The 57,671-nt window shown below is 29.4% G+C and carries 53 protein-coding genes and 4 tRNA genes (2 of these 57 running past the window's edge); 35 read left to right on the top strand and 22 right to left on the bottom strand.

The features are described 5' to 3' along the window. The 5 genes from BTO18_RS07670 to BTO18_RS07650 all read left to right on the top strand — a co-directional run. A protein-coding gene (locus tag BTO18_RS07670; RefSeq protein ID WP_105015662.1) for a PPK2 family polyphosphate kinase crosses the window boundary here: on the top strand, positions 1–177 show its final stretch. Its footprint begins 678 nt before the window's first position; the window shows 177 of its 855 coding nt (coding positions 679–855); its start codon lies beyond the left edge, outside the window; the stop codon is at positions 175–177. A gap of 65 nt (positions 178–242) precedes the next feature. After that, positions 243–1,070 (top strand): 3'-5' exonuclease, encoded by an 828-nt coding sequence (locus BTO18_RS07665; RefSeq protein WP_105015661.1) that lies wholly within the window; start codon positions 243–245, stop codon positions 1,068–1,070. A gap of 66 nt (positions 1,071–1,136) precedes the next feature. Further along, positions 1,137–2,024 (top strand): carboxypeptidase-like regulatory domain-containing protein, encoded by an 888-nt coding sequence (locus BTO18_RS07660; protein ID WP_105015660.1) that lies wholly within the window; start codon positions 1,137–1,139, stop codon positions 2,022–2,024. Positions 2,025–2,063: 39 nt separating this feature from the next. Beyond that, a complete protein-coding gene (locus BTO18_RS07655) occupies positions 2,064–2,549 on the top strand; it encodes an ABC transporter ATPase (RefSeq protein WP_105015659.1) in 486 nt (161 codons plus the stop codon). 21 nt (positions 2,550–2,570) lie between these two features. Beyond that, positions 2,571–5,489, top strand: coding sequence for a serine hydrolase domain-containing protein (locus tag BTO18_RS07650; RefSeq protein WP_105015658.1), 2,919 nt, complete (start codon positions 2,571–2,573; stop codon positions 5,487–5,489). Positions 5,490–5,589: 100 nt separating this feature from the next. Here BTO18_RS07650 and BTO18_RS07645 read toward each other — a convergent pair whose 3' ends face one another. The 7 genes from BTO18_RS07645 to BTO18_RS07615 all read right to left on the bottom strand — a co-directional run bounded on the left by BTO18_RS07645 (position 5,590) and on the right by BTO18_RS07615 (position 11,899). Then, positions 5,590–6,045 carry a DUF4262 domain-containing protein gene (locus tag BTO18_RS07645; RefSeq protein WP_105015657.1) on the bottom strand — a complete coding sequence of 152 codons (456 nt, stop codon included), beginning with the start codon at positions 6,043–6,045 and terminating at the stop codon, positions 5,590–5,592. Positions 6,046–6,048: 3 nt separating this feature from the next. Beyond that, positions 6,049–7,104, bottom strand: a complete 1,056-nt coding sequence (locus tag BTO18_RS07640) for a lysophospholipid acyltransferase family protein (RefSeq protein ID WP_105015656.1) — start codon at positions 7,102–7,104, stop codon at positions 6,049–6,051. Between the two features lies 1 nt (position 7,105). Then, positions 7,106–8,023 (bottom strand): bile acid:sodium symporter family protein, encoded by a 918-nt coding sequence (locus BTO18_RS07635; protein WP_105015655.1) that lies wholly within the window; start codon positions 8,021–8,023, stop codon positions 7,106–7,108. Between the two features lie 124 nt (positions 8,024–8,147). Beyond that, positions 8,148–8,789 carry a DUF4159 domain-containing protein gene (locus BTO18_RS07630; protein WP_105015654.1) on the bottom strand — a complete coding sequence of 214 codons (642 nt, stop codon included), beginning with the start codon at positions 8,787–8,789 and terminating at the stop codon, positions 8,148–8,150. Between the two features lie 42 nt (positions 8,790–8,831). Continuing rightward, positions 8,832–9,542: a 16S rRNA (uracil(1498)-N(3))-methyltransferase gene (locus tag BTO18_RS07625; RefSeq protein ID WP_105015653.1), complete on the bottom strand. Its 711-nt coding sequence runs from the start codon at positions 9,540–9,542 to the stop codon at positions 8,832–8,834. 55 nt (positions 9,543–9,597) lie between these two features. Then, a complete protein-coding gene (locus BTO18_RS07620) occupies positions 9,598–10,719 on the bottom strand; it encodes a GTP cyclohydrolase (protein WP_105015652.1) in 1,122 nt (373 codons plus the stop codon). 16 nt (positions 10,720–10,735) lie between these two features. Further along, the gene (locus BTO18_RS07615; RefSeq protein WP_105017530.1) at positions 10,736–11,899 is read right to left on the bottom strand and encodes a transporter; all 1,164 of its coding nucleotides are present in this window, start codon (positions 11,897–11,899) and stop codon (positions 10,736–10,738) included. 36 nt (positions 11,900–11,935) lie between these two features. On the opposite strand from BTO18_RS07615, the gene BTO18_RS07610 reads away from it, so the two are divergent. The 7 genes from BTO18_RS07610 to BTO18_RS07580 all read left to right on the top strand — a co-directional run bounded on the left by BTO18_RS07610 (position 11,936) and on the right by BTO18_RS07580 (position 19,993). Next, complete coding sequence (locus tag BTO18_RS07610; RefSeq protein ID WP_105015651.1) at positions 11,936–12,193, top strand: DUF4834 family protein; 258 nt, start codon at positions 11,936–11,938, stop codon at positions 12,191–12,193. A gap of 95 nt (positions 12,194–12,288) precedes the next feature. Next, a complete protein-coding gene (locus BTO18_RS07605; protein WP_105015650.1) occupies positions 12,289–14,688 on the top strand; it encodes a YfhO family protein in 2,400 nt (799 codons plus the stop codon). A gap of 12 nt (positions 14,689–14,700) precedes the next feature. Beyond that, complete coding sequence (locus BTO18_RS07600) at positions 14,701–15,402, top strand: class I SAM-dependent methyltransferase (RefSeq protein ID WP_105015649.1); 702 nt, start codon at positions 14,701–14,703, stop codon at positions 15,400–15,402. After that, entirely contained in the window at positions 15,390–16,187 is a 798-nt protein-coding gene (locus BTO18_RS07595; RefSeq protein ID WP_105015648.1) for a hypothetical protein, read from the top strand. Before BTO18_RS07600 ends, BTO18_RS07595 begins: the two co-directional genes overlap by 13 nt. Beyond that, positions 16,177–17,235 (top strand): glycosyltransferase family 4 protein, encoded by a 1,059-nt coding sequence (locus BTO18_RS07590; RefSeq protein ID WP_105015647.1) that lies wholly within the window; start codon positions 16,177–16,179, stop codon positions 17,233–17,235. The genes BTO18_RS07595 and BTO18_RS07590 overlap by 11 nt, the downstream gene beginning before the upstream one ends. Beyond that, positions 17,232–18,497, top strand: coding sequence for a glycosyltransferase family 4 protein (locus BTO18_RS07585; protein WP_105015646.1), 1,266 nt, complete (start codon positions 17,232–17,234; stop codon positions 18,495–18,497). Before BTO18_RS07590 ends, BTO18_RS07585 begins: the two co-directional genes overlap by 4 nt. Before the next feature lie 2 nt (positions 18,498–18,499). Continuing rightward, on the top strand, positions 18,500–19,993 hold the full coding sequence (locus BTO18_RS07580) for a lipopolysaccharide biosynthesis protein (RefSeq protein WP_105015645.1): 1,494 nt from the start codon (positions 18,500–18,502) through the stop codon (positions 19,991–19,993). Here the strand turns inward: BTO18_RS07580 and BTO18_RS17975 are convergent. The 10 genes from BTO18_RS17975 to BTO18_RS07530 all read right to left on the bottom strand — a co-directional run bounded on the left by BTO18_RS17975 (position 19,988) and on the right by BTO18_RS07530 (position 28,745). Further along, complete coding sequence (locus BTO18_RS17975; protein WP_105015644.1) at positions 19,988–20,293, bottom strand: DUF6122 family protein; 306 nt, start codon at positions 20,291–20,293, stop codon at positions 19,988–19,990. The genes BTO18_RS07580 and BTO18_RS17975 overlap by 6 nt on opposite strands. A 111-nt stretch (positions 20,294–20,404) precedes the next feature. After that, positions 20,405–21,001, bottom strand: coding sequence for a Crp/Fnr family transcriptional regulator (locus tag BTO18_RS07570; RefSeq protein WP_105015643.1), 597 nt, complete (start codon positions 20,999–21,001; stop codon positions 20,405–20,407). Between the two features lie 56 nt (positions 21,002–21,057). Then, a complete protein-coding gene (locus BTO18_RS07565; protein ID WP_105015642.1) occupies positions 21,058–21,654 on the bottom strand; it encodes a WbqC family protein in 597 nt (198 codons plus the stop codon). Positions 21,655–21,658: 4 nt separating this feature from the next. Further along, positions 21,659–23,392, bottom strand: coding sequence for a signal peptidase I (gene lepB, locus BTO18_RS07560; RefSeq protein WP_105015641.1), 1,734 nt, complete (start codon positions 23,390–23,392; stop codon positions 21,659–21,661). A gap of 80 nt (positions 23,393–23,472) precedes the next feature. Next, complete coding sequence (gene dapB, locus BTO18_RS07555) at positions 23,473–24,177, bottom strand: 4-hydroxy-tetrahydrodipicolinate reductase (RefSeq protein WP_105015640.1); 705 nt, start codon at positions 24,175–24,177, stop codon at positions 23,473–23,475. Between the two features lie 3 nt (positions 24,178–24,180). Continuing rightward, a complete protein-coding gene (locus BTO18_RS07550; RefSeq protein WP_105015639.1) occupies positions 24,181–24,804 on the bottom strand; it encodes a DUF5683 domain-containing protein in 624 nt (207 codons plus the stop codon). Next, positions 24,805–25,689 (bottom strand): ParB/RepB/Spo0J family partition protein, encoded by an 885-nt coding sequence (locus tag BTO18_RS07545; protein ID WP_105015638.1) that lies wholly within the window; start codon positions 25,687–25,689, stop codon positions 24,805–24,807. After that, complete coding sequence (locus BTO18_RS07540) at positions 25,690–26,454, bottom strand: ParA family protein (protein WP_105015637.1); 765 nt, start codon at positions 26,452–26,454, stop codon at positions 25,690–25,692. A gap of 147 nt (positions 26,455–26,601) precedes the next feature. Continuing rightward, positions 26,602–28,068, bottom strand: a complete 1,467-nt coding sequence (locus BTO18_RS07535; RefSeq protein WP_105015636.1) for an aminoacyl-histidine dipeptidase — start codon at positions 28,066–28,068, stop codon at positions 26,602–26,604. 44 nt (positions 28,069–28,112) lie between these two features. Then, positions 28,113–28,745 (bottom strand): NAD(P)H-dependent oxidoreductase, encoded by a 633-nt coding sequence (locus BTO18_RS07530; protein ID WP_105015635.1) that lies wholly within the window; start codon positions 28,743–28,745, stop codon positions 28,113–28,115. Between the two features lie 110 nt (positions 28,746–28,855). On the opposite strand from BTO18_RS07530, the gene BTO18_RS07525 reads away from it, so the two are divergent. Then, entirely contained in the window at positions 28,856–30,130 is a 1,275-nt protein-coding gene (locus BTO18_RS07525; RefSeq protein ID WP_105015634.1) for a DUF2851 family protein, read from the top strand. Here the strand turns inward: BTO18_RS07525 and BTO18_RS07520 are convergent, their stop codons facing one another. Next, positions 30,131–32,554, bottom strand: coding sequence for a zinc-dependent metalloprotease (locus BTO18_RS07520; protein ID WP_105015633.1), 2,424 nt, complete (start codon positions 32,552–32,554; stop codon positions 30,131–30,133). It lies immediately after the preceding gene. A 112-nt stretch (positions 32,555–32,666) separates the two neighbouring features. Here BTO18_RS07520 and BTO18_RS07515 point away from each other — a divergent pair, with 112 nt between their 5' ends. From BTO18_RS07515 to BTO18_RS07480, 8 genes are all read left to right on the top strand, one after another. Further along, a complete protein-coding gene (locus tag BTO18_RS07515; RefSeq protein ID WP_105015632.1) occupies positions 32,667–33,341 on the top strand; it encodes an NUDIX hydrolase in 675 nt (224 codons plus the stop codon). 116 nt (positions 33,342–33,457) lie between these two features. After that, entirely contained in the window at positions 33,458–34,912 is a 1,455-nt protein-coding gene (locus BTO18_RS07510; RefSeq protein ID WP_105015631.1) for a nicotinate phosphoribosyltransferase, read from the top strand. A gap of 3 nt (positions 34,913–34,915) precedes the next feature. Continuing rightward, entirely contained in the window at positions 34,916–35,905 is a 990-nt protein-coding gene (locus BTO18_RS07505; protein ID WP_105015630.1) for a hypothetical protein, read from the top strand. 11 nt (positions 35,906–35,916) lie between these two features. Beyond that, a complete protein-coding gene (locus BTO18_RS07500) occupies positions 35,917–36,672 on the top strand; it encodes a phosphoribosyltransferase family protein (RefSeq protein ID WP_105015629.1) in 756 nt (251 codons plus the stop codon). Between the two features lie 32 nt (positions 36,673–36,704). After that, positions 36,705–37,181: a macro domain-containing protein gene (locus BTO18_RS07495; protein ID WP_105015628.1), complete on the top strand. Its 477-nt coding sequence runs from the start codon at positions 36,705–36,707 to the stop codon at positions 37,179–37,181. Between the two features lie 3 nt (positions 37,182–37,184). After that, complete coding sequence (locus tag BTO18_RS07490) at positions 37,185–37,709, top strand: O-acetyl-ADP-ribose deacetylase (protein ID WP_105015627.1); 525 nt, start codon at positions 37,185–37,187, stop codon at positions 37,707–37,709. After that, positions 37,693–38,229, top strand: a complete 537-nt coding sequence (locus tag BTO18_RS07485; protein WP_105015626.1) for an RNA 2'-phosphotransferase — start codon at positions 37,693–37,695, stop codon at positions 38,227–38,229. The genes BTO18_RS07490 and BTO18_RS07485 overlap by 17 nt, the downstream gene beginning before the upstream one ends. A gap of 2 nt (positions 38,230–38,231) precedes the next feature. Further along, positions 38,232–38,960: a metallophosphoesterase family protein gene (locus BTO18_RS07480; RefSeq protein WP_105015625.1), complete on the top strand. Its 729-nt coding sequence runs from the start codon at positions 38,232–38,234 to the stop codon at positions 38,958–38,960. Between the two features lie 15 nt (positions 38,961–38,975). Here the strand turns inward: BTO18_RS07480 and BTO18_RS07475 are convergent, their stop codons facing one another. From BTO18_RS07475 to uvrA, 4 genes are all read right to left on the bottom strand, one after another. Next, the gene (locus BTO18_RS07475) at positions 38,976–41,429 is read right to left on the bottom strand and encodes an alpha-ketoacid dehydrogenase subunit alpha/beta (protein WP_105015624.1); all 2,454 of its coding nucleotides are present in this window, start codon (positions 41,427–41,429) and stop codon (positions 38,976–38,978) included. 144 nt (positions 41,430–41,573) lie between these two features. Beyond that, on the bottom strand, positions 41,574–44,381 hold the full coding sequence (locus BTO18_RS07470; RefSeq protein WP_105015623.1) for a gluzincin family metallopeptidase: 2,808 nt from the start codon (positions 44,379–44,381) through the stop codon (positions 41,574–41,576). Between the two features lie 226 nt (positions 44,382–44,607). Beyond that, entirely contained in the window at positions 44,608–45,315 is a 708-nt protein-coding gene (locus BTO18_RS07465; protein ID WP_105015622.1) for an LOG family protein, read from the bottom strand. Between the two features lie 37 nt (positions 45,316–45,352). Continuing rightward, on the bottom strand, positions 45,353–48,175 hold the full coding sequence (gene uvrA / locus BTO18_RS07460) for an excinuclease ABC subunit UvrA (protein ID WP_105015621.1): 2,823 nt from the start codon (positions 48,173–48,175) through the stop codon (positions 45,353–45,355). A 103-nt stretch (positions 48,176–48,278) separates the two neighbouring features. Here uvrA and BTO18_RS07455 point away from each other — a divergent pair, with 103 nt between their 5' ends. From BTO18_RS07455 to tuf, 14 genes are all read left to right on the top strand, one after another. Next, positions 48,279–48,515 carry a PspC family transcriptional regulator gene (locus tag BTO18_RS07455; RefSeq protein WP_105015620.1) on the top strand — a complete coding sequence of 79 codons (237 nt, stop codon included), beginning with the start codon at positions 48,279–48,281 and terminating at the stop codon, positions 48,513–48,515. Between the two features lie 3 nt (positions 48,516–48,518). Continuing rightward, positions 48,519–49,517, top strand: a complete 999-nt coding sequence (locus tag BTO18_RS07450; protein ID WP_105015619.1) for a potassium channel family protein — start codon at positions 48,519–48,521, stop codon at positions 49,515–49,517. A 1-nt stretch (position 49,518) separates the two neighbouring features. Then, positions 49,519–50,418, top strand: coding sequence for a dTDP-4-dehydrorhamnose reductase (rfbD, locus tag BTO18_RS07445; protein WP_105015618.1), 900 nt, complete (start codon positions 49,519–49,521; stop codon positions 50,416–50,418). 88 nt (positions 50,419–50,506) lie between these two features. Beyond that, the gene (locus BTO18_RS07440; protein WP_105015617.1) at positions 50,507–52,105 is read left to right on the top strand and encodes an alanine/glycine:cation symporter family protein; all 1,599 of its coding nucleotides are present in this window, start codon (positions 50,507–50,509) and stop codon (positions 52,103–52,105) included. Between the two features lie 9 nt (positions 52,106–52,114). Further along, positions 52,115–53,017, top strand: coding sequence for a ComEA family DNA-binding protein (locus BTO18_RS07435; protein ID WP_105015616.1), 903 nt, complete (start codon positions 52,115–52,117; stop codon positions 53,015–53,017). A 20-nt stretch (positions 53,018–53,037) separates the two neighbouring features. After that, positions 53,038–54,204 carry an acyl-CoA dehydrogenase family protein gene (locus BTO18_RS07430; RefSeq protein ID WP_105015615.1) on the top strand — a complete coding sequence of 389 codons (1,167 nt, stop codon included), beginning with the start codon at positions 53,038–53,040 and terminating at the stop codon, positions 54,202–54,204. 317 nt (positions 54,205–54,521) lie between these two features. Next, a complete protein-coding gene (rpsU, locus tag BTO18_RS07425) occupies positions 54,522–54,719 on the top strand; it encodes a 30S ribosomal protein S21 (protein ID WP_105015614.1) in 198 nt (65 codons plus the stop codon). Between the two features lie 176 nt (positions 54,720–54,895). Then, complete coding sequence (locus BTO18_RS07420) at positions 54,896–55,786, top strand: tyrosine-type recombinase/integrase (protein ID WP_105015613.1); 891 nt, start codon at positions 54,896–54,898, stop codon at positions 55,784–55,786. 3 nt (positions 55,787–55,789) lie between these two features. Further along, entirely contained in the window at positions 55,790–56,098 is a 309-nt protein-coding gene (gene hpf / locus BTO18_RS07415; RefSeq protein ID WP_105015612.1) for a ribosome hibernation-promoting factor, HPF/YfiA family, read from the top strand. 97 nt (positions 56,099–56,195) lie between these two features. Next, positions 56,196–56,269 (top strand) — tRNA-Thr (locus tag BTO18_RS07410). A gap of 43 nt (positions 56,270–56,312) precedes the next feature. After that, positions 56,313–56,395, top strand: a tRNA-Tyr gene (locus BTO18_RS07405). A 15-nt stretch (positions 56,396–56,410) separates the two neighbouring features. Further along, a tRNA-Gly gene (locus tag BTO18_RS07400) sits at positions 56,411–56,483 on the top strand. Positions 56,484–56,498: 15 nt separating this feature from the next. After that, positions 56,499–56,571: transfer RNA gene (locus tag BTO18_RS07395), tRNA-Thr, on the top strand. Positions 56,572–56,631: 60 nt separating this feature from the next. After that, positions 56,632–57,671, top strand: the 5' portion of a protein-coding gene (gene tuf / locus BTO18_RS07390) for an elongation factor Tu (protein WP_105015611.1). Its footprint extends 148 nt past the window's final position; 1,040 of the gene's 1,188 nt are visible here — the first part of the coding sequence; its start codon is at positions 56,632–56,634; the stop codon falls past the right edge of the window.

The raw sequence follows: 57,671 nt of genomic DNA, 5'->3' as shown, positions 1-57,671 counted from the left end.
TCTAAAGAAAATGCACCTTGGTTTGTAATTCCTGCTGATGATAAGCCTACTGCCAGATTACGTTTGGCAGAAATTCTAATTAAAGAATTAGAAAAATACAACTTTACAGCTCCAGAATTGTCACCAAAATTAAAAGTGCAAATTGACGATTTCAAAGCACAATTAAATAATGAATAAACTTAAAAGTTCAAAATTTTGAATTCAATAGTCAAAGTTGAACTACTAACTTTAAATTTTAAACCTTGAACCTAGAATTAAAAAAGCCGATTGTATTTTTCGATTTAGAAACTACAGGAGTTAATATTGCAACAGACAGAATTGTAGAAATATCTATCTTAAAAGTGTTTCCAAATGGAAATAAAGAAAGTAAAACTTGGTTGGTAAACCCGGAAGTAGAAATTCCACAAGGAGCAACTGATGTGCATGGTATTACAAACGAAAAAGTAGTTACAGAACCTACTTTTAAAGAACTTGCTCAAAAAGTAAATGAAATGATTGCCGATTGTGATTTAGCAGGGTTTAATTCCAATAGATTTGATATTCCTTTGTTAGCAGAAGAATTAATGAGGGCAGGTATCGATTTTGATATGAAAAATAGAAAAGCAGTTGATGTACAAACTATTTTTCATAAAAAAGAGCAAAGAACATTAAGTGCAGGGTATCAATTTTATTGCGGAAAAGAATTGGAAGGTGCTCATGGAGCAGAAGCAGATACAAATGCTACTTACGAAATTTTGTTAGCACAGATTGATAAATATGACGATTTGGAGAATACAGTTGATGCTTTAAGTGAGTTTTCAACTCATGGAAAGCGAGCAGATTTTGCTGGTTTTATTCTGATGAATGATGATGAACAAGAAATATTTTCATTTGGAAAATATAAAGGAAGAACAGTGGAAGAGGTGTTAAAAGAAAATCCAGGATATAATAATTGGATTCAGAATGCAGATTTTCCATTATATACCAAAAAAGTATTGAAAGAAATAAAAGAAAGAATGTCTGCACCAAAAAACAAAATGACAGATGCAGAAAAACTACAAGCTTTACAACAAAAATTTAATTTAAGATAACAATCCTGTCATTTCGAGTGATTTTCTGATGAATGAAGAAAATTGTGTCGAGAAATCTCAAAACGTATGAAAAAACTAATCTTTTTTTTATTTATTTCAACAACAGTATTTTCTCAAAGAATTAATTTCAAAGGAAAATTAGTTGATAAAGAAACCAAAGAACCAGTTGTATATGCAAACATTAGTTTTTTGAAGTCTAACAAAGGAATTTCATCTAATGAAGATGGAACTTTTTCTATGAATTTGAATAAAAAATATTTAGATGCTAAAATTCATATCTCTTGTTTAAATTATAAAGACACCATAGTTTTAGCAAAAAATGTACAAAACTCTATTTTGTACTTGCAGCCCAAGAATGTTGAATTAGATGAAATTACTTTAACAAAAAAAGTAGATAAATCTATTATTTTAGGAGAAGTTAAAAATAGAGTAGAAGGTGTGCATACATCTGGTATGAGAATGTTAGCAAAATATTTTCCTAATGATAAAAGAACCAAATGCTGTACCTATTTAGAAACCATAACCATTCATTTTGCAAAACGAAATCAACATCGAAAAAAATCGAAATTTAGAATACGTATTTTTAGTAAAGATGGTAAAACAGGTTTGCCAAAAGAGGACTTATTAAATATAAATTTACCTGTTGAGATTGAAAGTGGGCAACAAAAAGCAGTAATCGATATTTCTAATTATAATTTAGAAATTCCTGAAAACGGTTTATTTATTGCATTTGAAAAACTATTTATTCCCTTTAATCAATATGGAAAAAATGAATCAGATACAGAAAACGAGTTTTTCTATGCTCCAATTATAGGCTATACAAAATATCCTAAAAAAGATAGAAATGATAATATGTATTTATATGTAAAAGGAAAATGGCAATTATCACCTTTAAGCAAAGTAAAAATGATGCGTAAATATGCACCAGCAATTTCATTAATTTTATCAAATTAAACAGTTACCAATTAAAAAATTAAACGAATAAACATAATTATGTTTACAGCATATAAGAATTTACCCAATAACTCACGAGTTTGGATTTATCAATCTAGCAGAGAATTTACAGCACAAGAAATAGAATTTATTTCAGAAAAAGCAATACAGTTTATCAACTCTTGGACAAGACATGGAGATAATTTAAAAGGCTCTTTTACCATAAAATACAATCAGTTTTTAGTATTGGCTGTTGATGAGAGTTTCAATTCTGTTTCTGGTTGTTCTATTGATGCTTCTGTGCATTTTGTACAGCAATTAGAAAAAGAGTTACAGCTAGATTTAATGGATAAAATGAACATCACTTTTAAAAGTGGAGATCATATTAATTTGGTAAAACTAGCTGATTTTCAAAAATTTGCAAAGACAAATAAAATTACTCAAGATACCATTGTTTTTAATAATATGGTAAACACCAAAGAAGATTTTGAGAACAATTGGGAAGTACCAGCTAAAGAAAGTTGGCACAAACGTTTTTTGGTATAAAAATTGAAACTGAAAAAGAGTATGATAAAAAAACTCGTCACATTATTTTTAATAATAATTGTTTTTAAAGTGCAATCTCAAACTGTAGATCCTTTAAGAACAGAAGACTTTGAAAAGCAAGAAATTTGGGTAGATAGCATCTTAACCAATATGTCTGTTGATGAGAAAATAGGTCAGTTGTTTATGGTACAGGCTTATTCTAATTTAGATCAAAAGCACGAAGATTTTATCACAGAAATGATAACCAAATATCATGTTGGGAATCTTATCTTTATGCAAGGTACACCAGAAAAACAAGCTGTTTTAAATAATAGGTATCAAGCACTAGCAAAAGTGCCCCTAATGATTGGTTTTGACGGAGAATGGGGTTTAGATATGCGTTTAAAAAACACCTATAAATTCCCTTGGAACATGACTTTAGGAGCTATTCAAAACGAAGCTTTAATCAAGCAATTTGGCGAGCATATAGGCAAACACTGCAAACGATTAGGTATTCATATTAATTTTGCCCCAGTTGTAGATGTTAATGTAAATCCAGAAAACCCGATTATAGGGAATCGTTCTTTTGGAGAAAGTAAAGAAAATGTTACTAGAAAAGCAATCGCTTTTACTGAAGGTATGCAAAGCCAAAAAGTAATGGCAAATGCCAAACATTTTCCTGGTCATGGAGATACAGCTTCAGACTCTCACCATACATTACCTCTGTTAAATTTTGATAAAGCACGTTTAGATTCGATAGAATTGTATCCTTACAGAAGAATATTTGATGCAAGAGTAGGTTCTGTTATGACTGCCCATTTAAATATCCCCAGTTTAGAATCGAATACCAATTTACCTACATCACTTTCAAAAAATGTAGTGACGAACTTATTACAAGACGAATTAGGTTTTAAAGGTTTGGTTATTACAGATGGTTTAAATATGAAAGGAGCCACCAATTATGCAACATCTGCAGAGATAGATTTAGCAGCAATTATGGCAGGTAATGATATGCTATTAATACCACAAGATGTCCCAGCAAGTGTACGTTTGATAAAACAGGCAATTACTTTAAAAACATTGAGTGAAGAGCAACTAAATGCAACTGTAAAAAAGATTCTCAAAGCTAAATATTGGATGGGTTTACACAATTACAAACCTGTAGTTTTAGAAAATTTAAATGAAGATTTAAACACAATTGCAGATGAGTTGTTACACAGAAAATTAATCAAGAATTCTATAACTTTAGTCAAGGATTCCAAGCAAGAAGTGCCTTTAGCAAATTTAGATTACAAGAAAATTGCTTATGTAAAATTAGGTGATAATTCTGGGAATTACTTTGTAAACATGCTTAAAAATTATACCAAAGTTGATGTTGTTTCTGATGATAATTTAAGTGGTTTGGTTAAAAAGTTAAAACCATATAATTTAGTTATTGTTGGGTTTCATAAGTCTAACAATCACCCTTGGAAGAGTTATAAGTTTAAGGAAAAAGAATTGGTTTGGTTGCAAGAAATTGCTCGTAAAAAAAATATGATTTTAGATGTTTTTACAAGTCCATATAGTTTGTTGCAACTTAAAAGTTTTGAAAATATAGAGAGTATTATTGTATCGTATCAAAACAGTAAATTAGCTCAAGAACTCTCTGCTCAAGCTATTTTTGGAGCTTATGCGTTACAAGGCAAACTACCAGTTTCTATAAAAGATGAGTTTAAAGTAGGGCATGGATTAAAATCGTATAGTTTAAGTAGGTTACAATATACAATTCCAGAAGAAGTAAATATGTCTTCTAAAAAACTAGCATTGATAGATAAATATGCAGATACCATTTTAGAGGAGAAAATGTCGCCAGGTTTTCAAGTATTGGCTGCTAGAAATGGTAAGGTTGTTTTTCAAAAAAGTTATGGATATCATACAGAAGAAAAGACAAGAGCTGTTAAAAATTCTGATATTTACGATTTAGCGTCTTTAACTAAAATTTTAGCCTCTTTACCATTGTTGATGAAAGCAGAAGAGGAAGAAAAAATCCCTATTTCAGCTAGCTTAAAAGAAATTTTTCCAAGTTTTAAAAATACGAACAAAGCTTCAATTTCGGTAAAAGAGATTTTATCACATTATGGTAAACTAAAAGCTTGGATTCCTTTCTATATTAATACACAAGATAGTATTACTGGTAAAAATTCTAAAAAACTCTACAGAGATAAAAAGAATACCGAATTTAGTGTTAAAGTTGCAGAGAATTTATACATCAGAAAGTCATATAAAGATAGTATTTACGAGAAAATTAAAGAAGTAGAGCAAAGAGAAAAAGAAGGCTATAAGTATAGCGATTTAGGGTATTATTTATTTAAAGAAGCATTAGAAAAGAAATATAAAAAACCTTTAAACACATTAGCAGACCAAAAGTTTTATAGCTCTTTAGGAGCTAATAGAATGACGTATTTGCCTTTGCAAAAGTTTAATAAATCAGAAATTGTACCTACAGAAAAAGACGATTATTTTAGAAATCAACTATTACATGGTTATGTACATGATATGGGTGCTGCAATGTTAGGTGGTGTTGCAGGGCATGCAGGTTTATTTGCCAATGCAAACGATGTTGCTAAAGTAATGCAGATGTATTTACAGAAAGGTTTTTATGGAGGCAGACGATATATAAAATCAGAAACTGTAGATAAATTTAATACGCGTTATTTTGAGGATAAAAAAGTAAGAAGAGGTTTAGGTTTTGATAAACCTCAATTAAATCCAGATGTTGAAGCTACTTGTGGTTGCGTTTCCGATGAAAGTTTTGGTCATTCTGGTTTTACAGGTACTTATACTTGGGCAGATCCAAAAAGCGGAATTGTCTATGTGTTTTTATCAAACAGAGTGTATCCTACTATGGATAATAAGGGTCTGATTAAAGAAAATATGAGAACCAAAATTCAGCAAGTTATACAGGATGCTATTATTGAGTAAGTTTTTTTGAAGCTATTTTCTGCTTTTAGTACTCGCTTTTTTTGTGCCTCAAAAGAGCTTAAACAAATCGTTCAATCTAGGCTATCCTTGTTTATAAACACTAATCTCTCTTAAGTTTACTAATATCACCTAAAATTTCTTGATCATAATTATATTCTTTTTCAAAAGGAAAATATCCATTTAAATCTGGGAAAATTAATTGCAAATATTTGTAAGGTGCATTTTTATAATATTTAATAGAAGTTAATGTATATTCAGTTAGATTATTGTTATCTAATTCAATAAAGTAAACTGGAAATCGATCACTTAAACCTTCAATTTTCTCATTAATAGGAACTTCTTTAAATTTATATTTTTCAACATAATAATGTATTAAGTCTCCATTTAAACGTGGTAGTAATCCAGAAATAAATAATTCTGGAATTTTAAAATTCTTATAAATTCCTGTTGAATAACCAAAAGGAGTAAAACCTTTTTCCTCTAGTAGACTGGTAGTGTTAAAACCATATTTGTCAATATTATTATATATTCTTTTAAAGTATTTCTTTTTATTCATAAACTAAATATTTTCAGTATTTGTAACACAAAACTTACTATACAAAAACACCAACAGTATAGAACTCAAAAAATAAATACAGGCAATTTTCAATCCGAAGAAAAAATGTAGAATAAATGCTTGAATCACATAAAAAACAGGAAAAGTAATCACGTTTATTCCATATTGTAAAGTATCAACAAATTCTTGTTCTTCAATTTGTTTTTCTCTTTTTTTCCAAAATAAATACGGAATACTACTATTCAAAATAATTAAATAAAAAATTGGTTTTAGGTAGTTTACTGGTTTTTTACGAGGTTTAGGAATATTATTTTCAGCAATCATTTTGTTGACTACATCAACTTCAGTAAAATCTACATTTGCTGCATTTAATTTTGATAATATGATATGATAGTTTTCATCATTAGGAATATGAACAGTCAATTTTTTGAGTTGATTACTTACTTCGTTTTTTAAAATATTGATGGCTTTTGGTTTAAGATTATTATTTAAAATCTCTTTAGAGTCAATAGGTTTACCAAAATTCACACATACTTTACTTGGGTAAGTTGACGAATTTTGATAGGTAAGTCCAACAGGTAATACTGTAATTTCTAAATCAGGATTTTCCTCTAAAGCACCAAAAACTATTCTTGTAAACCCTTTACTTAAAGGCTGAATAGTTCTATCTCTGCAATGTCCACCTTGTGGAAAAATAAATAAAGTTTCTTTGTTTTTTAGAATGTTAAAACACTTCTTAAAGATTTCTTCGTTGTTAGAAAGTTGTTTTCTACCATCTCTAATTCTATAGATAGGCATTAGGTTTAAGGTGGCTAATGCTTTTCTAACTAATGGTTTTTTAAAAACATCTGCTCTTACCAAAAAATGATTTTCTCTAGGGTTAAAAGAAGTCACAAACAACGGATCCATTAAGGCATTAGGGTGATTAATAGCAAATAAAACAGCTCCTTTTTTAGGAACATTTTTTCTTCCTAAAACTTTAATTTCTTTTGCGTAAAAACGTAAGCTAATTTTAAGAAATAGCTTTACACTCAAATACCAAAGCTTTTTTAGTATCATTTTAATCTTGTACAGTTTTAGTGTTTCTACCCCAAAAAGTAGCCAAAGCCATACCAGAAAATACATCCCAAATCCCCCAAAATGCAGCTAATAAAGCCATACCACCTAAACCATCAAAAAAGCCAAAAATTAATAGTAACCCTAAACCTCCATTTTGGATACCAGTTTCCATAGAAATCGTTTTGGTATCTTGCTTATTTAAACCAAAAGATTTTGCAGTATAAAACCCGAGAATAAAAGCAAAAATATTATGAAAAATTACTAGAAGTAATACATGATGAATATGATTTACAAACACATCTAAATTTTGTGAAAAAGCAACAAATATTAAAGCAACAAAAACTAGCATAGACAATGGTTTTAAGACTTTTTCTATTTTTACAGCCATTTCTGAATGATGATGTTTTATTAGCATACCACAGATTAAAGGAATTCCTAAAATTAGTGAAACCAATTTTAGTAAATCTTTCCAGTTTAATTGTACTTTTTCTAAAATCACATTTGTTGGTTCGTATAAACTCCCCCAAAACTGTAGATTAAAAGGAGTCATAAAAATACAAATTAAAGTTGCAAAAGCTGTTAAACTTACAGAAAGAGCTGCATTTCCACCAGCCATTTTACTAAAAAAATTTGAAACATTTCCTCCTGGACAAGCAGCAATCATCATCATTCCTAATGCAAAACTTGGGTGAGGTTCTATAAGTAAAATCCCTAAAAATGTAAATGCAGGTAATAAAATAAATTGCGATAAAACTCCAACAAAAACAATTTTTGGATTTTTAAAAAGGCGTTTAAAATCATCAATAGTAATACCCAAAGCAACTCCAAACATAATAATGGCAATGGCTATATTTAATACCCATAAACCACTAGAATCGAAGTTTATTTTAATATCATCAATATTGATTTCGTTTTGCATATTCTTGTTTTAGATTCAAAATTCAAAATTCAAAATTCAAAATTCATGATTCATGATTCATGATTTAATGTTTAAGATTATCTGTGTCCTGATTCAAGAAAATCTTATAACCAAATTTTTATTATCAATTCGTAAACGCATATTCAATAATATTTGCACCCATTTTAAGTGCTTTTTCACGAACTTCTTTTGGATTATTGTGGATTACTTGATCTTCCCAACCATCACTTAAATCAGTTTCATAATCATAGAAAACCACTAATCTGCCTTCATAAAAAAGTCCAAAACCTTGAGCAGGTTTTTTATCATGTTCATGAATTTTAGGAATTCCATTAGGGAATTTAAAGGTTTGATTATAAATAGCATGGTTGCTAGGAATTTCTTTAAACTCTAATTTTGGAAATACTTTTTTGAGTTCTCTTCTAATGAATTTATCTAAACCATAATTGTCTGAAATATGCAAAAATCCACCAGAAATTAAATAATTTTTTAAGTTGCTAGCTTCTTCATTGGTAAAATATATATTTCCATGCCCAGTCATAAATAGAATAGGAAAATTAAAAATATCTTGACTGTTTACTGCTACATTCTGTGGATTTTTAGAAATATTGGTTTTACAATTTTCGTTTGTAAATTCAATTAAATTAGGTATTGCTGTTGGGTTTGCATACCAATCTCCACCACCATCGTATTTTAAAATAGCTACGTCTTGGGCTTGAAATTGAGAAATTACAGCAAAAAAAATAAATGTAATAAATTGCTTCATAAAGCCTTAAAAAGAATTTACAGCAATATAGTAAAATAGAATTTATCCATTAACAAAAGAAACCAAATTTACAGCAACTAAACCAGCAGTTTCAGTTCGTAATCTGCTTTCTCCTAAAGAAATTGGTATGCAATTTTTTGTTAAAGATTTTTTAATTTCTTGAGAAGAAAAATCACCTTCAGGACCAATGAGAATGGTTGTTTTTTCTGATGGATGTATTATCGACTTTAGATTTTTTTTCTGTTTAACATCTTCACAATGTGCAATACAAACCTTTCCATCAAAATCTAGATTGATAAATTCATTGAATTTTATTGGCAGATTTAGTTTTGGCAATGTAAATTTTAAAGATTGCTTCATCGCAGATTGGATGATTTTTTCAAAACGTTCTAGTTTTACAATTCTTCTTTCAGAATTTTGACAGATAATAGGCGTTATTTCATCAATACCAATTTCTGTAGCTTTTTCTAAAAACCATTCAAAACGATCGTTGTTTTTTGTTGGAGCAATAGCTACATGCAAATAATAATCCCAAAGTTTTGATTTTTCTGTAACAGAAATAATTTCAGCAATACATTTTTTGTCATTAGCAATGTTAATTTTTGCTTCAAATAAAAATCCTTTTCCGTTTGTGATATTTAAAGTATCGTCTTCTTTTTTACGTAAAACACGCACTATATGTTTGCTTTCAATTTTATCGAAAGTAATTTGAGTAGTGTTTTTAGTAATATCAGAATTGTAGAAAAGTTGCATTTTTTAGTAAAAATTTTTGTTTTTCATCTCAAATTTATAATCTTTCTACTTCCTACTAAACAATATTTTTTCTGTATGTTCTACGTCTTTTATGGGTAACTGGGTTAAAATCTTCCCAGATTTTTTTTATAGCTTCATTATCTTCCAATTCAGGGGTTCTTATACAATTAACGATTCCTTTTTTGCTAAAGGTCTTTGTATATTGATCAAAAATAATTGCTGTAACTCCTTTATTTTGATAATCAGGATGAACACCAATCAAGTAAAAAGTAACATCTTTAGCATGTTTTTTAGCCTTAAGTAACCTTAAAATCCCTAAAGGAAATAATCGACCTCTTGCTTTTCGCAAAGCATTAGAAAATGAAGGCATTACAATTGCAAAAGCAATGAGTTTACCATCCTTATCCATTACAAATTTTATATATTCTGGATTGATAAATGAAATATATTTCTTTTTAAAATATGCTATTTGTGCATCAGATATAGGAACATAAGTAGAGAGTTTAGAATACGATTTATCGAAAACTTCAAACATTTCATTTACATAAGGTAAAATCTGTTTGGTTTTCTTAAAATCTAGAGCTTTTAAATGATAACGCTTTTTTATAACGTTACTGATTCTGTTGTAATAAACAGCATCAACATTTTTAAACATAAATTTGTTTTCTAAATATTCTTTTTCTTTTACAAAGCCCAATTGTTCTAAATGATCTTTGTAATAAGGATGATTATACCAAGTAATCATAGTGCCTAAATGCTCAAAACCATCAACAAGTACGCCTGTTTTATCAAGATTATTAAAACCTACAGGGCCTTCTATATATTCTAAATTATTTGCTTTCCCAATTTCATTTACTTTATCGAGTAGAGTTTTGGTTACTTCAATATCATCAATTACATCAAACCAACCAAAACGCATTTTTTTAATTTGTTGCTTATCCACTTCAAACCAATTGATAATCGCTACAACTCTACCAACAATTTTTTTACCTCTATAAGCTAAAAAAAAGTGGGCGTCTGCATTTTTAAAAACAGGATTTTTCTTTGGATTAAAATTGGCGATTTCGTCTTTTATTATTGGAGGTACCCAATATTTATTGCGTCTGTATAAAGAAAAAGGAAATAAAACAAAACGCTTGAGATCTCTTTTTGTTTTGGCTTCTTTTAAGATTATCATAATTAATTTGGGGGTTTTAATTTTTTCTTTTCCTTTTTTTTCTAGTTCTTTTTTTAGATGATTTATTATCTTTCTTTTTTGTAAAAATACTAAAAAGTCTGCTAAAAAATCCGTTTTTCTTTTTGTTATACCTTGTTATAGGCGTATTTTTTACTTCTCTTCCATTTTCATCAACCTCTTTATAGCTATCTTTATGTTTATTAATTCTATAAGAAACTCCAAAGCCTGCATAAAAACCTGCTGCTGTACCTTCTGCTAAAAACCTACCAGAAGCATTTATTTGTAAGTTTTTATTATAAAGATATGCTAAACCTGTTCCTAAATTGGTTACATTTCTAAACTCTTGAAAAATAGTTTGATTTTCTATAAAAGTGGACCATCTATCACTAAAATTGTATGTACCAGTAATTATATAAGATAATTCAGGAAAATCAGTGCCTATTTTATCATAAAAAACATTAGTAATAATATTAAATTGATTACTTAAATTGTTTTGCAATAAAACACCCACTTTAGGAGACATGTTGCCAGTCTTATAGTAATCGTTAACCATGTCTGTATTCAACCCTGCATAGATAGCAACAGAAGGTATTAATCTTTTTTTATCAAAAGCATTTCGTCTTTTCCAACTTCTTACTTCTTTGCTCTTATCTTCATATTCTTGTTGATAAATCAAATATTTAGCACCAATTGTAAATCTGCTAAAACCTGTATCAAAATAATGTGATGTAAAAATATTTTTAAAAGCTACTTTATCTCTGTTATAACTTACTTGTGCATTTAATTCTAATTTTTCTAAAAATAAGCTAGTTCTAAATAGCATATCAAAACCAAAAGATTGTGGTCTAGAAAAGGTAGGTTCTATTTTGGTGTTTCTAAAAAACAGATTGCTTTCAAATTGGTAAACACCTGTACCAACACTATATGGGCTTTCAGAAAACCCAGGTTTATTAGAGTTTATTACCTCTGTATATTGAGCAAAAACAGTTTGTAACCCAATAAAGTAAAAGAATAAAGTGTATTTAAAAGAGTGGCTTTTCATCTTCGAAAGTTCATTATTTTTAAATTCTAAAAAAAGTGATAAACAAACATAGAACAAAAATGCTGTTTTAAAAAGTGATACATACTTTTTTACCTTTCTCGAAGTTTTATAGTTTGTTAACGTTACAATTGTTTCCAAATTATTATTTTTGATAGATTTTTTTAACAAAACACTATGATAGGTTTATTAAAAACACTCTTTTTTATATTATTATTTTACTACGCTTTTAAGTTTTTAGCAAGACTTCTAGCACCTTTTGTCTTGAAAAAAGTATCAGATACTATCCAAAAAAAGGCAGAACAACAGTTTGGAAACCAGCAACCTAAAAGTTCAGTAAAAGAAGGCGAAACAATTATAGATAAAGCACCTAGAAAACAAAATCAAAGTAATAATTCTGTTGGAGAATATGTCGATTTTGAAGAAATAGACTAAACTTTTTAAATATATAAGACTAATTAAACAATACTTAAAATTACAATTTGAATCTTAAAAAAATATTTCCTTACGTTGTAGCTATTCTAATTTTTATGATAGCTTCTCTATTGTATTTCCATCCTGTTTTGAAAGGACAAAAAATTTCGCAATCAGATATTACACAGTTTAATGGAATGGCGAAAGAGATTGTAGATTACAGGGCAGAGAATAATGATGAAGAACCCTATTGGACAGGAGCATCCTTTAGTGGAATGCCAGCTTACCAAGTAAGTGCCTATTATCCTCATGATTACGTGAGGAGTTTAGACAGATTACTTCGTTTTTTACCAAGACCTGCAGATTATACTTTTTTATATTTTTTGAGCTTTTTTGTATTGATGATGGCTCTAAAAGTTGAATGGAGATTAGCTATTCTTGGTTCATTATCGTTTGGTTTTTCTACATATTTAATCATCATTTTTGTACCTGGTCATAATGCAAAAGCACATGCAATTGCATATATGCCTTTAGTTTTAGCTGGTGTTTTGTGGGTTTTTAAACGCAGATACGTACTAGGTTTTATTGTTACTGGTTTGGCAATGGCATTAGAAATTTACACCAATCACATACAAATGACTTATTATTTAGGTTTTTGTTTATTGATTTTGGGTATTGTACAACTCATAAACGCTATCAAAGAAAAGATATTACCAACTTTTATAAAACAAGCTGCTGTTATTATTGCTGCTGTGTTTTTAGGAATTGGGGCAAATGCATCTAGGTTAATGGCTACAAAAGAGTATGCAGATTATAGTACTAGAGGAAAATCTGAATTGACTATAAAACCAGATGGTTCTAAAAAAGAAGCAACCAGAGGTTTAGACAAAGCTTATATTACACAATACAGCTACTCAAAATTAGAAACATTTAATCTATTTGTACCAAGGTATATGGGTGGTGGAACTTTTGAAAAATTGGGAGATGATTCTAATTTTTATAAATTGATAAAAAAAAGAGCAGGTAAAAAAGTGGCTGATGATTATTCAGAACAAGTACTAACGTATTGGGGAGATCAACCCATCGTGGAAGCACCTGCATATATTGGAGCTGTTATTTTCTTTTTATTTTTTTTAGGCATTTTTCTAGTAAAAGGAAGGTTAAAGCAGTGGCTAGTGGCTGCTACTATATTCTCAATTTTATTAAGTTGGGGCAGAAATTTTGAAGGACTTACTAACTTTTTTATTGATTATATTCCTTTATACAATAAATTTAGAGCAGTATCTTCTATTCAGGTTATTGCAGAATTATGTGTACCAATTTTAGGAGTTTTAGCATTAAAAGAATTCTTTTCATCTTCAATCTCAAAAAAAGAAAAAAGGAAAGCATTAGAAAAAGCTGTTTTTGGTTTTGGTGGATTAATTGTATTTGGATTTCTACTAGCTCATATTTTTGCAACCTTTGAAGGAATTAGAGATAATAATTACAAAGACTTACCAGGTTTAATTGATGCTTTAATAGCTGATAGAAAATCAATTTTATTGTTTGATACATTACGTTCTTTAGGTTTTGTTGTTGCTACTGGAGCCGTTTTATGGTTTTTGTTAAATAAAAAACTAAAACAACATATTGCTGTAATTTTGGTTGCAAGTTTTATTTTGGTAGATTTAATTTCTGTAGATAGGAAATATGTAAGTGAAAAGGAATTTAAACCAGCAAAAAGAATAGAAAAACCTTTTACTGCCTCTAGTGCAGATAAATTAATACTTCAAGATACTTCTCATTTTAGAGTGGGTAATTTTATAGGAAATCCTATGGAAGATGGCTCAACTTCTTATTTTCATCAATCAATAGGTGGTTATCATGCAGCAAAAATGGGACGTTATAATGAGTTGTTTGATTATCAAATAGCAAAAAATAATATGGAGGTATTAAATATGCTGAATACCAAATATTTTATTGTAGAAAATAAGCAAAGACAACCCCAAGCTCAAGTTAACCCAGATGCAAATGGTAATGCTTGGTTTGTTGATAAAGTGTTAACAGTTACTTCTGCAAATGAAGAAATTAAGGCACTAGATTCTTTAAATACCAAAACAATAGCAGTTTTAAATGTTAATAAATTTAATGAAGTTGGTAATCTTACGTTTGATAAAGATTCTACAGCAACTATTGAGTTGATAGAATACGATTTGAATAAACTCATTTATAAATCTAATACACAAAAAGAGCAATTTGCTGTTTTCTCGGAAATTTATTACAAAGATGGTTGGAATACCTATATTAATGGACAATTACAACCACACTATCAAGTAAATTATGTATTAAGAGGGATGAAAGTACCTGTTGGAGAAAACGAAATCATTTTTAAATTTGAACCTAAAGTAATACAACAAGGAGGCTTTATCTCAATAGCTTCTTACCTCATTTTAATTGTAGTAACTATTGGATGGTTCTTTTATGATGAAAAGAAAAAGAAGAAAAATAGAATGGCAAACCAAACTGCAAACGTTTGATAAAAATTGACTATGTTTAATTACTTTAAGAAGAAAAAATTTACACCAAAACGTATCAATTTAGATAGCGATGTAAAAGAGTTTACTAGAGAAGAGCTAAAAGTTATTAATCTTTTAAATTATACTAAAAAAAGTGCATCAACTTATTCAGGAGAATTATATGATGTTGGTTACCATACTTTTAATTTTGGTGGAAAAGTTTTAAAAGGACAAAGAAACCCTGAAGAACGGTTTGCAAACGTACCTTTTGATTTTAAAAATAAAACGGTTTTAGATATAGGTTCTAACCAAGGAGGTATGCTAAATGCCATTGCAAAAGAAATTCACTATGGAGTTGGTATTGACTACGACTCTAGAATGATAAACGTTTCTAATCGAATAAAAGAACATTCAAAAAATAGTAATTTACAGTTTTATGTTTTTGATTTAGAGAACGAAAAACTCGATTACATCAAAGATTTTTTACCAACAAATAAAGTAGATATTTGCTTTTTGTTGTCAGTCTGTATGTGGTTGCCAAATTGGAAAGAATTGATTCAGTTTGTACAAAGTATCAGCGATAATTTGTTGTTTGAATCGAATGGAAAAGACGAGCAACAAGAGGAGCAAATCAGTTTTTTAAAATCAATTTACAAAAATGTACAATTGATTAATGAAATTTCTGATGATGATCCTTTGCAGAAAAAGAGAAAACTTTTGCTATGCAAAAATTAGTAGAAAAATCTTTTTTTTGCTATCCAAAAAATCAAAATATAAGTATTTTATATGATGATGTACATCAATTAAATACAAGACTTTTTAAAGCATTAAGCCTTCAAGTTTCTGCAAAAGAAGGTATCTTATTACGTTTTAGAAAAACCAATTTAGGACACTATTTAAGTACTCTTCTTGATAAAACAAAATTAAAATTTCAATTACCAGAAGTCACAAATATACATTTAGGCTATAAAAGTGGAAATAAAGTAGTCTTTTTCTGTTTTGATGAGCATGAAAATCCAATTAAAGTACTACAAAAAATTCCTGAAGAAGATTTTATTGAGCATAATTTTTTGGGATATTCGATTATCGAAAAATATTCTAAAAACGAATATTTAAAAAAAAGAGTATTTCTAAAATCTGCTTTAAAAAAAAGATGGCAAGAGTTAAAAGACAATAAAAAAGTTCATGGAGACTTTACACACTTCAACATACTAGTATCTAGTAGAAAAGAAATTAGCTTTATTGATGATAAGAAAGTAACCAATTCAATTCTTTTTGATTTTTTTTACTTTTATAGTTATTATCTACAATGTTTACAAAAATGTAAAACAATTAATGAGCAAGATGTTTTAACTATAAAGAATGATTTACAAATTCTTATCAAAGAAATTTGTGTAAGTAAAGATTTGGAACATAATTTAAAACAAATAAATAGTAAAGATGCTGTAGGTTTAACAGGTATAAATAAAGAAAACATGAAAGTTGAGTTTCTAAATTTTATGTTAGAGAATGAAAAATAAACTTCTCTATATCTATCCTAAAAAAGCAACATTTATCAATAATGATATTTCTTTTTTAGAAAAAAAATATCAAGTTGTTACACAAGATTTAGATTGGGGAAATCCTAAAAAACTGATTGTTAATTTTTATAAGCAATTTTTATTTTTACTAAAACATAGTAGAACTTCATACTCAATAATTATTAACTTTGGAGGATATTTTTCTTATTTACCCACTCTTCTTGGTAAATGGTTTGGAGTAAATACCTACATTATTTTAAATGGGACAGATTGTGTAAGTTTTCCTGCTTATAACTATGGCAGTTTACGTAAAAAAATATTGAAGTATTTTATTTATAAATCCTATAAAAGAGCAACTAAACTTTTCCCTGTTGATGCTTCTTTAGTGCAACAAACTCACACTTTTGATGATGAAGTAAATCAAAAAAAGCAAGGAATTAGATGTTTTTTCCCAACTTTAAAAACTCCAGTTTCAGTAATTCCAAATGGGTTAGATTCTAATTTTTGGACAACAAAATCAACAATAAAAAAAACAGGATTTATATCTGTAGGTTTTGTAAACTCGTTAAAATCTTTTCGAGTAAAAGGGATAGATATGATTCTTAAAACTGCTGAACTATTCCCAAATGAAAAGTTTACAATTGTTGGCATATCTGACGCATTTAAGTCAACCTTGCAGGGTTTTCCTACTAATGTAATTACGATTCCTTATTTAGAAAAAGAAGCTTTAAAAAAAGCTTATCAAGAGCATGAGTTTTATTTACAAGTTTCTGTTAACGAGGGTTTTGGCTGTGCTTTGGTTGAGGCTATGTTAACAGGTTGTATCCCAATTGTTTCAAATGTTGGGGCATTACCAAATGTTACAAAAAATAAAGGTTTTATTATCAAAAAGAAAGATATTAATCATTTTAAAAATACTATAAAGAAGGCATTAGATTTAAGTGATTTAGATAGAAAATCTATAGCAAGAGAAGTGCAAGAAAATAGTATCAAAAATTTTGATATTTCAGTTAGAGAACGTTTACTTTTACAGGAAATAGAAAATTGAGAGTATTAATAATTACATATTATTGGCCTCCTGCAGGTGGAAGTGGCGTTCAACGTTGGCTGAAATTTGCTAAATATTTAAGAGATTTTGGTGTTGAGCCCATAATTTATACTGTTGAGAATGCTAATTATCCAAAAGAGGATAAAAGTTTGTTATATGAAATTCCAAAAGGAATAGAAGTACTACAACAACCTATTTTTGAACCTACAGATTTACTATTTTGGAAGCGAAAAAATAATCAAAAAAAAGATGTTTCTAATGCTGTAAATAGTAGTTTTTTATCATTTGTGAGAGGAAACTTCTTTATTCCAGATCCAAAAATATTCTGGGTAAAAAAATCAGTCAAATATTTAAACACCTATTTAAAACATAGAAAAGTTGATGTTGTAATTAGCACTGGTCCTCCACATTCTATGCATTTGATTGCAAAAAAAATAGCTCAAAAGAATCAAATAAAATGGTTGGCAGATTTCAGAGATCCATGGTCTAATTTATACTATAATAAAGAATTACGTCCACTTTCTTATGCAAAAAAAAATAATTTAGTTCTAGAAAAATCAGTCTTAAAAAATGCAGATTGTATACTAACAGTAAGTGATACATTAAAAAAAGAGTTTTCTAAAAATGCTAAAAGAGTAGAAGTTATTACCAATGGTTTTGATGATGAGGTTCTACAAAATAGAAAAGTAGTTTTAGATAATACTTTTTCCATAAGTTATATTGGTTTATTGCCTAAACAAAGCAATCCTAAACTATTTTTTAAGGCTGTAAAACGTTTGTGTGATGAAAATGAGAGTTTTAAAAATAATATAAAACTTAATTTTATTGGTGATATTTCTAATGATGTTAAAGAAGATATTTATGCTTATAAATTGAATAATGTCACTAATTTTATAGGCTATGTATCTCATCAAAAGGCAATAGAATATCAGAAAAAAGCACAAGTTTTGTTATTGTTAATTCCTAATGTAGAAAATTCTGAAGGAATTTTAACAGGCAAATTATTTGAATACTTAACAGCTAAAAGACCAATTTTAGCTTTAGGAAAATCAAAAAGTGATTTGTCTAAAATTCTTAAAGATACTAATGTTGGGGTAGTTTTAAATTATGATGATGAAGATAAAATTTATAGTGAAATAAAGCGTTTATACCATCAATATCAAAAAAATGAATTGCAAGTTGATTCTATCAATATTGAACAATATCATAGAAAAAATTTAACCCAGAAATTGGCAGAACTTTTAAAAAGCTTACATTCGTAATTATGGGAATTGTACTAAAACAATCTTTTAGAAATACATTGATTATCTATGGAGCTTTTTTAATTGGTGGTATAAATACAATTATTTTTTACCCGAGAATTTTAGGTTCAGATTTTTATGGTTTAGTTACTTTTTTATTGTCTTCTTCTAATGTTATCATGCCTTTAGCAGCTTTTGGAGTGCAATATACGATTGTGAAATTTTATTCATCTTACATTACCAAAGAGCAAAAAGATAAGTTTTTATCATCAGTAATTTTTCTGCCTATTTTTATTGCATTACCTCTTGGTTTTTTTTGGGATTATATGCACGAATGGATTATGAGTAGGGTCACTGAAGAAAACAAAGCAATCGAATCTTACACGTATTCTATCTATATTATAGCTATTTGTTGTGCTTATTTTGAGTTATTTTATTCTTGGACTAAAGTGCAACTAAATACTGTTTTTGGCAACGTGTTAAAAGAATTATGGAATAGGGCAGTAGTACTATTACTTTTACTAGCTGTTTTTTATAATTTTATTACCAAGTCAGAATTTATTTTATACTTAACTGTAGCCTACGCATTACGAACTTTGGTAATGATGTTGTATGCTTTCTATATTTATATCCCAAAATTTTATTTTAAGCTACCAGATAATTTTTCTGAAATTATTAAGTATTCGTTTTATATCATTTTAGCTGGTAGTGCAGGTGCTATTTTATTAGATATAGATAAAATTATGATTCCTGGAAAAGAAACTATGGCTAAAGCAGCATATTACACAGTAGCTGTTTTTATTGGTACTTTTATAGAAGCTCCTAGCAGAGCAATGTCTCAAATTTTGCAACCACTTACCTCAAAATCATTAAACGAATCTGATACAAAAGAAGTTGAAAGTTTGTATAAGAAAAGCTCTATCAATTTACTTTTAGTTGGTGGCTTGTTCTTTTTGCTAATCAATTGTGGGGTACAAGAACTGTTTAAACTAATGCCAGAAAAAGGTTATGCAGGTGGTGAGTTAGTTGTTTTAATGATCTCTTTTGCGAAATTGTATGGTATGTTTTTGGGAAATAATAGAGATATTATAAATAACTCTAAATTCTATAGAATTGCACTGCCTTTAAGTATTTTTATGGCATTGTCAGTATATTTTCTAAATACATTGTTTTACTATAATTTAGAATTTGGTACAGATGGATTGGCTTTAGCAACATTATTGACTTTAATTGTAGCAAATACATTTAAAATTTGGTTTGTAAAATACAAGTTTTCTATTACGCCATTTACAAATACGTCCTTAAAATTAATTGGAATAATATTGATTTTATTTTTAGCATTTTACTTTTGGGATTTTTCAATTCCATCTGTAGAAATAGCGAGTTTTGAAATTTCACCACTACTAAATATCATTCTTAAAAGTATTATTATTCTAGTTTTATATGTATTCTTAATTTTAAGATTATCAATTTCAAAAGAAATAAATAGCCTTATAAAAAGATTTATCAAACTATAAATAACAGTCTATTAAATCTGTAATGATATGAAAAAGTAATGCTATACAAAGTGTTCTAGTCTTCTTAAAAAATAATCCTAGGCAATAAATAACTACTGCTATATAAGAATGTAAAGGATGAAAATTTACACTACATCTATTTGGGTCAAATATAGGGTTAGCTAAAAGATGGTCTAAATCTATTAACATAGACAGCAGAAAGATAATATATATTTTTTTCCATTTATCTTTAAAAAAAAGATAGGCAATAATTAAAGGAACTAGAAAATGTAAAGAATAATGTATGGTAAATTTCAGCATAAAAAAAAGACTAACAGTAAATGTAAGTCTTTTTTAATAACGAATAGTTAAATATTAACTGGGGGAACATTCATTATTATGATGTAAAAGTAAGTGATAATCACCTTTGTTTTATTTACATATGTTAATAGATTGGTTTTTTAACATTTCTTTACGAATTCTACTTAACTGTACAGGAGAAATGTTTAAGTAAGAAGCTATATGATATTGGGCAATATAACTTTCTATATCTGGTATTTCTTTTTTAAGTTTTAAATATCTTTCTGATGCATTTAAAACAGAGAGCTCATAAATTCTGTTTTCCATCATCAGAAAAATAAATTCTAATACTTCAGAATATAATTTTAATATATAAGAATCTTCTGTAGTTAATTTTTTAAAGTCGTTAAAGTTTATTCTATAAAGAACACTATCTGTTAAGCATTGGTAATGGAGTTCACTCGGTTTTCCTGTAATTAAGCTACTTAAAGAACCAGTACTTTTTGGTGATGTAAAAATAGTTCTGGTGTATTCTTTAGCATTTTTATCCTCATAAAAAGATCTAACAATACCAGATTTTATGATAAAAAAACTTTTAGGTTTTTGTCCTACTTTCGTGATAAAATCATTTTTTTTAAAATTTTCTTTTTTTGCAAGATTTAAAAAAGATTTGTAACTTTTTTTTGGTAAATCAGAAAAATGGAGGAAGAAGTTTTCGAATAAATTCATAGCGATATTACCTTTTGGAGGTTAATGATAATACCTTATAAATTTACGAAAAAAAATTAGAAGTAGGTTGTAGCATTTGGTCCTTCCATAAATAATAAATCTAAAATCGATAAATTAGGCATAAAACCATGCTTGTCATCAAACATTTGCACATAAATATCTGTGGGTTTTTCTGGCTGATGTTTACGCTCTGCAAGTAATCTAAAATCTTGTTCTTTAGTTTCAATGAGATAACTTTCTGTTTTAAAAAACGCTTGATTCAACTGTAAAGCATCAGTAACAAAAAGATAGGTATCTATATTAATGTCGTGTAGAAACTTGTATTTTTTTTGAAAAATAGGTGCAATATCATCTTCGAAAAACTCAAAGTAAGGAGAGGTTCTATATGCGGTTTGTAATGATTTAAAATGTTGGTCTTGCCAAGGAAAAGCATTTTCTATCAAGGTGTCTTTTGTTTTTTTTCTACCTTCTTTTATTTTGTGTTTTACAGGTATACTCAACAATTGTTTTCCATTACCATTATAGATGTAGCAACGATTTCTAAAGCTTTGTTTTTGAAAGTTATCTTCCATTTCAAAAATAACGTTGTCAGCTTTTTCGATTTCAGAATATTGTGCAATAGGTGAAAAATAAGTAGGAATAAATAATCCCATTTTGTTATTTTTTAGCGGTTTTCTTTTTTCCTTTATAGAAACTCCATCCTATATATAAAGCTATTAAAGCAAAAACGACATATCTATATGAAACAGGTTTTCCATCTCCACCAACAGTAGTAAACATTCTATCCCATCTAATAGATTTAATTCTTTCCATAGAAAAGAAAGGTGTGCTTGGATCCCAGCTAAACCAAACCATAACAGGTTTTCCCAAAACATGATCAAAAGGAACATAACCCCAATAACGAGCATCTAAAGAGTTGTGTCTATTATCACCAACTAAATAAAAATAATCTTGTTTAAACGTATAAGAATTTGCTTTTTTACCATTGATAAAAATATCCTCACCAGCAACTACCAAATTATTATTTTCATAATTTTTGATGATTTGCTCATAAAAAAGTAATGAGTTTTTATCAATTTTTACAGTAGTGCCTGCTTTAGGGATGTAAATAGGACCAAAGTTATCTTGACTCCAACCTAATTCTTTGATATGTGGAAAAATGCCTGTATCAGCTGAATGAACAATCTTTTTTACAGAAACGGTTTGTGGGTTTTTCTTTAATCTAGCTAACTCATCATCTGTTAAATTGATATTGATTTTATTTGATACATTTTCAATTTTATTTGCTTTTGCAAAACTCTGGTTTACTCCACCTGCTGCTTCAACATACAAAGAATCTTCACCAATTTTTGATAGACTTCCATAATTTTCTAATTGTTTTTGAAAACTATAATTTTCCCAAAACTCTTTAGGAATTTTATACACATATGTTCTTTCTTTATCAATTAAAAACCTTGGATATGTATTTGAAGTAATTGCAGATTTTGCTTCATAGGTATAAAAGAATTGCAATTTAGCTCTATCTGGTAATTCGTTTTTAACACCATTTATGTAAAAATAACCATTTCTCATTTCAAGAGAATCACCAGCAATACCAACACAACGTTTTACATAATTTGTCTTTTTATCAAACGGTTTATAGGTAAATTTTCCTGATTTATCTCCCCACATTGAAGCCAAAGAATCAGCAGGCCAATTAAAACAAACAATGTCATTATTCTTTATTTTTTGAAAGCCTGGTAACCTAGTGTAAGGTAGAGATAACTTATTTTTCCATGAATTTATTTTTTTATCATCAGACAAGAAAGATTTACCAATAAAAGGCAACGTGTCATGTACCATTGGTGCTGCAACAACTGTAGAAGGTACTCTTGCTCCATAATGAAATTTACTTACAAACAGGTAATCACCCACTAATAATGATTTTTCTAAAGATGATGTTGGTATCGTAAAAGGTTGCATAAAATAGGTGTGTACTAACGTGGCTGCAATTATAGCAAACGTAATAGAACTTACCCATTCACCTAATTCAGAACGTGGTTTTAAACTTCTTTCAGCATTATATTTTGCATCAGTTGCATAGTTAATGTAAAAAATATACAATCCTAAAGTAATAATTACCAGTAATGAATCTACCTTTTTATAAAAGCCAAAAGTTCTGATGGTTTCAATCCAAATAACAGGAAACATTAACAAGTTTACAATTGGAATAAATAGTAGAATTATCCACCATTTTGGACGGTTTATGATTTGCATTAGAACCACTCCATTGTAAATGGGTACAGCAGCTTCCCAAGCTTTTCTGCCTGCTTTTACATAAAGTTTCCAAGTACCTAAAAAATGAATTACTTGAATTATTACAAAAAATATAAACCACTGTGAATATGTCATAATCGTGTTTTTAAGTTCTTTTACTCAAAAAAGAACACTATAAATTTATTAGGTGCAAAATATAAAAAAAGTTACAGTTTTTAACTGATGTTTAACACATCTTTCATTGAGAAATTTCCTTGCTTCCCAATAATCCATTCAGCAGCAATAACAGCTCCTAAAGCAAATCCTTTTCTATTATGAGCTGTGTGTTTAATTTCTATAGTATCTACATCAGAATTGTAAGTAACTGTGTGTGTACCAGGTATATCAGGAATTCTTTTCGCTACAATAGGTATGTTTTTTTCAGAGGATGATTTTTCTCCTAATTCCCACTTCTCTTTGGTTGTGTTTTCAATAACACCCTCTGCCAAAGTAATTGCAGTTCCACTTGGTGCATCTAGTTTTTTTGTATGATGAATTTCTTCCATAGAAATTTTATATTCTTCTAGTGTACTCATCATTTTTGCTAGTTGTTTGTTGAGTTCAAAAAAGATATTTACACCAACGCTAAAGTTAGAAGCATAAATAAATCCACCATTTTTTTCATTACATAATCTAACAGCATCATCATATTTATCTAGCCAACCTGTAGTGCCAGAAATCACAGGAACATTATTATTTAAACAATTAGAAATATTATCAAAAGCAGAAATAGGTACACTAAAATCTATTGCTACGTCTGCTATTGTAATATCAATGTTATCATTAACATCTTTTCTAATTACAATTTCGTGACCTCTAGAAATGGCAATTTTTTCAATTTCTTTGCCCATTCTTCCATAACCTAATAATGCAATTTTCATTTTTTAAAAAGTATATTTTATTCGTAAACCAACAGATGGTGCTTCAAGATTAATAGGGTTTTGAATCATTACTGGTTTAAATGTTAAATCATCACTTGTATTAAATTGTAGTAGATGTGCGTTAACGCTAGCTTCTACAATTTGTAAGATATATAAAATAACTCCTGTTAGTAATGACATATCTCTATTTTCTCTCAATTGTTCTTGAGCTCGTTCTAGAGTTTCTGTAGATAATAATTCAACTCCATTTTCTGTAAATTCATCAGGTAACCCTGCTTTTCTTAATCTATATGCATTTCTGAAACGTCTATAATCACTATTGTTTATCTGATAATAGTAAGCAGGTATTGCTACCATACCCCAAGCAATAGGAATTTTCCAATATTTTTTATTGTAGGCTTGACCCATTCCTGGAAAAATAGCTGAATAAAAAGCTGCTTTTGATGGCGATAACGGATTGTAAACTCCTTGTTGTTTTTTAAGTTTTCTTTGTTGTCGTTTTAACTTTCTATCAATCTTTTTTAACTCTTTTGTATTTATAACATTATTTATAGAATCTTTTTGAGCAAGAAGATTTGCAGAAAGAAATAATAGAAAGAAAACAAATATGATTTTTTTAAAAAACACTTATTTTAATAAGTTTTTAATTCGATTAAAATCTTCTTCAGAATGAAAAGGGATACTAATTCTCCCTTTTCCATTAGAGCTTACAGAAATATCTATTTTATGACCAAAGAACTCACTGATTTCTTTTTTACTATTTTTTATAAAAGTAGGAACAGGCTTTGCTTTGGGTTTAGCAATTTTTCCAGTTTTCAAACTTTTTACCAATTCTTCTGTTTGCCTAACAGATAATTTGTCACGTAAAATTTTCTCGTAAATTGCTAATTGATCTTCTGTATTATCTACATTAATCATTGCACGTCCATGCCCCATAGAAATAAATCCATCTCGCATGCCTGTTTGTAAGATTGGGTCTAGTTTTAGTAAACGTAAATAGTTTGTAACTGTAGAGCGTTTTTTACCAACTCTTGTGCTTAATTCTTCTTGAGTAAGCTGAATTTCATCAATTAAGCGTTGATAAGAAAGAGCCACTTCTATTGGGTCTAAATTTTTACGCTGAATGTTTTCAACCAATGCCATTTCTAGCATTTCTTGGTCGTTGGCAATTCTTATATAAGCTGGTATGGTTTTGTTACCAATTAATTTTGATGCTCTAAATCTACGTTCACCAGAAACCAATTGAAACTGATTTCCTTTTAATTTACGAACTGTAATAGGTTGAATAACACCTAATTCTTTAATAGAACTTGCTAATTCACGTAGTGCTTCCTCATCAAAATATGTTCTTGGCTGATATGGATTTACTTCAATACTATCTAGTTCAATTTCAATAATACTACCAACAACTTTATCTGCATTTTTATCTTGTGCAGAATTAATGTTAGGTGTTTCTTGTAATAGAGCAGATAATCCTCTTCCTAAAGCTTGCTTTTTGGTAGCTTTTGCCATTTACGAATTCTTTTTTAAGATTTCTTGTGCCAAATTTAAGTAATTTACAGCACCTTTACTAGTAGCATCATAAGCAATAATACTTTCGCCATAACTTGGTGCTTCTCCTAAACGTGTATTTCTTCTAATAATTGTATCGAAAACCATGCTAGAAAAGTGCTTTCTTACTTCGTCTACAACTTGATTTGATAAACGTAAACGAGAATCAAACATCGTTAATAATAAACCTTCTATATTAAGATTGGCATTATGTATATTTTGTATACTTTTTATAGTGTTTAAAAGCTTTCCTAAACCTTCTAAAGCAAAGTATTCACACTGAATAGGAATAATAACTGAATCTGCAGCAACTAAAGAGTTTAAGGTGATTAAACCTAAAGAAGGTGCACAATCTATTAAGATATAATCATAATCATTTTTTAAAGATGATAATGATTTTTGCAACATATATTCTCTATGTTGCTTATCTACCAATTCTATTTCTATAGCAACTAAATCTATGTGAGCAGGTATAATAGAAACATTGGGTGAATTAGTCTCTACAATTGCTTCTTTTGCTGAAATCGTATGTTCTAAAACTTGATAAGTGCCAAACTCAACACCTTCTACATCAACACCTAAACCAGAAGTTGCATTTGCTTGTGGATCAGCATCTATCAATAAAATTTTTTTTTCTAAAACACCCAAAGAAGCAGCTAAATTAACGCTTGTTGTTGTTTTTCCTACACCACCTTTTTGATTTGCAATAGCAATTATTTTTCCCATAAAACTAAATGTTATCGAATAGTAAAATTACATTTTTTTATTTCTTTACAATAGCAAAGATGTTAACAAAAATATAAAAATATAATATTCTAAAAATTAGTGAGTTGCGTTTTAAATCTGATAGTTTTTAAACAATTTAAAAAGTGTTTAAAAACTAGTTTTAGGAATGTTTTCTAAAATGTGTAAAAGCAGTTTCCAAAATTTTTGTGTTGATGAAATTTGTGCTCTTTCATCAGGAGAATGTGCTCCTTTTATATTTGGTCCAAAGGAAATCATTTCCATTTTTGGATAGTTTTTACCTAAAATTCCACATTCTAAACCTGCATGACAAGCTGCTACATTAGGGGCTTCATTAAACAAAGTTTTGTATGAGTGTACAACTGTTTTTAAAATTGAAGAATCGAGATTTGGTAACCAACCTGGATATTCTCCAGAACAATCAACAGAAAAACCAGCCAATTCAAAAGCAGCACGAATAGAATTTGTTAAATCTATTTTATTACTTTCAGATGATGAACGCGTTAAACAAAGTACTTCTATTTGCTCTTTTTCGACTGTGATTTTTGCAATATTGTTAGAGGTTTCTACTAAATTTTCTACATCAGGACTCATTCTATACACACCATTTAGTGTAGCATAAATTGCTTTTGTCAATTGCTCTTGCATTGCAACAGGAATAACAGTTTTTGGTGTTTCAACTTTATTAATTTCTATAGTTAAGTTCGGTTCTAATGATTTAAATTCGTTCTTAATATTGCTAATTAATTGATGATTTTCAGTTGTAAATGAATCTTTTGAAGTTTTATCAATTATAATAGTTGCAAAACTTTCTCTTGGTATAGCATTTCGCAAACTACCACCATGTAAAGAAGCAATTCGTAAACCATATTTTTCAAAACCATTAAACAATAAACGATTCATTATTTTATTCGCATTCCCCAAACCTTTAATAATATCCATTCCTGAATGGCCTCCTTGTAAACCAGTGACTGAAATAGAATAAGCAATAGTGTTTTCTGCTGTTTTTTCTTCTTGGTAATTTTGTGTAGCAGTAATATCTATACCTCCTGCACAACCAATGCCAATTTCGTCATCTTCTTCTGTATCTAAATTGAGTAAAATTTCACCTTCTAAAATGCCAGATTCAAGACCCATTGCACCAGTCATTCCAGTTTCTTCATCAATGGTAAATAGTGCTTCGATTGCAGGATGAGCAATATTTGTAGAAGACAAAACAGCCATAATTGCTGCAACACCTAAACCATTGTCTGCTCCTAAAGTAGTGCCTTTTGCTTTTACCCAATCTCCATCTACAAACATTTCAATGCCTTGTGTATCAAAATCAAAAATAGTATCTGCATTTTTTTGATGCACCATATCTAAATGTCCTTGTATTACTATTTTTTTTCTGTTTTCCATACCAGAAGTAGCAGGTTTTTTAATGATGACATTACCTACCTTATCTACTATGGTATCAAGATTAAGGTTTTTACCAAAATCAACCATAAATTGTATAACTCTTTCTTCTTTTTTTGAAGGACGAGGAACAGCATTTAAATCTGCAAAATGATTCCAAACGCTTTTTGGTGCTAAATTTCTAATATCTTGATTCATAATTTTTGTTTTATCTATCAATAATACATAAATACATTTATGAGTTAGTTGATTTCAATTACAGTTTCTTCTATATTTTTTCTCACCTTTTTCAAGTCTTTCATATAATCATCTTCTGCCCTAAAACCAACAGGTAATACTAAAACTGAAGTTAAATTTTGTTTAGTAAGATGTAATACTTCATCATATTTAGCAGGAATAAAACCTTCCATTGGGCAAGCATCAATTTTTTCTAGTGCACAGACTGTGAGCAAGTTTCCTAAAGCTAAATAGGCTTGATTTTTATTCCATAAAAATAAATCTTCTTGAGTTTTACCTTCAATTTCTTTAGTTAAAAAATCTTTAAATGGATTGATGATTTTATCTGGGGTGTTTCTAACATTTTTAACCAATTCAAAATACTTGGTAACTTCTTTTTTTGAGTATGATTTAGGTACACAAATAACTAATAAATGTGAAGCTTCGTACACCTGTGGTTGATTCCAAGAATGAGCCACCAATTCTTTTTGTAACGTCTTATTTTTAATAACCAACAACTTTAAAGGTTGCAGGCCATAAGAAGTTGCAGTTAAATTGAAGGCTTGTTTTAATATGTCTATTTGTTGCACTGTAAGCATTTTATCACTATCAAATTTTTTGACTGCATAACGCCATTGCAAACTTTCTATTGAATTCATGTTTATAATTTGAAATGCAAAAATACTTTAATAAATTAGGTTTGTTTGCATAGATTGATTAGTAAAATTGATGAACATATAAATTTTTTGTACCTTGAAAACAAAAAACTATGAACGAAGATTTCTTGTATTATATTTGGCAATACAAACTTTTTTCTACCACTAATTTACAAACTATAAATCATCAAAATATAGCTGTTCTTAAAACTGGAAATCATAATAAAAATGAAGGACCAGATTTTTTAAATGCACAACTAAAAATTGATAATCAACTTTGGGCTGGTAATGTAGAAATGCATGTAAAATCATCTGATTGGTATTTGCATAAACATGAAGAAGATACTAATTACGATGCTGTAATTTTACACGTAGTTTGGGGGCATGATGTTGATGTTTTTATGAAAAATAATCAGGCTTTACCTACATTAGAACTTCAAAATTTTGTTGATAAAAATCTACTAGATAATTACAAAAAACTACTACATAATAAACAAAATTGGATTCCTTGTCAGTATCAAATTAGGGCTGTTGATAATTTTTTGATTGATAATTGGTTAGAGCGTTTATACTTTGAAAGATTAGAACAAAAAGCTAAAGTAATTGACCAATTATTGCAAAAGTCAAATAATGATTTTGAGGCAGTTTTATTTCAGTTATTAGCTAAAAACTTCGGACTCAAAATTAATGGAGAAGCATTTTTAAAGTTTGCAACTTCTATAGATTTTTCTGTGGTTAGAAAAGTATCTCATAATAAGCATCAATTGTCTGCATTATTATTTGGTCTATCAGGATTTTTGGAAGATGAAATAGAAGAAGTTTATCACCAACAGTTAAAAAAAGAATATCAATATTTACAACATAAATATAATTTAACTCCACTTTCTAAAAATTACTTTCAGTTTTTTAGAATGCGACCTCACAATTTTCCAACCATAAGAATTGCCCAACTTTCAGCACTTTTAAATAATCATCAAAATTTATTTTCTAAATTGATTAAAGTAAAAGATTTAAATGAGGTTTATGATTTGTTTACAATCGAGGTTTCTGAATTTTGGAAAACACATTTCACTTTTGAAAATACATCAAAACAATCATCAAAAAAGTTAACAAAATCTTTTATAGATTTACTAGTAATCAATACAATTATTCCTTTAAAATTTGTGTTTCTAAAAAATAGAGGAGAAGCTTTTGAAGATGATATTCTATATTTAATCCATCAGTTAAAACCAGAAAAAAATAGTATAATTTCTAAATTTTCTGATGCTAATGTTATTGCAAAAAATGCAATGGAAAGTCAAGCTTTACTAGAGTTAAAAAACAACTATTGCACAAAGAAACGTTGTTTACATTGTGCAATAGGTAATAGTTTATTAAGAAGTAAATAATTATTTAGGGTCTAAAATATTTCTAATTTTAGCTAAACAATCTTTATAATGATATTTTGTAATTCTGTTTACTTTTCTGTTTTTAGCAATAGATAGTTGAAAATTTAAGCCTTCTAATTCTCCTCTTATTATAGATTTGATATCTGCATGCATGGTGTTTTTTGAGTTGAGTAGCCTACCCATTCCATCAATATAAGATTTTTGCAAACTACGTCTAAATACATCAACATTTCTAGTGTAATTGGCTTCAGAAAAAATACCAATTCTTAAATCGCGAATCATATTTAAAGCAGTATATGTTTTGTTATCCAAAACTTCAGCATCTATCATTCTTTCTAATCTTCTAGGATTTAAAAGTGTATATAACTGTCTGTTTTGTAAGCGTAGCATGTTGTTGGTATAACCACTTTCATCAATATTGGCTAAAATAGACTTATCTAGTAACCAATTTTGTGTTTTAAATGCATTTTGTTGTAGCCAAGCCATTGCTTCTTTTTGTTTTGCTTTGTCAACTGGTTCGTAAACAAATCCTTTTTGAGTAGGTTTTTTATTTACTTCATAAACTCCACCAATATTACCAGTTACATGACCCACATATCTACTCCAAACTCCTAATAATTCTCCATATAATTCTGATAAATCTTCATAATTATTGGTTTGGTTCGATGTCCATTTTGAAAGATTTTTAGCAACAATTTTCAAATTTTTCATACCATAAGTAGATGCTTTAACCTGATCATTACCTATGCCTTCTGTTTGTGCAGATGGATCAAAACGTTGTGCTCCAAATCTGTAGATAGGATTATCAGCTTTGTCTTCAATCCATTTATTTAAAGTCTTTACTTCTTGTTCAGGAGTATTAGCATTTGGGACTAATCTATATCCCCAATTGATAGAGTAGTGGTCATAAGGCCCTAATTGACGTATAAATCGAATGTTTTTATCACCTGGTTGTGCAATGTAATTGTAGCGTGCATAATCCATAATGGTAGCTGCTATACCCATTTTTTGTGTAAACTTTCCAGATCGTAAACTATCTACAGGATAGGCATAACTAGCAGCCATATTATGAGGCAAACCTAAAGCATGACCAACTTCATGAGAAATTACCATACGCATCATTTCGCCTATTTCTTCAGCTGGAGTATCTAAAGTTCTAGCTGACGGGTTTGCTGCGCCTGTTTCTAATAAATAACGATTTCTATACGAACGTAAGTGATTGTGATACCAAATAATATCACTCTCTATAATTTCTCCAGTTCTTGGATCAGAAACACTAGGGCCAGTTGCATTTCTGGTTGTACTAGCTACGTATCTAATAGAGGAATAACGCACATCTTCCATACTAAATTCTGGGTCTTCTTCTTTTGTAGGTGGATATTTTGCCATAATAGCATTTTTAAAACCAGCCGTTTCAAAAACTTTAGCCCAATCATCTACACCTTGTTTAATGTATTTTCTTAATTTTTCTGGTGTGCCAGGATCTAAATAGTAGACAATTGGTTTTTTAGGTTCTACCAATTCTCCACGATTGTAAGCAGCCATATCTTTTGGTTCTAAACGCCAACGTCTTATATATCTTTTGCTATCTGCTTTTAAAGCTTCAGAGCTATAATCTACATTACCTATTGAAAAATAACCTACACGTTTGTCATACAATCTTGGCATCATTTTATCTTCTGGTAATACAATCATAGATTGATTTACACGTATGGTAATGGTATTCGTATTTCTATTACTTGGTGGTGCTGAAGCATCATAAGTAAAATCTTGAATTACCTCAATATTTTTAGGATAGCTTTTAATACTATTGATAAAACTACGAGAAGCATCTAATCTTCTTACTTTATAACGTGTTCTAAAAAAAGAAGGTAAAGCAGAAATTGCTTTAATATCTGATGAGAAAAATTTAGTAACATCGACTAAAACAGCAGTAGAATCTGGGTTTTGGGTTTTAATATCAAAAGCATAAATAATAGGTTCTAAATTATTGGCTTTTACAGATTTATAAATAGGTAAGGAGTCGTTAGCAACTGCATTGTACGATTTTACTTTTAGTAAAATTTTCTTTTGAAATTGCTCCCAAACCACAACTTGTGTATTTATTTTTGAACCCGCATTTACATAACCACCACCTAAACCAGCAGGAATATCTTTTATTCTAGTTACTAAAAGTAATTCTTTTCCTAAATGCGATTTTGGTATCTCATAAATATATTTTCCATTATTATGATGAACTTTAAACAAACCTTCATCGGTTTTTGTTTTAGCATTTACATACGTTTTGTAAGTTGGTTTTTTACTTTTTTTTGATTTTGAAGGTGTTTGAGTTGTTTTATCTTTTTTTGATTTTTTCTTTTGTGCATTAACTTGTATAGGGAGTAAAAAAGCTAGCATCAAAGAAAATAGAAGAACTTTTTTCATGATGAATTTGGTTATAAAATTGAAATTCTAAAATAATAAAAGTTTAATCATTTCTTTAATGGATTATGTTAAAACTGGATTTCTTATTTTTGTGTATTCTAAACACATATTTATGAGTCAGTCAATAAAATTAACAATAGATGCAGTTGTTTTCGGGTATGAAGAAGGTAAAATTACAGTTTTGCTTATCAAAAGAAAATACGAACCGTTTAAAAATAAGTGGGCAATTCCTGGTGGTTTTATTCAAGGTGACGAATCTTTAGAACAAGCTGTAGAAAGAGAGCTTTATGAAGAAACTGGTATAAAAATCAATTATTTAGAACAGCTGTATACTTTTGGACAGCCAGAAAGAGATCCAAGAGGAAGAATTGTTTCTATTGCTTATTTTGGTTTGGTTAGGCCAGACGCGTTTAAATTATTTGCATCTACAGATGCAGAAGATGCACAATGGTTTTCTATTGATGAATTACCAGAATTATCTTTCGATCATAAAGAGATTCTAGAACTTGCCATTAAAAGATTACAAAGCAAAATAACTTATGAGCCCATAGGTTTTGAATTGTTAGATAAAAAGTTTCCCTTCTCTGATTTAGAAAAATTATACAGTACACTTTTAGGAAGAAAAGTGGACAGACGAAACTTCAGAAAGAAAATAGTAGGGTTAAATGTCTTGGATGAATTGGATGAAAAAGTATCTAAAGGTTCAGGAAGACCAGCTAATTTATTCCAATTCAATCAAAAAAGATACTTTCAACTCAAGAAAGAAGGAATAATTTTCGAAATTTAATTAACTGATATATAGTGTTTTAAATAATTAGTGTAAAAGTAACACAAAATAAATTTTGTAGAACTAATGTTTCGATGTATATTTGTGTCATAATTACGCAAATATATATTATTATTATGAACGCATTATTTTTAACAGACGGTTACAAAACAGGACATCATCAGCAATATCCAGAAGGAACAGAAGAGGTTTATTCTAATTGGACACCAAGAAGCAACAAATATGCTCCAAAAGGCTGTAACAAAGTAGTTTCTTTTGGTCAGCAATATGTAATGAAATGGTTGCATAATTATTTTGATAATAATTTCTTCTCAAAAGAAAAGTCAATAGTTTGTAATGAAATTAAAGAGGAACTGTCTTTGTATTTAAATACAGATTATGATGTTTCACATTTTGAGAAATTACACGATTTACAATACTTGCCTATAACTGTAAAATCAATTCAAGAAGGGGTAGAAGTTCCAGTAAGAGTGCCAATGTTATCAGTAGTAAATACTCATAAAGAGTTTTATTGGGTTACGAATTTTTTAGAGACTATTTTATCAACTATGTTGTGGCAGCCTATGACATCAGCTACAATTGCAATTTTATATAAGAGGATTTTCAAAAAATGGGCAATTAAAACTGATTGTAATAATTTAGAATTTATTGAGTTTCAAGGCCACGATTTTTCTATGAGAGGAATGAGTGGACTACAAAGCGCAATTTTATCTGGAATAGGGCATTCAAGTGTGTTTTTAGGTTCAGATTCTTTACCTGTTATTAGTACTTTAAGAAAAAGTTACAATGCTAAAAATTTTGTGGTTGGTTCTGTAAATGCAACAGAACATTCAGTAATGTGTGCAGGTACAAAAGATGATGAAATAGGAACTTTTAGAAATTTAATGAAAACATACCCAACAGGAATTTTATCAGTAGTAAGTGATACTTGGGATTTATGGAAAGTACTCACCAATTATTTACCAAAATTAAAAGAGGAAATTTTATCAAGAGATGGTAAATTAGTCATTCGTCCAGATAGTGGTGATCCTGTAGATATAATTTGTGGTGAAAACAGGAATTTAGGAGGGAACTCACCAAAAGACAAAGGAGTTGTTGAGTTGCTTTGGGATGTTTTTGGAGGAACTGTTAATGAACAAGGTTTTAAAGTATTAAACCCAAAAGTGGGAACAATTTATGGAGACAGTATTACAACAGATAGAGCAGAAGAGATTTGTAAACGTTTGTTCCATAAAGGATTCGCATCTACAAATGTAGTTTTAGGAATAGGTTCTTTTACCTATCAATTTAACACTAGAGATACTTTTGGATTTGCAATGAAAGCAACATCAGTTGTTGTAAATGGTAAAAGAAGAGAAATTTTTAAAGACCCAATTACGGATAATGGAATTAAGAAATCAGCAAAAGGTTTGCTAAAGGTAGTGCTTAAAAATAATGAGTATAGTTTGATTGATGAGGTTTCTGAATTAGAGGAAAAAGAAGGAGAATTAAAAGTAATTTATGAAAATGGAGAGTTTTATAATCAAACGAATTTAGCAAAAATTAGAGAAATAATTAGTTTAAATTTATAAGTTATGTGGTTTAAAAAACTTACTGGTTTTGAAGAAACTTCAGTTCAAAAAGTAAAAGATAATATTTTTGTTGATGGTAAAAATATTATTTCAAAAATAAATAAAAGGGTATTAAATTATGGAGAACTGCAAGTAATTTCTTTGGAAAAGTTAAGAAAAACAAAGATTACTGATTCTATTAAAGGAAATATCAAGGTTTCAGAAATTATAGCTGATGTTCAGGATTTACATTGTAATGAGAATAATAAAAATTCTTTATTTCAGGTTGCTTCACAGTTTAATCTATTAGAAATGATTGAACCAAATATATCTCCAGAAGATGGAATTGATTTTTATGAAAATGATTTGACTCAAGGACCTGCCTGCGCAATCGCTTGTGGAGCTGGAACTATTTACAGAAATTATTTTGTAGAATTAAATGGACAAATTGGGCAAACAAGAAATAGGCAAATTAATTGTTTGAAAGATATTGGTAGAGCGTTAAATAATAAGGAGTTTTCTTTGTGGGAAATGAAAAATGGATATGCTTTAATTAACCAAAATGGTATTTTAAACATTAATAAACAGATAAGTAAATTAAATAATAAGGAACGAGAGTTTTTAAAGGGCAAATTGAAAGTTGGAATACAATGGGATACTGAAGTTACAATTAAAAATGCTAGACATAATGTTTCTCAAATATACTGTTCTGCTTTACCTGTTTCATACTGTCAACTAGATACATTTTATTATGAGAGTTTTGCTAGGCTTATTCTTGAAGCAACTTATGAAGCAACATTTTATACATCAATTAAAAATTTGATAAAATTTGGTTCAAACAAAGTTTTTTTAACTTTAGTTGGTGGAGGTGCTTTTGGTAATGATATTGATTGGATTTTAGAATCTTTATATAAAGTTATAGAAAAATTTAAGTATTTACCATTAGATGTTAAAATTGTTAGTTATGGTAAATCTAGTAACTTAATAAGAGAGTTTGTAGAAAGTTACAATTAAAATTATTTAAGATGAAATATGAAATCAAAAGATTTAAGGACAATCAAGTAGCTGCTAAAATAGTAGAAAATGGAAATCTACACATAAAAATAAGAGGAAATACTTACGAGGATTTGTTTAAAGTTGCTGCTGTAAAAGATGCTTGGGATGCAGATATAGAAAATAAATGCAACATTTCTATTTTAACGATTTATTGTTTAATTGGGCAACGTTCAGACAGAAGATTTCATCCAAATGAATCTTTCGATTTAAAAATAATATCAAAATTTATAAATAGTATGAAATTTGACAAAGTAGAAATTTTACATCCACATAGTGCTGTTTCCTTGGCTTTGATTAATAATTCTACAGAAATTAGTTGTTTTGAATATGTAAAACAGGCATATAATAAAATTGAAAATCCGGTTTTGGTAAGCCCAGATGCAGGAGCTTATAAAACAACTCATTATTTTGCTGAAAAATTGAATGCTGATATCATCCCTTCAAATAAAGTAAGAATTAATGGAATTCCTCAAATAAAGATTCAAGGAAATGTAAGCCAAAAGAATTGTTTAATAATTGATGATTTAGCAGATGGAGGTAGAACCTTTAAACTTTTAGCATCAGAATTAAAAAAACAAGGAGCTAATAAAGTATTCTTATATGTTACACACGCTCAATTTAATTTTGGTTTTAGAGAATTAAAAGAAAGTATCAATCATATTTTCTGTACTAATAGTTATAAAGATATTGATGATGATTTTGTAACACAATATAAAGTTGTTTAAGTTTAACAAATAAGTGTTTTAATTTATAAAAAATGAAAAAGATTACATATTTAGAAGGAGATGCAACAACTCCAAAAACAAAAGGAAATAAAATAATTGTACATATCTGTAATGATGTTGGAGGTTGGGGAAAAGGTTTTGTTTTAGCAATTTCTAATAAATGGAAAGCACCAGAAAAATCTTACAGAGAATGGTATAAGAATAGATTACAAAATGATTTCTCATTGGGAGCGATTCAAATTGTAAAAGTTGATGAAGATGTTTTTATTGGGAATATGATTGCACAACAAGGATTGAAAAGTAAAAACAATATTGCACCAATAAGGTATGAAGCAGTTAAAGAATGTTTGCGTAAAATTGCAGTTCAAGCAAATAATTTAGAAGCAAGTATACATATGCCAAGAATTGGCTGTGGTTTGGCTGGAGGAAAATGGGAAGAAATTGAATTTATTATTAGTGAAATACTTTTAAACGAAAAATTAGACGTTTTTGTTTATGATTTTAAATAAATAATGAAAATAAGTGTCATAAAATCAGATATTACAACAATAAAAGTTGATGCAATTGTTAATGCAGCCAATACTTCTTTATTAGGGGGTTCTGGGGTTGATGGTGCAATTCATAAAAAAGGTGGAGTTGAAATTTTAAACGCTTGTAAAGAAATAAGAAATAAACAAGGAAGTTGTAAGGTTGGAGAAGCTGTAATTACAACTGCTGGAAAATTAGATGCGAAGTATGTAATCCATACAGTTGGTCCAGTTTGGAATAAAGGAGGTTTTGAAAAAGAGGCTCTTTTGAGAAACTGTTATCAGAATTCAGTGATATTAGCGAATCAGAATGATGTAAAAAGTATCGCTTTTCCAAATATAAGTACTGGTATATATAAATTCCCAAAAAAAATAGCAGCTCAAATAGCTATTGGAACTATAAAAAGGTACAAAAATAATAATACAATTGAAGAAGTGATTTTTGTTTGTTTTGATGAGGAAAACTTTTCGATTTATGAGAAAATATTAAAAAATGACACCACAATATAAAAAACAAATCAGCAAGTTTTTAAGTCTGATTTTAAGACATCAGCCAGAAAAAATAGGATTGCAGTTAGATGAAAATGGTTGGGCTTTGATTAATGATATTTTAGATAAATCAAATCTAAAATTTACGTTTGTAGAATTAGAAGAAATAGTAGTTACTAATGACAAACAAAGGTTCAGTTTTAATGCTGATAAAACTAAAATTAGAGCAAATCAAGGGCATTCTTTAAAGACCGTCGATCTAGATTTAAAGGCACAAGTTCCTCCAGAATTTTTATTTCACGGAACTGTTGAAAGATTTATTGGGTTAATAAAATCTAATGGTTTACAAAAGATGAAAAGACAACACGTTCATTTAAGTGCAAACAAAGGAACTGCTATAAAAGTAGGTTCTAGAAGAGGTAAACCCATAATTCTTACAATCAAAGCTTTGGAAATGCAAAGAAAAGGATACAAATTCTATAAATCTGAAAATGGAGTTTGGTTAACTGATGAAGTGCCTGTCGAATTAATTATTTTTTAATTATGAGAACTTTAGTAATTGGAGATATTCATGGAGGTTATCGTGCTTTGGAGCAGGTATTAGATAAGGCAAAAGTGACAGTACAGGATAAGTTGATATTTCTTGGAGATTATGTAGATGGATGGAGTGAATCTCCCCAGACAATTGATAAACTCATAAGTTTATCAGAAAAGCAAGAATGTATATTTATTTTAGGAAATCATGATTTATGGTGTAAGTTATGGTTAACTGAAGGGAAAAGTAATCCTATATGGCTTGCTCACGGAGGAAAGGAAACTATTGATAGTTATATTAAAACTGGATTAATCACTAGTAAAAAACACTTGAATTTTTTTGAAAGTTTAAAGAACTACTATATTGATTTTAATCAAAGGCTCTTTATACACGCAGGTTTTACCTCTATGCATGGAGTAACAAGAGAAGAATATCAATCTAACTATTACTGGGATAGAACACTTTTAGAAACAGCTTTATTGGCTGAAGAATTACCCTCAAAGAAAATAGAAAATAAAATGCCACAAAGGTTCACGCACTACAAAGAGATTTATATTGGACATACACCAACTACAAATTATAAAATTAACGAACCAATATTTGCTTATAATTTAATTAACGTTGATACAGGTGCTGCTTTCAAAGGTAAATTAACAATTTTAGATATTGATTCTAAAGAATTTTGGCAAAGTGATGTACTCACAAAATTATACCCTAATGAAAAAGGGAGAAATTAATAAAAAGATTTGCTCTTAATACAAACTCTTAAATTTTTGCGGATTTTCTTCATGCATAATGTCATACACTTTTTCAAAAATATCTTCAGCAGAAGGTTTTGAGAAATAATCACCATCTGTACCATAAGCAGGTCTATGTGCTTTAGAAGTTAAGGTTGCTGGTTTGCTATCTAAATATTGATATCCATTTTGGTTTTCTAAAACCTCTTGTAGAATATAGGCAGAAGCTCCTCCAGGAACATCTTCATCAACAACCAATAATTTGTTGGTTTTTGCCAAACTTTTTACACAATCGTGATTTAAATCAAAAGGTAGTAAAGATTGTGCATCAATAATTTCGATATCTATACCTACTTGTGCTAAATCTTTAGCAGCATCTTGTACCAAACGTAAAGTAGAACCATAAGAAACCACTGTTATATCTTTCCCCTCTTTTACTGTTTCAACTACTCCAATTTGAGTTTTAAATTCGCCTAAATTAGTTGGTAATTCTTCTTTTAGTCGATAACCATTTAAACATTCTATAACTAAAGCTGGGTCATCACCTTCTAAAAGTGTATTGTAAAAACCAGCAGCTTTCGTCATATTTCTAGGTACTAAAACGTGAATTCCTCTTACATTATTTATAATGCCTCCCATAGGCGAACCAGCATGCCAAATACCTTCTAATCTGTGTCCACGAGTTCTTATGATTAAAGGTGCTTTTTGTTTGCCGAAAGTTCTGTAACGCAAAGTCGCTAAATCATCACTCATAATTTGAAGCGCATACAGCAAGTAATCTAAATATTGCACTTCTGCAATTGGTCGTAAACCTCTCATAGCCAAACCAATACCTTGTCCAATTATAGTGGCTTCACGAATTCCTGTGTCAGAAATTCTAATGTCTCCATATTTTTCTTGTAAACCTTCTAACCCTTGATTTACATCACCTATATAACCAGCATCTTCTCCAAAAATAACAACATCATCATGTTTTTTTAAGATAGCATCAAAATTATCTCGCATTATAATTCTAGCATCAACTAAATTCTTTTCTTTAGAATACGAAGGTTTTTGTTCTTCTATAGATAAAACATTGTTATCATCATCATTGGTTAAAAACGTAGAATACTTATCATAAGCTGTTTTTATAGCTGATTTTATAAAATTTTGAAGCTCAATTTTTTCAGAAAAGTTTTCATCTTTTATATGCCACAAACATTTTCTAGCAGTAGATAAAACATCTTTTCTAGTAGGTTCTATATTGCTTTGTAAATCGTTTTTATATTTGTTGATGAATGTTCCGTTTAAACTTTTTTTGGCAACTCTTTCTAATAATTGACATACTAAAGTACCTTCAGCCTTTATTTCATTTAAGTAGGCATTCCAAGCATTTCTTTTTGCATTGGTTACCTCTTTTTTTGCCGCTTTTTCTAGTAGAATCATTTCTTCTTCAGAATCTATAAAGCGTAAAGTTTCACCAGTTTCTGTTTCTAACTCGAAATCTAAAATCCACTCTCGCATTTTAGCAATACAATCATGGTTTTTTTCCCATTGCAAACGTTCCTTATCTTTATATCTTTCATGAGAACCAGAAGTAGAATGTCCTTGAGGTTGTGTTAATTCTTTTACATGAATTAAAACTGGTACATGTTCTTCTCTTGCAATTTTTGCTGCTTTTTGATATACATCCATCAATTGGACATAATCCCAACCATTTACCACAAAAATTTCATAACCTTTGTTCTTTTTATCCCTTTGAAATCCTTTTAAAATTTCTGAAATACTTTCTTTTGTTGTTTGGTATTTTGCATGAACTGATATACCATATTCATCATCCCAAACACTCATTACCATAGGTACTTGTAAAACTCCAGCTGCATTTATGGTTTCAAAAAATAAGCCTTCACTTGTACTTGCGTTACCAATTGTACCCCAAGCAACTTCATTTCCTTTATTAGAAAAATTAGTTTTATCCTGAACACTTTTCTCGTTTCTGTAAATTTTTGAAGCTTGTGCTAAACCTAATAAACGCGGCATTTGACCTGCAGTTGGAGAAATATCAGAACTCGAATTGTATTGTTGTGTGAGATTTTTCCAGCTTCCATCTTCATTAAGACTATGGGTTGCAAAATGACCACCCATTTGTCTTCCTGCAGACATTGGGTCTGCTTCAATATCTGTATGTGCGTACAAACCTGCAAAAAACTGTTGAGCTGTAAGCTCACCAATAGCCATCATAAAAGTTTGATCTCTGTAATAACCAGATCTAAAATCTCCTTTAAGAAAAGCTTTAGCCATAGCCAATTGAGGTACTTCTTTACCATCTCCAAAAATACCAAATTTAGCTTTGCCTGTAAGTACTTCACGTCTGCCAAGTAAGCTACACTCTCTACTAATTTTTGCAATTCTATAATCGTTTAAAACTTCTTTTTTAAATTCGTTAAATGATATTTCTTGCGTATTTGTAGTAAGCGTTTTTTGCATCATAATATGGAGATTTAAAGTTTTGCAAAGATAGTTTTTTTAATTGATATTTAAAAATATCTAATTTGGTTAAGAATATGTTAAAAAAAAGAATATAAAACTCAATTTTGTTGATAATTATACAAAAAATAGGCTTTTGTTTAATAATTAGAAAAGACCTCTTCTGATAAAATTAAAAATAGGACCTAGCTGTGCAGTAAGTGTAAAACGTATTCTTTGTGGATATGCTCTTTGTGTAACCTCCCAACCATTGTTAGAATACAAAGGGAAATATACTTCTAATATATTATGTACAAAATTAAATCGGATGCCATTGTTGTACGCAAAATAAACAGGTGCATTTCTGTTTTTAAGAAAAGCGACATCGTTATAAAATTCAATCCATTTCCATAAACCAATGCTAGAATTTAGAGAAAGCATATATTGATTTGCAAATCTTGTGGGCAATACAGATTTAAATCCACCTTCAGCAATGATATATTGTTGGCTAAAAAAACCACTTTCTTCAGAACGCCCAAAATAGTTTAATTGAAATAAGTAATCGTTTGCTCTATCTAATCCAAAACTAAAATAATCTCCTTCGGTTTTATTACTTATAAAAGCACCCGCAAAAATTCTAAAATCTAACTGTCTGTCTGATGCAGTTAAAGCTCGATAACGTAAATCAGCAGAGACTTTAGAGAAGTTTTGAGCAACTTCTAAATTGTAGTTGTAGCGAAATTCTTTAATTATATCAGGGTTTATGTAGTTGTACTGAAGGTTAAATATAGTGTAATTATCTTCTGCAGTTCTCGGCTCTCCTTCTGCTACTTCTTTGTCAATATGAAGTATTCTTGAGGTTACAGCTTCGTAAGTAGCATCTCTTAAATCTTTTCTCTTAAACACCACATTTACAAAAGGAAGTAAAGATTTATAAGAGAGATTAGGAGCATAATCTAGAGTTACACCAGACATACCATACATTATTTTGTAGATGTTAGTCTTCTCAAAAAATTGATTGTAAATTACTGAAAAACTACCAATTAAAGATTGACTTTTTGTAGCATAAGAAGGGGAGAGGTTTACTTCTAAATATCTTTTTATTAATGGTTTGTTATGAAGTCCCACACCCAATATCAATCCGTTATAAAAGTTATAACTAAAATTTGGTTGATAAAACAACTGATTGTAATAAGGATCTTGGATGTCTTTAACTAAAGAAAACTTTAAAGGCTTATTAAATATTTTTTTCTCTAAAGATTTCCAATTATCTAACGAATTAAGTTCAGGATAAAGGTTTTCGTAGTTTAATGCAAGTTTATTAAAATCACCTTTAGGGAGTGTTACCACCTTTTTGTCATCAACATTGGTAATCCATTTTTTAAACTTTATTTTTTTGTCTTTAACACCATATAAAGATACTGGAGTTGTAATATTTCTCTTGTTTTTTATGGTAACTTTTAAGCTGTCTCCTACTTCTACAACTTTATCAATAGTATAGTCTATCTTTTTATTAGAGTTGATATAATCTCCAAAAAACCAGGCTAAATCTGTATTTGTTTTTTTTGTTAAGAGTTTTTCGAAAGTAGTACTAGAGGTGATTTTTAGTTTATTTTTTTGATAAAATTCCTCTAGAGCTTTGTTTAGTTTGTCTTTACCCAAATAACCTCTTAAATATCGAAAGCCTAAACCAGCTTTATATTTATTTACAACCTTTCTATTCAAATTAGACAGTGAATCAGCTGAAGTTTTTAAAGATTGATCTAAAAATTTTCTAGCACTAAACTGATAGACAAGAGGATATTTATCATTAAAATCTAATTTAGAAAGATTAAATGTTTTTAAAAACCAATTCTTTGAGTATTTTCCTAGAAGTTTTTGCTTTGGATAAAATTCGTCTACATACTCTATCATTAAATAATTTTGCAAGCCATCTAGAAACCAACCATCTTTTCTATTATTTAAAAATAAAGTATTGTCTAAATATTTTCTTGAAAGTGCTTTTAGAATAGTAAGCTCCCATTTAAAAGTATCAGAAAAAGGACGAATAAAACCTGGTAATTGACTCAACCCATAAATTGGATTTTTTCTTTGTGCGACTTCATCTATAAAAATTTCTTTGTGCGGATATTTACCCAAAAATTTTTCTATGAAATCAATTTCCTTCTGAAGAATTTCAGTAGAAATTTTATCATCCATTTCATCATCAATTACATTAGTATAAATATTAATGTTCTTTGTTTTAAATGATTTTAAACGTTTTTGTTTATTGATGCTTAAAACTACATTGGTTTTTTTCTTACCAACTAAATAGTAGTTTGTTTTTTCTTCTTTTTGTGTTTCATATTGGTATAAGTTACTCTCAACAAAATAGCCTTTAGGTACATCTATATCTATCTTAAAATCGGTTGGATATTCAAATAAATCGTCTAAATTTAAATTACTCATTAATTGCCATTTATCATCAAAAACAGCAGGAGTCATATACCAAAAACGAAGCTGATAACCATTTTCTAGCCTTCCATAACCTGTAAATTTAGCATTTGGTATTTTTATTGTATACGTTGTAGAAATAGTTATACTATCATTAGGCTGAAGATGTTCTTTTAAATCAATTTTAATGATATCTTGCTGATTTTCTAACTCCTCAAAAATTGCTTCTTCAAAATTTACATTTAAGTTTTTTATGGTAGAATAGCCTATATCTTTTTTGTCTGCAAAATATAAATCTTTTCTAAAATCTTTTACAAGCCTTTTAGATAAAGGAGTTTTTCTGCTTTTATAACTATTAGCCCAATTGTGCAGGTATATATTTTTTAAAATAGTATCAGACTTGTTGATAAACTTAATTTCTTGTTGAATATGAAGTTCGTCTTTTGATGGATTTAAAACAGATTTTATTCGAATAGAGTTTTCTTGACCAATCAATGACAGGCATGTAGCAAAAAGAATAAAAGATAATAAAACTTTTTTCAAACTAGAACTTGATAAATTTTAAAGTTTTTGTGGTGTCTGCTTTTAGAAAAATAAATCTCTTTTGACAAATATGATAATTTAATATCTATTATACCTTGATTGATGCTTTTTATATATAATTTATGTTAATTCATTAAAAATTAAATTCATAATTCAATATACTTAAAACTATACTTTTTTATTGTTTAGCAATTTAAGGTAAAGTTAAAAAATCTTTAAAACCATTTTAGAAATTTGGTTTTAACTTATATTTTGCATAGAATTTATTGAAGTGTTCAACAGCTTCATCTGCGGTATCAACTACCCTAAATAAATTCAAATCTTCAGGGCTAATATTACCTTCTTCTAGAAGTGTGTTTTTAATCCAATCTAGAATACCAGCCCAAAATTTTGTGCCAACTAAAACTATAGGGAAACGTCCAATTTTTTTAGTTTGAATAAGTGTAATAGCTTCAAAAAGTTCATCCATAGTACCAAAACCACCTGGCATTACAACAAAACCCTGCGAATATTTTACAAACATAACTTTACGAACAAAAAAGTAATCGAAATCTAAACTTTTACCAGAATCAATCCAAGGATTATCATGTTGCTCAAAAGGGAGTTCTATATTTAAACCCACAGAAAGTCCTTTTCCTCTATGTGCACCTTTGTTACCAGCTTCCATAATTCCTGGGCCACCACCTGTAATTACACCAAAACCACTTTGCGTTAATTGAAACGCTACTTCTTCTGCTAATTTATAATAGGGATGATCTGGTTTTGTACGTGCAGAACCAAAAATGGAAACACAAGGACCAATTTTACTTAATTTTTCATATCCTTCTACAAACTCTGCCATTATTTTAAAAATAGCCCAAGAATCGTTAGTTTTTATTTCATTCCAAGTTTTTGGTTGAAATTTTTCTTTTATTTTTCTGTCGTCATTCGTCATAATTCTATCTTTTTTAATTTCTTTAAAATTCAGCTTTCTAAATTAGTTCTTTTTTTAAAAACTTGGCAGTATAACTTGTTTTATGTTTGGCAACCTGTTCTGGAGTTCCTTTTACAATGATTTTTCCACCATTTTTTCCACCTTCCATACCAACATCAATAATATAATCTGCCAGTTTTATAACATCTAAATTATGTTCTATAATTAATACAGTATTTCCTTTATTTGCCAACTTATTCAGCACTTCCATTAAAACTCGAATATCTTCAAAATGCAAACCTGTTGTAGGCTCATCTAGGATGTAAAAAGTGTTTCCTGTATCTCTTTTAGATAATTCTGAAGCTAATTTAATTCGTTGAGCTTCTCCACCAGAAAGTGTAGTAGATTGCTGACCAAGTGTAATATATCCCAAACCAACATCTTTAATCGTTTTTAGTTTTCTATGGATTTTTGGGATCATTTCAAAGAAATCAGTAGCATCTTCAATAGTCATATTTAAAATGTCTGAAATTGATTTTCCTTTGTATCGGATTTCTAAAGTTTCTCTATTAAAACGTTTTCCTTGGCAGGTTTCACATTCTACATGTACATCTGGTAAAAAGTTCATTTCTATAACACGAACTCCACCACCTTGACAGGTTTCACAACGTCCACCTTTTACATTAAAAGAAAAACGACCAGGTTTGTACCCACGAATGGCAGCTTCTGGAGTTTTTGCAAACAAACTTCTAATTTCATCAAAAGTTTTGGTGTACGTTGCTGGGTTAGATCTTGGTGTTCTACCAATAGGAGATTGATCGATATCAATTACTTTATCTACATTTTCTAAACCTTCAATTTTTTTGTAAGGCATTGGTTTTTTGACACCTCTGTAAATATGAGCATTTAAAATTGGGTATAAAGTTTCATTAATTAAGGTAGATTTTCCACTCCCAGAAACCCCAGTAACACAAATCATTTTTCCTAGAGGGAATTCAACCGAAACATTTTTTAGATTGTTTCCTGATGCACCTTTTAGTTTGATTGTTTTTCCATTTCCTTCTCTTCGTTTTTTAGGAACTTCAATTTTTCTCTTTCCAGTTAAATAATCTGTGGTTAAGGTTTTGTTTTTTATGATTTCATCATAAGTTCCAATACTTACAATTTCTCCTCCATGTTTTCCAGCTCCAGGACCAATATCTAAAACATAATCTGCTTTTTTCATCATATCCTCATCGTGTTCAACCACGAGAACTGAATTTCCAACATCACGTAATTTAACCAGAGAATCAATTAATTTTTGGTTATCTCTTTGATGTAAACCAATACTGGGTTCATCTAAAATATATAAAACACCCACTAATTGTGATCCAATTTGTGTTGCCAAACGAATTCTTTGTGCTTCTCCACCAGAAAGTGATTTAGAGGTTCTATCTAATGTCAAATAATCCAAACCAACATCTAACAAAAATTGAATTCGAGTTCTAATTTCTTTTAGGATTTCTGAAGCAATTGTGTTTTGTTTTTCTGATAAATTTTCTTCAATATTCGCAAACAATTTTGCCAATTCTGTAACATCCATTTGTGCTAATTCACTGATGTTTTTATCAGTAATTTTAAAATGAAGTGCTTCTTTTTTTAGGCGTTTCCCATCACAAGTTGAACAAGAAACTTCATCCATAAAACCTTTTGCCCAACGTTTTATAGAGGTGCTTTCTGCACTGTTATATTGGTTTTCTATAAAGGCAACAATGCCTTCAAAATCAATTTTGTAATTTCTAGTAACTCCAGCTGCTTTAGAGGTAATTTTAAAAGATTCATTACCACCATTCAAAATTACATTTAGAGCCTCTTTAGGAATATCTTTTATGGCATCAGTTAATTTAAAACGGTAACGTTCTGCAATGTTTTGAAGCTGTTTAAAAATCCAACTATTTTTTTGTTCTCCTAAAGGAATTATCCCTCCATTTTTTATGGATTTTGAATCATCAGGAATTACTTTGTTTAAATTAATTTCATTGGTAATTCCTAATCCATTACAGGTATTACAAGCACCTTTTGGAGAGTTAAAAGAGAATGTATTGGGTTCTGGGTTTGGATAGGCGATTCCTGTTGTTGGGCACATTAATTCACGACTAAAATAACGAGGTTTTTCATCATCAATAGCAATAACCATCATTATATTATTGCCAGAATATAGTGCAGTTTTTATAGTTTCTTCTAATCTTTTTTCAGAGGATTTGTTTACTAAAAGCCTGTCTATAACAACTTCAATATCGTGCGTTTTGTATCTGTCTAAACGCATTCCTTTTTCGATTTCCTTTATTTCTCCATCAACTCGAACTCTAACAAAACCTTGTTTCGAAATCTGTTCAAATAATTCACGATAATGTCCTTTTCTAGATTTTATTAAAGGTGCTAAAACAGCTACTTTTTTATTGTCAAAATCTTTGAGAATTAATTGTTTGATTTGCTCATCAGAATAACTGACCATTTTTTCGCCAGTATTGTAAGAATAGGCATCTGCTGCTCTTGCAAACAATAATCGTAAAAAATCGTAGATTTCTGTAATGGTTCCAACTGTTGAACGTGGACTTTTATTGGTTGTTTTTTGCTCAATAGAAATTACTGGAGAGAGTCCGTCAATTTTATCAACATCAGGTCTTTCTAATCCACCAAGAAACTGACGAGCATAAGCAGAAAAAGTCTCAATATAACGTCTTTGTCCTTCAGCATAAATGGTATCAAAAGCTAAAGAAGATTTTCCACTTCCACTTAAACCAGTAATTACAACTAGTTTTTCTCGTGGAATTTTTACATCAATATTCTTTAAATTATGAGCTCTTGCTCCGTAGACTTCTATGTATTCTTGATCTTCCAAAAAAGTGGTGTTTTTACGAAAAATGCAAAGTTAGTTAATCCTAATCATTTTTAATTAAAATGTGAATAACAAATAAATGGTTTGTATTATCTTGCAAGTGTTAATGGAAATCAAAAAATTTATACATACTGTTCGTCATTTTTTTGAACGTCATGGATTTGGTGTTTTCACACGATTGGCAGATAGATTAGGTATGCGTGCAAAAAATGTACGTATCTATTTTATTTATGTAACTTTTTTTACTGTGGGACTCTCTTTTGGTTTTTACTTAACGTTTGCATTTTTAATTAAACTGAAAGATTTGGTTTACACAAAAAGAAGTTCGGTTTTTGATTTATAATGTATGAAGATTTTAAACTCGAAACTAAATAAAATAATTATACTGATTTTTTCAGTTCTACTGATAGGAACTTCAGGTTATATGTTAATTTCTGGTTATTCTTTTGTTGATGCATTATATATGACTGTAATTACAGTAACTACAGTTGGTTTTAGTGAGGTAAAACCCTTTACTCCAGAAGATAAAATTTTTACAATATTTCTGATTTTAACTAGTGTTTTTATAGTAGGTTATGCAGTATCAACCTTTTCAGAATATTTAGTAAGTGGTAAATTATTTGATTATTTTAAACACAGAAAGGTGGAAAAAGAAATAGCAAAATTAGAAGGACACACTATTGTTTGTGGTTTTGGAAGAAATGGTAAGCAAGCTATAGTAAAATTAATGAATTACAATAAAAAATTTGTTGTTGTAGAAAGGGATAAAGAGTTAATTGATGATTTAGAATCTCAAGAGTTTTTATGTATACAAGGTGATGCAACTTTAGATGAAACTTTAATAAGTGCAGGGATTTTAAAAGCCGATAATTTAATAACTGCTTTACCTTCTGATGCTGACAATCTATTTGTGGTACTTACTGCTAGACAGTTGAATAACGATTTTAAAATAATCAGTAGAGCTTCTAATGAATCTTCTTACAGTAAATTAAAAATTGCAGGTGCAGATAACGTAATTATGCCAGATAAATTAGGAGGAGACCACATGGCTTCATTAGTTACTACTCCAGATGTTATTGAATTTGTAGATCGATTAACGATTGAAGGAGAAACTACTGCAAATCTTGAAGAAATCTACGTAGATGATTTGCCTAAAAAATTCTGGGGAAAAACAATTTTAGATTTAGATTTAAGAAATCAAACAGGATGCACAGTAATTGGTTTTAGAAATCCTGATAAAGATTATATCATTAATCCAGAAGCATCAACTAAATTATTACAAAAAGCACATTTAATTGTTTTAGGCAGACCAGAACAAATTGCTAAATTGAGAGAATTATTTTAAAATGAATAAAGTTGTAATTACTGGAAGTAATGGTTTATTAGGGCAATCTTTAGTCAATCTGCTATTAAGAGAAAAAGAAAAATATCAAGTTTTTGGTTTTTCAAGAGGAGAGAATAGAAGTGGAAGAGAAGATTTTTCTTATATTTCTATTGATATTACAAACCAAGAAAAACTAAAAAAATCTATTAAAGAAATTCAACCTAATTTTATCATCAATACAGCTGCAATGACGCAAGTTGATGATTGTGAAAATAATAAAAAAGCTTGTGATATTCTAAATATTGATGTTGTAAAATGGTTAGCAGAAATTTCTGATGAAATAAACTGTTATTTAATTCATCTTTCAACAGATTTTATTTTTGATGGTAAAAAAGGATATTACAAAGAAGAAGACGAACCAAATCCATTAAGTTATTATGGATTATCAAAATTGAAATCAGAACAAGTTTTAACAAACTCAAATATCAATTACACAATTTTAAGAACCATTTTGGTTTATGGAAAAGTGTTTGATATGAGCAGAAGCAATATTGTGCTTTGGGTAAGAGAAATGCTATCAAAAGGAAAAGAAATAACCATTGTTGATGACCAATATAGAACACCAACGTATGTGGAAGATTTAGCAATGGCTTGTAAGATTACTATGGATAAAAAAGCTACTGGTATTTATCATATTGCATCAAATAAATTGTTGAGCGTCTATAAAATAGCACAACAAATTGCAGATACATTTGGTTTGGATAAAAGTTTGATAAAACCTATTTCTACAGTAACTTTAAATCAAACAGCCCCAAGACCTACAAAAACTGGTTTTGATTTGTCAAAGACGAATAATGAGTTGGATTTTTATCCAAAATCTTTCAAAGAAGATTTACAAAGATTTAAAGAAAAGTTAATCTAAAAAACACTTTTAACGCTCAAAAGTTGTCAAAAGTTCAATTTTTTAAGATATTGCACTTTACTAATTAGAAAACTAACAAAAACATATTATGAAGAAAAAACTTCTTTCATTGCTATTTCTAGCAATACCATTCTTAACATTTGCACAAGAAAAAGGATTAGATCAGAAGATAGATGAAGCTTTTGGTAGTGCAACAGGATGGTTTGTTGATTTTATATTTTATCAAATCCCTTTCACAGATACAATTAGTATTTATTGGGTTTTATTTCCTTTGATTTTAGGAGCAATGTACTTTACATTTTACTTCAATTTTATCAATTTTAGAGGTTTTTTAACCTCAATAAATATTGTAAGAGGTAAGTATGATGGTTTAGAAGGTAAAGGAGTAGGGAAAGCAATAGAAATTGACGGAAATGTTTCAACAACAGAAGATGGTGATAATCCTGATACTGCTAGAGTTGAAGGTCATGATGGGGAAGTATCTCATTTTCAGGCATTAACAGCGGCATTGTCTGCAACAGTTGGTTTAGGAAATATTGCTGGTGTTGCTATAGCAGTTTCCATTGGTGGAGCAGGTGCTACTTTTTGGATGATTATTGCTGGTTTTTTAGGAATGGCATCAAAATTTGTAGAATGTACTTTAGGTGTAAAATATAGAGATATTGAAGCTGATGGAACAGTATATGGTGGGCCAATGTATTATTTAACAAAAGGTTTAAAAAATAAAATGTTAGGTAAAATATTAGCAGGAGCTTTTGCAATTTTTGTAATTGGAGGTTCTTTTGGAGGTGGAAACATGTTTCAAGTTAATCAAGCATTTCAACTGGTACAATACATAACAGGAGGTTCTGAATCTGTTTTAGATGGTAAAGGTTGGTTATTTGGTTTAGTTATGGCTGTTCTAGTTGGTATTGTAATTATAGGTGGTATTAAAAAAATAGCGAAAGTAACTGATAAAATAGTACCTTTTATGGTAGCTGTGTATGTAGGTGCAGCGCTATTTGTAATCTTTGCAAATTACGATATGATTGGTGCAGCATTTGGTCAAATCTTCAATGGTGCATTCTCTCCAGAAGGAATCGCTGGTGGTGCAGTAGGAGTTTTAATTCAAGGTTTTAGAAGAGCAGCATTTTCAAATGAGGCTGGTATTGGGTCTGCTTCAATTGCACATTCAGCTGTAAAAACAAAATATGCAGCAAGCGAAGGTATGGTTGCTTTATTAGAGCCGTTTATCGATACTGTTGTAGTTTGTACAATGACTGCTTTAGTTTTAATAATTACAGGATTTGTAGATCCATTAAACCCACCAGCAAATGATGCTCAAGCAATTTTATTAACATCTAGTGCGTTTGCGTCATCAATTTCTTGGTTTCCTTATGTATTAACAGTTGCTGTTGTTTTATTTGCATTTAGTTCAATGATTTCTTGGTCTTATTATGGTTTTCAAGGTTGGGTGTATTTATTTGGTAGATCTAAAAAAATGGAATATACTTATAAAGTAATCTTTTGTGTTTTTGTAATTATAGGAGCTGCAGCAAGTTTAGGATCTGTAATTGGTTTCTCTGATGCAATGGTATTTGCAATGATGGTGCCTAATATGATTGGTCTAATCATTTTAGCTCCTAAAGTAAAAGAAGAACTAAAGAAATACATGAATGCAATTAAGGGCATAGAAGCTGAAGCATAAAATTATAAAATGAAAATATTCAAATCCCATTTCTGGTATAATAAAAACCAACGAAATGGGGTTTTTCTTTTGGTCTTAATTATTGTAATACTTCAAGTTTTTATTTTTGCGGATATTTTAGAAAAAGATGAAATCATAGACATCAATACACCAAAATTATTAGCTTTTCAAAATCAAATCGATAGTTTAAAAGCTGTTAAAATTGAAAATAGAGAGCCTAAAATTTATCCATTTAATCCTAATTTTATTACTGATTATAAAGGTGAACGATTAGGAATGTCTTTAGAGGAGATTGATCGTTTATTAGTTTTTAGAAAAACAAATAAGTATGTTAATTCTAAAGAAGAATTTCAAAAAGTAACCAAAATTTCAGATTCACTTTTAGATAAAATTGCTCCTTATTTTAAATTTCCAGATTGGGTTTTAAAACGTAATCAGAATAAAGACTACAATGCCATTTTGAATGGAGTCGAGAAATCTCGCTATAAAAATAAACCAAAACACATAATATCAACAACAGACATCAACAAAGCAACAGCAGAAGATTTAAAAACAATTAGTGGAATTGGACCTGCATTTTCAGAAAGAATTATCAAGTATCGTTCTAAATTACAAGGTTTTTCTTTTAAAAATCAGCTAAATGAAGTCTGGGGTTTAGAAAAAGAAGTAGTAGATAAAGTATGGGCAGTTTTTTTAATTATAGAAAAACCAATCATCAAAAAAATAAATGTAAACACAGCAGAATTCAAGCAGCTACTCAAAAATCCATACATAGATTATGAATTGTGTAAGAAGATATTCAATTATAGAGATGAAGTAGCAGAACTTCAAAATATATCAGAATTAAAAAATATCAAAGGTTTTCCTTTAGATAAATATGATAGAATAGTCTTATATTTGTTAGCTGAATAAACAACTCAAATTCGTAGCAAATGAACAGTATGTATTTTACTGAAGAGCATGAAGTTTTTCGTGCAAGTTTCCGAGATTTTTTACAAAAAGAAGTAGTTCCGCATATAGAAAAATGGGAAAAAACTGGAACTATAGAACGTTTCATTTGGAAGAAATTTGGTGAAATGGGTTATTTTGGGCTCTCAACTCCAGAAGAATATGGAGGCATGGATTTAGATTTATTCTACACAGTGATTTTTTTAGAAGAACTACAAAAAATTAATTCAGGCGGATTTGCAGCTGCAATGTGGGCACACGAATATTTAGCAATGACTCACCTTAACAAAGAAGGGAATGAATATCAAAAGAAAAAATATTTAGCACCAAGTGTAGAAGGCGATATGATTGGTTGTTTATGTATTACAGAGCCTTTTGGTGGTTCAGATGTTGCAGGAATGCGTTCTACAGCAATCAAAAAAGGAGATAAATATATTTTGAATGGCTCAAAAACATTTATTACTAACGGAGTGTATTCAGATTATTTAATAGTAGCAGCAAAAACTGACCCATCAGATAAATATAAAGGTATTAGTATTTTGGTAGTTGATAGAGATGCAAAAGGAGTATCAGCCACAAAATTAGATAAATTAGGTTGGAGAGCAAGTGATACAGGAGAAATCGCTTTTGATAATGTAGAAGTTCCAGTAGAAAATTTAATGGGTGAAGAAGGAAAAGGCTTTCCTTACATTATGCAACATTTTGCTCTAGAGCGTTTAATTATGGGAGTTAACGCACATGCAAGAGCAGAATTTGCAGTCGATTACGCTGTAAAATATATGGAAGAAAGAGTTGCTTTTGGAAAATCTTTAGATAGATTTCAAGCATTAAGGCACAAAATTGCTGAAATGGCAAGTAGAGTAGATATGTGTAGAGAATACAACTATTCAATCACAAAACGTTTAAACGATGGTCAATATGTAGTAAAAGAAGCAAGCATGTCTAAATTACTCTCTACTAAAATGGCAGACGAAGTAATCTACGATGCCTTACAGCTATTAGGAGGTTATGGCTATATGGAAGAATATCCAATGGCTCGTTTATTAAGAGATAGTAGACTAGGCCCAATTGGAGGAGGAACTTCAGAAATCTTAAAAGAGATTATCGCAAAAATGGTAATCGATGGTAAAGAGTACAAACCAGCTACATAGTCCTCCTGCAAGGTTTCAAAAACCTTGTAGGTATAATTATACCTGATAACTTTTGCTAAATACTACAAACTGAAGACTAATACTAATTAGGGCGTTACCTAAAGGTCGGGCTTTCACTACTCGCTTTTTATGCGAAAAGCAAAAAAGAGCTCAAACAAGTCGTTCAATCCCTAACGCAAAAGACTTACTTACAAAAGAAATTACAAAATTGATTTGTAATTGATAATTAATAATTACATTTGCAGTCCAAAATTTAAAATCAACAGTTAAAGCTGTTTTAAAATATTTAAGATACGTATGAAGGGAGGTGCCAACAAATGTTAATTATTCCAGTAAAAGAAGGAGAGAATATAGATAGAGCTTTAAAACGTTATAAACGAAAGTTCGACAGAACAAAGACAATGAAGAATCTACGTAACAGAAAAAACTTTACAAAGCCATCTGTAGCGAAAAGAGCTCAAAAAATTAAAGCCTCTTATATTCAAAGATTAAGAACACAAGAGGAAGTAGGTTAATAAAACCTAGATTTTGAAAAGACTAAAAGTTGTATTCAAAATTTAAAGTTGAAGTGATACTGACAAAATCAGAATCAAACTTCAAAAACCTTAAAATACAAACTCGTAACAATTATTTTTGTTACGAGTTTTTTGTATTTAAAATTTTGTAGTTTTACTATTATAAACAAATAATAATTTTGATTAACTCTTTTCTGCAATATCTAGAATTAGAAAAAAAATACTCAAAGCACACAATTATTGCTTATAAGAATGATCTAATCCTATTTAAAGATTTTTTAATTACAGAGTACAATCAAGATAACTTATTAGAAGTACATTATCCTCAAGTAAGAAATTGGATAGTTTCTTTAGTGAATCAAAACATATCTAATAGAACAATAAACAGAAAAATAAGTTCCTTAAAATCATTTTATAAATTTCTACAAAAAACAGAACAATTAGAAGTTAATCCTTTATCAAAACACAAATCATTAAAAGTTGCTAAAAAACTTCAAATACCATTTTCAGTAAAAGAGATTAATGAAGTTGTAAATAATATTAATGATAAAGATGATTTCGTAACAACAAGAAATAAACTCATAGTGGAGTTATTTTACTCCACAGGAATTAGAAGAGCTGAACTAATTAACATAAAAGAAAATGATATTGATTTTTCACAATCAACAATAAAAGTTTTAGGTAAAAGAAACAAAGAAAGGTTTGTTCCTCTGCTTAAGTCTGTAAAACAAACACTTAACAAATATCTTTTGTTGAAAGAGAAAGTTAATAAAAATTCAATAGAACTTTTTATAACTGAAAAAGGAAATAAAATATATGAAATACTTGTTTATAGAGCTATTAATTCTTATTTTAGTCAAGTTTCTTCGAAGGTTAAAAAGAGTCCTCATATATTAAGACACTCTTTTGCAACTCATTTATTAAACGAAGGAGCAGATTTAAATTCGGTTAAAGAATTACTAGGGCATTCTAGTTTAGCCTCAACTCAAGTCTATGTCCATAACAATCTTGAGGTTATAAAAAAAGTATATAACAATGCTCACCCTAGGAGCTATAAAAAAGATTAATTTATGAAAGTATTCGCTCAATCAGTTAATTTCAATGCAGATAAAGAACTAATCAAGTATGCAGAAGATAAAGTAGGTTCTCTGGTTAAATATCATGATAAAATAGTTGATGCAGAGATATTCTTAAAGGTTCTAAATACAAGTGATAAAGAAAATAAAATAACAGAAGTAAAAATTAATATTCCAGGTCATGAATTGATAGTGAAAAGAGATACTAGAACTTTTGAAGAAGGTGTTAATACAGCAGTAGATAATTTAAAAAGACAATTAAAAAGACATAAAGAAAAATTAAGGGATTCTTTAATTTCATAATTTTAAAAAAAAATAATTATAAAATGTTTTAGAAATAAAAAAAACTTTATACATTTGCAATCCGTTAGAAATAGCGGATTGTTTTTTTATAAAAAAAGCCGATGTAGCTCAGCTGGCTAGAGCAGCTGATTTGTAATCAGCAGGTCGTGGGTTCGAGTCCCTCCATCGGCTCTATAAAAATACAAAGTAAGTTCATAAATATTTTGAAATTTTAGGGGAGATTCCAGAGCGGCCAAATGGGACGGACTGTAACTCCGTTGTCTTTCGACTTCGCAGGTTCGAATCCTGCTCTCCCCACATAGATTTAAGAATGCGAGAGTAGCTCAGTTGGTAGAGCGTCAGCCTTCCAAGCTGAATGTCGCCGGTTCGAACCCGGTCTCTCGCTCAAAACTCCAATCAAGCCGGTGTAGCTCAGTTGGTAGAGCGCATCCTTGGTAGGGATGAGGTCACGGGTTCAAATCCCGTCATTGGCTCATTGAAAAAGTATTATTAGACACTAAATATATTTAAATTAAGAATTAAAATCAATAATTATGGCAAAAGGAACTTTTGACCGTTCGAAACCACACTTAAACATTGGTACTATCGGACACGTAGATCACGGTAAAACTACTTTAACTGCGGCTATTACTAAAGTATTAGCTGATGCAGGATTCTCTGAAGCTAAATCTTTTGATCAGATTGATAACGCACCAGAAGAAAAAGAAAGAGGTATTACAATTAATACTTCTCATGTAGAGTATCAAACAGCTAATCGTCATTACGCACACGTAGATTGTCCAGGTCACGCGGATTACGTAAAAAACATGGTTACAGGTGCTGCTCAAATGGATGGTGCTATTTTGGTTGTTGCTGCAACTGATGGTCCTATGCCACAAACTAGAGAGCATATCTTATTAGGTCGTCAAGTGGGTATTCCACGTATCGTTGTTTTCTTGAACAAAGTGGATATGGTTGATGATGAAGAGCTTTTGGAATTAGTAGATATGGAAGTGAGAGAATTATTATCTTTTTATGATTATGATGGAGATAATGGCCCTGTTGTTTCGGGTTCTGCTTTAGGAGCTTTAAACGGAGAACAAAAATGGGTTGATACTGTTTTAGAGTTAATGGAACAAGTTGATGTTTGGATTGAAGAACCAACTCGTGAGGTAGATAAAGATTTTTTAATGCCGATTGAAGATGTGTTTTCAATCACAGGTCGTGGAACTGTTGCTACGGGTCGTATAGAAACAGGTATTGCTAATACAGGTGATGTTGTTGATATTATTGGTATGGGTGCAGAAAAATTATCTTCTACAATTACTGGTATTGAAATGTTTCGTCAGATTTTAGATAGAGGTGAAGCTGGTGATAATGCAGGTATCTTATTAAGAGGTATTGCTAAAGAAGATATAAAAAGGGGTATGGTAATCTGTAAGCCAGGTTCTGTAACTCCACATGCTAAATTTAAAGCAGAAGTTTATGTTCTTAAGAAAGAAGAAGGTGGTCGTCATACACCATTCCATAATAATTACCGCCCACAGTTTTATGTAAGAACTACAGATGTAACAGGTACTATTAACTTGCCTTC

It is taken from the genome of Polaribacter porphyrae, assembly GCF_002954685.1.
In the GTDB taxonomy this organism is placed as follows: Bacteria; Bacteroidota; Bacteroidia; order Flavobacteriales; family Flavobacteriaceae; genus Polaribacter; species Polaribacter porphyrae.
This window is presented reverse-complemented; position numbering and strand designations above follow the sequence as displayed.

What these genes read in the sequence shown, in the direction of transcription:
- BTO18_RS07660 (WP_105015660.1), top strand. Translation starts at nt 1,137, where the DNA reads ATGAAAAAACTAATCTTTTTTTTATTTATTTCAACAACAGTATTTTCT.
- BTO18_RS07655 (WP_105015659.1), top strand. Translation starts at nt 2,064, where the DNA reads ATGTTTACAGCATATAAGAATTTACCCAATAACTCACGAGTTTGGATT.
- BTO18_RS07650 (WP_105015658.1), top strand. Translation starts at nt 2,571, where the DNA reads ATGATAAAAAAACTCGTCACATTATTTTTAATAATAATTGTTTTTAAA.
- BTO18_RS07645 (WP_105015657.1), bottom strand. Translation starts at nt 6,045, where the DNA reads ATGAATAAAAAGAAATACTTTAAAAGAATATATAATAATATTGACAAA.
- BTO18_RS07640 (WP_105015656.1), bottom strand. Translation starts at nt 7,104, where the DNA reads ATGATACTAAAAAAGCTTTGGTATTTGAGTGTAAAGCTATTTCTTAAA.
- BTO18_RS07635 (WP_105015655.1), bottom strand. Translation starts at nt 8,023, where the DNA reads ATGCAAAACGAAATCAATATTGATGATATTAAAATAAACTTCGATTCT.
- BTO18_RS07630 (WP_105015654.1), bottom strand. Translation starts at nt 8,789, where the DNA reads ATGAAGCAATTTATTACATTTATTTTTTTTGCTGTAATTTCTCAATTT.
- BTO18_RS07625 (WP_105015653.1), bottom strand. Translation starts at nt 9,542, where the DNA reads ATGCAACTTTTCTACAATTCTGATATTACTAAAAACACTACTCAAATT.
- BTO18_RS07620 (WP_105015652.1), bottom strand. Translation starts at nt 10,719, where the DNA reads ATGATAATCTTAAAAGAAGCCAAAACAAAAAGAGATCTCAAGCGTTTT.
- BTO18_RS07610 (WP_105015651.1), top strand. Translation starts at nt 11,936, where the DNA reads ATGATAGGTTTATTAAAAACACTCTTTTTTATATTATTATTTTACTAC.
- BTO18_RS07605 (WP_105015650.1), top strand. Translation starts at nt 12,289, where the DNA reads ATGATAGCTTCTCTATTGTATTTCCATCCTGTTTTGAAAGGACAAAAA.
- BTO18_RS07600 (WP_105015649.1), top strand. Translation starts at nt 14,701, where the DNA reads ATGTTTAATTACTTTAAGAAGAAAAAATTTACACCAAAACGTATCAAT.
- BTO18_RS07595 (WP_105015648.1), top strand. Translation starts at nt 15,390, where the DNA reads ATGCAAAAATTAGTAGAAAAATCTTTTTTTTGCTATCCAAAAAATCAA.
- BTO18_RS07590 (WP_105015647.1), top strand. Translation starts at nt 16,177, where the DNA reads ATGAAAAATAAACTTCTCTATATCTATCCTAAAAAAGCAACATTTATC.
- BTO18_RS07580 (WP_105015645.1), top strand. Translation starts at nt 18,500, where the DNA reads ATGGGAATTGTACTAAAACAATCTTTTAGAAATACATTGATTATCTAT.
- BTO18_RS17975 (WP_105015644.1), bottom strand. Translation starts at nt 20,293, where the DNA reads ATGCTGAAATTTACCATACATTATTCTTTACATTTTCTAGTTCCTTTA.
- BTO18_RS07570 (WP_105015643.1), bottom strand. Translation starts at nt 21,001, where the DNA reads ATGAATTTATTCGAAAACTTCTTCCTCCATTTTTCTGATTTACCAAAA.
- BTO18_RS07565 (WP_105015642.1), bottom strand. Translation starts at nt 21,654, where the DNA reads ATGGGATTATTTATTCCTACTTATTTTTCACCTATTGCACAATATTCT.
- lepB (WP_105015641.1), bottom strand. Translation starts at nt 23,392, where the DNA reads ATGACATATTCACAGTGGTTTATATTTTTTGTAATAATTCAAGTAATT.
- dapB (WP_105015640.1), bottom strand. Translation starts at nt 24,177, where the DNA reads ATGAAAATTGCATTATTAGGTTATGGAAGAATGGGCAAAGAAATTGAA.
- BTO18_RS07545 (WP_105015638.1), bottom strand. Translation starts at nt 25,689, where the DNA reads ATGGCAAAAGCTACCAAAAAGCAAGCTTTAGGAAGAGGATTATCTGCT.
- BTO18_RS07540 (WP_105015637.1), bottom strand. Translation starts at nt 26,454, where the DNA reads ATGGGAAAAATAATTGCTATTGCAAATCAAAAAGGTGGTGTAGGAAAA.
- BTO18_RS07535 (WP_105015636.1), bottom strand. Translation starts at nt 28,068, where the DNA reads ATGAATCAAGATATTAGAAATTTAGCACCAAAAAGCGTTTGGAATCAT.
- BTO18_RS07530 (WP_105015635.1), bottom strand. Translation starts at nt 28,745, where the DNA reads ATGAATTCAATAGAAAGTTTGCAATGGCGTTATGCAGTCAAAAAATTT.
- BTO18_RS07525 (WP_105015634.1), top strand. Translation starts at nt 28,856, where the DNA reads ATGAACGAAGATTTCTTGTATTATATTTGGCAATACAAACTTTTTTCT.
- BTO18_RS07520 (WP_105015633.1), bottom strand. Translation starts at nt 32,554, where the DNA reads ATGAAAAAAGTTCTTCTATTTTCTTTGATGCTAGCTTTTTTACTCCCT.
- BTO18_RS07515 (WP_105015632.1), top strand. Translation starts at nt 32,667, where the DNA reads ATGAGTCAGTCAATAAAATTAACAATAGATGCAGTTGTTTTCGGGTAT.
- BTO18_RS07510 (WP_105015631.1), top strand. Translation starts at nt 33,458, where the DNA reads ATGAACGCATTATTTTTAACAGACGGTTACAAAACAGGACATCATCAG.
- BTO18_RS07505 (WP_105015630.1), top strand. Translation starts at nt 34,916, where the DNA reads ATGTGGTTTAAAAAACTTACTGGTTTTGAAGAAACTTCAGTTCAAAAA.
- BTO18_RS07500 (WP_105015629.1), top strand. Translation starts at nt 35,917, where the DNA reads ATGAAATATGAAATCAAAAGATTTAAGGACAATCAAGTAGCTGCTAAA.
- BTO18_RS07495 (WP_105015628.1), top strand. Translation starts at nt 36,705, where the DNA reads ATGAAAAAGATTACATATTTAGAAGGAGATGCAACAACTCCAAAAACA.
- BTO18_RS07490 (WP_105015627.1), top strand. Translation starts at nt 37,185, where the DNA reads ATGAAAATAAGTGTCATAAAATCAGATATTACAACAATAAAAGTTGAT.
- BTO18_RS07485 (WP_105015626.1), top strand. Translation starts at nt 37,693, where the DNA reads ATGACACCACAATATAAAAAACAAATCAGCAAGTTTTTAAGTCTGATT.
- BTO18_RS07480 (WP_105015625.1), top strand. Translation starts at nt 38,232, where the DNA reads ATGAGAACTTTAGTAATTGGAGATATTCATGGAGGTTATCGTGCTTTG.
- BTO18_RS07475 (WP_105015624.1), bottom strand. Translation starts at nt 41,429, where the DNA reads ATGATGCAAAAAACGCTTACTACAAATACGCAAGAAATATCATTTAAC.
- BTO18_RS07465 (WP_105015622.1), bottom strand. Translation starts at nt 45,315, where the DNA reads ATGACGAATGACGACAGAAAAATAAAAGAAAAATTTCAACCAAAAACT.
- BTO18_RS07455 (WP_105015620.1), top strand. Translation starts at nt 48,279, where the DNA reads ATGGAAATCAAAAAATTTATACATACTGTTCGTCATTTTTTTGAACGT.
- BTO18_RS07450 (WP_105015619.1), top strand. Translation starts at nt 48,519, where the DNA reads ATGAAGATTTTAAACTCGAAACTAAATAAAATAATTATACTGATTTTT.
- rfbD (WP_105015618.1), top strand. Translation starts at nt 49,519, where the DNA reads ATGAATAAAGTTGTAATTACTGGAAGTAATGGTTTATTAGGGCAATCT.
- BTO18_RS07440 (WP_105015617.1), top strand. Translation starts at nt 50,507, where the DNA reads ATGAAGAAAAAACTTCTTTCATTGCTATTTCTAGCAATACCATTCTTA.
- BTO18_RS07435 (WP_105015616.1), top strand. Translation starts at nt 52,115, where the DNA reads ATGAAAATATTCAAATCCCATTTCTGGTATAATAAAAACCAACGAAAT.
- BTO18_RS07430 (WP_105015615.1), top strand. Translation starts at nt 53,038, where the DNA reads ATGAACAGTATGTATTTTACTGAAGAGCATGAAGTTTTTCGTGCAAGT.
- rpsU (WP_105015614.1), top strand. Translation starts at nt 54,522, where the DNA reads ATGTTAATTATTCCAGTAAAAGAAGGAGAGAATATAGATAGAGCTTTA.
- hpf (WP_105015612.1), top strand. Translation starts at nt 55,790, where the DNA reads ATGAAAGTATTCGCTCAATCAGTTAATTTCAATGCAGATAAAGAACTA.